69 protein-coding genes and 3 tRNA genes (1 of these 72 only partly in view) are annotated in these 54,249 nt (G+C 46.9%); 49 read left to right on the top strand and 23 right to left on the bottom strand.

All coding sequences use genetic code 11. From position 1 onward, the window contains the following. Positions 1-36: 36 nt before the first annotated feature. Together BP688_RS02655 and BP688_RS02660 are read right to left on the bottom strand one after the other, a co-directional pair. A complete protein-coding gene (locus tag BP688_RS02655) occupies positions 37-1,239 on the bottom strand; it encodes a tyrosine-type recombinase/integrase (RefSeq protein ID WP_290624501.1) in 1,203 nt (400 codons plus the stop codon). Between the two features lie 41 nt (positions 1,240-1,280). After that, positions 1,281-1,353, bottom strand: a tRNA-Gln gene (locus tag BP688_RS02660). 130 nt (positions 1,354-1,483) lie between these two features. On the opposite strand from BP688_RS02660, the gene BP688_RS02665 reads away from it, so the two are divergent. Together BP688_RS02665 and BP688_RS02670 are read left to right on the top strand one after the other, a co-directional pair. Continuing rightward, positions 1,484-2,002, top strand: a complete 519-nt coding sequence (locus tag BP688_RS02665) for a TIGR00288 family NYN domain-containing protein (protein ID WP_290597473.1) — start codon at positions 1,484-1,486, stop codon at positions 2,000-2,002. Next, positions 1,999-2,916 (top strand): ATP-grasp domain-containing protein, encoded by a 918-nt coding sequence (locus BP688_RS02670; protein WP_290597474.1) that lies wholly within the window; start codon positions 1,999-2,001, stop codon positions 2,914-2,916. The genes BP688_RS02665 and BP688_RS02670 overlap by 4 nt, the downstream gene beginning before the upstream one ends. Here BP688_RS02670 and BP688_RS02675 read toward each other — a convergent pair. Then, entirely contained in the window at positions 2,913-4,430 is a 1,518-nt protein-coding gene (locus BP688_RS02675; protein WP_290597475.1) for a helicase HerA domain-containing protein, read from the bottom strand. The genes BP688_RS02670 and BP688_RS02675 overlap by 4 nt on opposite strands. Positions 4,431-4,550: 120 nt before the next feature. Beyond that, positions 4,551-4,632: transfer RNA gene (locus tag BP688_RS02680), tRNA-Ser, on the bottom strand. Between the two features lie 209 nt (positions 4,633-4,841). Here BP688_RS02680 and BP688_RS02685 point away from each other — a divergent pair. Then, complete coding sequence (locus tag BP688_RS02685; RefSeq protein ID WP_290597476.1) at positions 4,842-5,066, top strand: hypothetical protein; 225 nt, start codon at positions 4,842-4,844, stop codon at positions 5,064-5,066. Position 5,067: 1 nt separating this feature from the next. Here the strand turns inward: BP688_RS02685 and BP688_RS02690 are convergent, their stop codons facing one another. The 5 genes from BP688_RS02690 to BP688_RS02710 are packed head-to-tail and all read right to left on the bottom strand — an operon-like array spanning position 5,068 to position 8,137. After that, positions 5,068-6,039: a hypothetical protein gene (locus BP688_RS02690; RefSeq protein WP_290623576.1), complete on the bottom strand. Its 972-nt coding sequence runs from the start codon at positions 6,037-6,039 to the stop codon at positions 5,068-5,070. Then, on the bottom strand, positions 6,032-6,694 hold the full coding sequence (locus BP688_RS02695) for a cysteine peptidase family C39 domain-containing protein (protein ID WP_290597477.1): 663 nt from the start codon (positions 6,692-6,694) through the stop codon (positions 6,032-6,034). The genes BP688_RS02690 and BP688_RS02695 overlap by 8 nt, the downstream gene beginning before the upstream one ends. Before the next feature lie 29 nt (positions 6,695-6,723). After that, complete coding sequence (locus tag BP688_RS02700) at positions 6,724-7,296, bottom strand: PH domain-containing protein (RefSeq protein WP_290597478.1); 573 nt, start codon at positions 7,294-7,296, stop codon at positions 6,724-6,726. A 5-nt stretch (positions 7,297-7,301) separates the two neighbouring features. After that, entirely contained in the window at positions 7,302-7,787 is a 486-nt protein-coding gene (locus BP688_RS02705) for a hypothetical protein (RefSeq protein WP_290597479.1), read from the bottom strand. Beyond that, positions 7,784-8,137: a winged helix-turn-helix domain-containing protein gene (locus BP688_RS02710; protein ID WP_290597480.1), complete on the bottom strand. Its 354-nt coding sequence runs from the start codon at positions 8,135-8,137 to the stop codon at positions 7,784-7,786. The genes BP688_RS02705 and BP688_RS02710 overlap by 4 nt, the downstream gene beginning before the upstream one ends. 147 nt (positions 8,138-8,284) lie before the next feature. Between BP688_RS02710 and BP688_RS02715 the strand changes: the two genes are divergently transcribed. The 11 genes from BP688_RS02715 (at position 8,285) to BP688_RS02765 (ending at position 13,382) form a co-directional block, all read left to right on the top strand. Further along, on the top strand, positions 8,285-8,497 hold the full coding sequence (locus tag BP688_RS02715) for a ribbon-helix-helix domain-containing protein (RefSeq protein ID WP_290597481.1): 213 nt from the start codon (positions 8,285-8,287) through the stop codon (positions 8,495-8,497). Continuing rightward, on the top strand, positions 8,498-8,911 hold the full coding sequence (locus tag BP688_RS02720) for a hypothetical protein (RefSeq protein WP_290597482.1): 414 nt from the start codon (positions 8,498-8,500) through the stop codon (positions 8,909-8,911). Then, positions 8,898-9,101 carry a hypothetical protein gene (locus BP688_RS02725; protein ID WP_290597483.1) on the top strand — a complete coding sequence of 68 codons (204 nt, stop codon included), beginning with the start codon at positions 8,898-8,900 and terminating at the stop codon, positions 9,099-9,101. The genes BP688_RS02720 and BP688_RS02725 overlap by 14 nt, the downstream gene beginning before the upstream one ends. A gap of 10 nt (positions 9,102-9,111) precedes the next feature. After that, positions 9,112-9,306 (top strand): hypothetical protein, encoded by a 195-nt coding sequence (locus tag BP688_RS02730; protein WP_290597484.1) that lies wholly within the window; start codon positions 9,112-9,114, stop codon positions 9,304-9,306. Between the two features lie 127 nt (positions 9,307-9,433). Continuing rightward, complete coding sequence (locus BP688_RS02735) at positions 9,434-9,811, top strand: TFIIB-type zinc ribbon-containing protein (RefSeq protein ID WP_290597492.1); 378 nt, start codon at positions 9,434-9,436, stop codon at positions 9,809-9,811. Further along, positions 9,787-9,951 (top strand): hypothetical protein, encoded by a 165-nt coding sequence (locus BP688_RS02740; RefSeq protein ID WP_290597493.1) that lies wholly within the window; start codon positions 9,787-9,789, stop codon positions 9,949-9,951. Before BP688_RS02735 ends, BP688_RS02740 begins: the two co-directional genes overlap by 25 nt. A gap of 3 nt (positions 9,952-9,954) precedes the next feature. Then, positions 9,955-10,296 (top strand): hypothetical protein, encoded by a 342-nt coding sequence (locus BP688_RS02745; protein WP_290597494.1) that lies wholly within the window; start codon positions 9,955-9,957, stop codon positions 10,294-10,296. Further along, on the top strand, positions 10,289-10,534 hold the full coding sequence (locus tag BP688_RS02750; protein WP_290597495.1) for a hypothetical protein: 246 nt from the start codon (positions 10,289-10,291) through the stop codon (positions 10,532-10,534). The genes BP688_RS02745 and BP688_RS02750 overlap by 8 nt, the downstream gene beginning before the upstream one ends. Positions 10,535-10,540: 6 nt before the next feature. Next, positions 10,541-11,260: a beta clamp domain-containing protein gene (locus tag BP688_RS02755; RefSeq protein WP_290623578.1), complete on the top strand. Its 720-nt coding sequence runs from the start codon at positions 10,541-10,543 to the stop codon at positions 11,258-11,260. 53 nt (positions 11,261-11,313) lie between these two features. After that, positions 11,314-11,550, top strand: a complete 237-nt coding sequence (locus BP688_RS02760) for a hypothetical protein (RefSeq protein WP_290597497.1) — start codon at positions 11,314-11,316, stop codon at positions 11,548-11,550. Beyond that, positions 11,547-13,382, top strand: coding sequence for a helix-turn-helix domain-containing protein (locus tag BP688_RS02765; protein WP_290597498.1), 1,836 nt, complete (start codon positions 11,547-11,549; stop codon positions 13,380-13,382). The genes BP688_RS02760 and BP688_RS02765 overlap by 4 nt, the downstream gene beginning before the upstream one ends. Before the next feature lies 1 nt (position 13,383). Here the strand turns inward: BP688_RS02765 and BP688_RS02770 are convergent, their stop codons facing one another. Next, positions 13,384-13,530 carry an AbrB/MazE/SpoVT family DNA-binding domain-containing protein gene (locus BP688_RS02770; protein ID WP_290597499.1) on the bottom strand — a complete coding sequence of 49 codons (147 nt, stop codon included), beginning with the start codon at positions 13,528-13,530 and terminating at the stop codon, positions 13,384-13,386. 80 nt (positions 13,531-13,610) lie between these two features. Here BP688_RS02770 and BP688_RS02775 point away from each other — a divergent pair, with 80 nt between their 5' ends. The 4 genes from BP688_RS02775 to BP688_RS02790 all read left to right on the top strand — a co-directional run bounded on the left by BP688_RS02775 (position 13,611) and on the right by BP688_RS02790 (position 15,243). Beyond that, a complete protein-coding gene (locus BP688_RS02775; RefSeq protein WP_290597500.1) occupies positions 13,611-13,910 on the top strand; it encodes a hypothetical protein in 300 nt (99 codons plus the stop codon). 18 nt (positions 13,911-13,928) lie between these two features. Then, positions 13,929-14,207 carry a hypothetical protein gene (locus BP688_RS02780; protein ID WP_290597501.1) on the top strand — a complete coding sequence of 93 codons (279 nt, stop codon included), beginning with the start codon at positions 13,929-13,931 and terminating at the stop codon, positions 14,205-14,207. A gap of 46 nt (positions 14,208-14,253) precedes the next feature. Beyond that, a complete protein-coding gene (locus tag BP688_RS02785) occupies positions 14,254-14,625 on the top strand; it encodes a hypothetical protein (RefSeq protein WP_290597502.1) in 372 nt (123 codons plus the stop codon). 117 nt (positions 14,626-14,742) lie between these two features. Continuing rightward, positions 14,743-15,243: a SprT family zinc-dependent metalloprotease gene (locus BP688_RS02790; RefSeq protein ID WP_290597503.1), complete on the top strand. Its 501-nt coding sequence runs from the start codon at positions 14,743-14,745 to the stop codon at positions 15,241-15,243. Here BP688_RS02790 and BP688_RS02795 read toward each other — a convergent pair. Continuing rightward, positions 15,238-15,426 (bottom strand): hypothetical protein, encoded by a 189-nt coding sequence (locus tag BP688_RS02795; RefSeq protein ID WP_290597504.1) that lies wholly within the window; start codon positions 15,424-15,426, stop codon positions 15,238-15,240. The genes BP688_RS02790 and BP688_RS02795 overlap by 6 nt on opposite strands. A 141-nt stretch (positions 15,427-15,567) precedes the next feature. On the opposite strand from BP688_RS02795, the gene BP688_RS02800 reads away from it, so the two are divergent. The 22 genes from BP688_RS02800 (at position 15,568) to BP688_RS02905 (ending at position 31,428) form a co-directional block, all read left to right on the top strand. Continuing rightward, positions 15,568-16,101, top strand: coding sequence for a winged helix-turn-helix domain-containing protein (locus BP688_RS02800; RefSeq protein ID WP_290597662.1), 534 nt, complete (start codon positions 15,568-15,570; stop codon positions 16,099-16,101). Between the two features lie 120 nt (positions 16,102-16,221). After that, complete coding sequence (locus BP688_RS02805) at positions 16,222-16,782, top strand: site-specific integrase (RefSeq protein WP_290597663.1); 561 nt, start codon at positions 16,222-16,224, stop codon at positions 16,780-16,782. A 180-nt stretch (positions 16,783-16,962) separates the two neighbouring features. Further along, positions 16,963-17,124 (top strand): hypothetical protein, encoded by a 162-nt coding sequence (locus BP688_RS02810; protein ID WP_290597664.1) that lies wholly within the window; start codon positions 16,963-16,965, stop codon positions 17,122-17,124. A gap of 15 nt (positions 17,125-17,139) precedes the next feature. Beyond that, the gene (locus BP688_RS02815; RefSeq protein WP_290597665.1) at positions 17,140-17,787 is read left to right on the top strand and encodes a hypothetical protein; all 648 of its coding nucleotides are present in this window, start codon (positions 17,140-17,142) and stop codon (positions 17,785-17,787) included. A 5-nt stretch (positions 17,788-17,792) separates the two neighbouring features. Further along, the gene (locus BP688_RS02820; protein ID WP_290597666.1) at positions 17,793-18,182 is read left to right on the top strand and encodes a carboxypeptidase-like regulatory domain-containing protein; all 390 of its coding nucleotides are present in this window, start codon (positions 17,793-17,795) and stop codon (positions 18,180-18,182) included. A gap of 21 nt (positions 18,183-18,203) precedes the next feature. Beyond that, positions 18,204-21,011 (top strand): hypothetical protein, encoded by a 2,808-nt coding sequence (locus tag BP688_RS02825; protein ID WP_290597667.1) that lies wholly within the window; start codon positions 18,204-18,206, stop codon positions 21,009-21,011. Between the two features lie 3 nt (positions 21,012-21,014). Then, complete coding sequence (locus BP688_RS02830) at positions 21,015-22,874, top strand: hypothetical protein (RefSeq protein ID WP_290597668.1); 1,860 nt, start codon at positions 21,015-21,017, stop codon at positions 22,872-22,874. Between the two features lie 20 nt (positions 22,875-22,894). Then, entirely contained in the window at positions 22,895-23,245 is a 351-nt protein-coding gene (locus BP688_RS02835) for a hypothetical protein (RefSeq protein WP_290597669.1), read from the top strand. Further along, a complete protein-coding gene (locus BP688_RS02840; RefSeq protein ID WP_290597670.1) occupies positions 23,242-23,421 on the top strand; it encodes a hypothetical protein in 180 nt (59 codons plus the stop codon). Before BP688_RS02835 ends, BP688_RS02840 begins: the two co-directional genes overlap by 4 nt. Continuing rightward, positions 23,418-23,666 (top strand): hypothetical protein, encoded by a 249-nt coding sequence (locus BP688_RS02845; RefSeq protein ID WP_290597671.1) that lies wholly within the window; start codon positions 23,418-23,420, stop codon positions 23,664-23,666. The genes BP688_RS02840 and BP688_RS02845 overlap by 4 nt, the downstream gene beginning before the upstream one ends. A gap of 1 nt (position 23,667) precedes the next feature. Then, a complete protein-coding gene (locus BP688_RS02850) occupies positions 23,668-25,062 on the top strand; it encodes a S8 family peptidase (RefSeq protein WP_290623582.1) in 1,395 nt (464 codons plus the stop codon). After that, positions 25,063-25,458 carry a hypothetical protein gene (locus BP688_RS02855; RefSeq protein WP_290597673.1) on the top strand — a complete coding sequence of 132 codons (396 nt, stop codon included), beginning with the start codon at positions 25,063-25,065 and terminating at the stop codon, positions 25,456-25,458. It begins immediately after the preceding gene. After that, positions 25,455-25,718, top strand: a complete 264-nt coding sequence (locus tag BP688_RS02860) for a hypothetical protein (protein WP_290597674.1) — start codon at positions 25,455-25,457, stop codon at positions 25,716-25,718. The genes BP688_RS02855 and BP688_RS02860 overlap by 4 nt, the downstream gene beginning before the upstream one ends. Continuing rightward, a complete protein-coding gene (locus BP688_RS02865) occupies positions 25,666-26,841 on the top strand; it encodes a hypothetical protein (protein ID WP_290623584.1) in 1,176 nt (391 codons plus the stop codon). Before BP688_RS02860 ends, BP688_RS02865 begins: the two co-directional genes overlap by 53 nt. Continuing rightward, entirely contained in the window at positions 26,828-27,199 is a 372-nt protein-coding gene (locus BP688_RS02870; protein ID WP_290597675.1) for a hypothetical protein, read from the top strand. The genes BP688_RS02865 and BP688_RS02870 overlap by 14 nt, the downstream gene beginning before the upstream one ends. Then, a complete protein-coding gene (locus tag BP688_RS02875; RefSeq protein ID WP_290597676.1) occupies positions 27,189-28,085 on the top strand; it encodes a hypothetical protein in 897 nt (298 codons plus the stop codon). Before BP688_RS02870 ends, BP688_RS02875 begins: the two co-directional genes overlap by 11 nt. Further along, on the top strand, positions 28,082-28,609 hold the full coding sequence (locus BP688_RS02880) for a helix-turn-helix domain-containing protein (protein WP_290623586.1): 528 nt from the start codon (positions 28,082-28,084) through the stop codon (positions 28,607-28,609). The genes BP688_RS02875 and BP688_RS02880 overlap by 4 nt, the downstream gene beginning before the upstream one ends. A gap of 30 nt (positions 28,610-28,639) precedes the next feature. Continuing rightward, a complete protein-coding gene (locus BP688_RS02885) occupies positions 28,640-29,863 on the top strand; it encodes a helicase HerA domain-containing protein (protein ID WP_290623588.1) in 1,224 nt (407 codons plus the stop codon). Positions 29,864-29,883: 20 nt separating this feature from the next. After that, positions 29,884-30,174, top strand: a complete 291-nt coding sequence (locus BP688_RS02890) for a hypothetical protein (RefSeq protein WP_290595797.1) — start codon at positions 29,884-29,886, stop codon at positions 30,172-30,174. After that, positions 30,171-30,761 (top strand): hypothetical protein, encoded by a 591-nt coding sequence (locus BP688_RS02895; RefSeq protein ID WP_290595795.1) that lies wholly within the window; start codon positions 30,171-30,173, stop codon positions 30,759-30,761. Before BP688_RS02890 ends, BP688_RS02895 begins: the two co-directional genes overlap by 4 nt. 62 nt (positions 30,762-30,823) lie before the next feature. Further along, complete coding sequence (locus BP688_RS02900) at positions 30,824-31,183, top strand: transposase (RefSeq protein WP_290595793.1); 360 nt, start codon at positions 30,824-30,826, stop codon at positions 31,181-31,183. Positions 31,184-31,236: 53 nt separating this feature from the next. Further along, positions 31,237-31,428 (top strand): hypothetical protein, encoded by a 192-nt coding sequence (locus tag BP688_RS02905; protein ID WP_290595792.1) that lies wholly within the window; start codon positions 31,237-31,239, stop codon positions 31,426-31,428. On the opposite strand, the gene BP688_RS02910 is transcribed toward BP688_RS02905, so the two are convergent. The 4 genes from BP688_RS02910 to BP688_RS02925 all read right to left on the bottom strand — a co-directional run bounded on the left by BP688_RS02910 (position 31,429) and on the right by BP688_RS02925 (position 34,194). Beyond that, positions 31,429-31,707 (bottom strand): type II toxin-antitoxin system RelE family toxin, encoded by a 279-nt coding sequence (locus tag BP688_RS02910; protein WP_290595791.1) that lies wholly within the window; start codon positions 31,705-31,707, stop codon positions 31,429-31,431. A 63-nt stretch (positions 31,708-31,770) separates the two neighbouring features. Then, positions 31,771-32,862, bottom strand: coding sequence for an ORC1-type DNA replication protein (locus BP688_RS02915; protein ID WP_290595790.1), 1,092 nt, complete (start codon positions 32,860-32,862; stop codon positions 31,771-31,773). Beyond that, the gene (locus BP688_RS02920; RefSeq protein WP_290595788.1) at positions 32,843-33,871 is read right to left on the bottom strand and encodes a site-specific integrase; all 1,029 of its coding nucleotides are present in this window, start codon (positions 33,869-33,871) and stop codon (positions 32,843-32,845) included. The genes BP688_RS02915 and BP688_RS02920 overlap by 20 nt, the downstream gene beginning before the upstream one ends. A gap of 249 nt (positions 33,872-34,120) precedes the next feature. After that, a tRNA-Met gene (locus BP688_RS02925) sits at positions 34,121-34,194 on the bottom strand. 73 nt (positions 34,195-34,267) lie between these two features. Between BP688_RS02925 and gyrA the strand changes: the two genes are divergently transcribed. Continuing rightward, positions 34,268-36,613: a DNA gyrase subunit A gene (gene gyrA, locus BP688_RS02930; RefSeq protein ID WP_290595786.1), complete on the top strand. Its 2,346-nt coding sequence runs from the start codon at positions 34,268-34,270 to the stop codon at positions 36,611-36,613. Between the two features lie 12 nt (positions 36,614-36,625). On the opposite strand, the gene BP688_RS02935 is transcribed toward gyrA, so the two are convergent. Genes BP688_RS02935 through BP688_RS02945 form a run of 3 tightly spaced genes read right to left on the bottom strand, consistent with a single transcriptional unit; the run spans position 36,626 to position 39,144 of the window. Then, on the bottom strand, positions 36,626-37,792 hold the full coding sequence (locus tag BP688_RS02935; protein WP_290595784.1) for a digeranylgeranylglycerophospholipid reductase: 1,167 nt from the start codon (positions 37,790-37,792) through the stop codon (positions 36,626-36,628). Next, a complete protein-coding gene (locus BP688_RS02940) occupies positions 37,792-37,980 on the bottom strand; it encodes a 4Fe-4S binding protein (RefSeq protein ID WP_290595782.1) in 189 nt (62 codons plus the stop codon). Before BP688_RS02940 ends, BP688_RS02935 begins: the two co-directional genes overlap by 1 nt. Before the next feature lie 39 nt (positions 37,981-38,019). After that, complete coding sequence (locus BP688_RS02945; RefSeq protein ID WP_290595780.1) at positions 38,020-39,144, bottom strand: 4Fe-4S binding protein; 1,125 nt, start codon at positions 39,142-39,144, stop codon at positions 38,020-38,022. Between the two features lie 136 nt (positions 39,145-39,280). Between BP688_RS02945 and BP688_RS02950 the strand changes: the two genes are divergently transcribed. From BP688_RS02950 to BP688_RS02960, 3 genes are read left to right on the top strand one after another with little or no spacing between them, the layout of a single operon-like run. Then, on the top strand, positions 39,281-40,078 hold the full coding sequence (locus BP688_RS02950; RefSeq protein ID WP_290595778.1) for a DUF63 family protein: 798 nt from the start codon (positions 39,281-39,283) through the stop codon (positions 40,076-40,078). Then, positions 40,075-40,836 carry an SAM hydrolase/SAM-dependent halogenase family protein gene (locus BP688_RS02955; RefSeq protein ID WP_290595776.1) on the top strand — a complete coding sequence of 254 codons (762 nt, stop codon included), beginning with the start codon at positions 40,075-40,077 and terminating at the stop codon, positions 40,834-40,836. Before BP688_RS02950 ends, BP688_RS02955 begins: the two co-directional genes overlap by 4 nt. Next, a complete protein-coding gene (locus BP688_RS02960) occupies positions 40,833-41,237 on the top strand; it encodes a DUF61 family protein (RefSeq protein WP_290595774.1) in 405 nt (134 codons plus the stop codon). The genes BP688_RS02955 and BP688_RS02960 overlap by 4 nt, the downstream gene beginning before the upstream one ends. Here the strand turns inward: BP688_RS02960 and BP688_RS02965 are convergent. Then, complete coding sequence (locus tag BP688_RS02965; protein WP_290623592.1) at positions 41,207-43,396, bottom strand: efflux RND transporter permease subunit; 2,190 nt, start codon at positions 43,394-43,396, stop codon at positions 41,207-41,209. The two genes, BP688_RS02960 and BP688_RS02965, sit on opposite strands and share 31 nt — an antisense overlap. A gap of 60 nt (positions 43,397-43,456) precedes the next feature. On the opposite strand from BP688_RS02965, the gene glmM reads away from it, so the two are divergent. Further along, a complete protein-coding gene (gene glmM / locus BP688_RS02970) occupies positions 43,457-44,794 on the top strand; it encodes a phosphoglucosamine mutase (RefSeq protein WP_290596072.1) in 1,338 nt (445 codons plus the stop codon). Here the strand turns inward: glmM and BP688_RS02975 are convergent. Beyond that, positions 44,789-45,388 (bottom strand): SCP2 sterol-binding domain-containing protein, encoded by a 600-nt coding sequence (locus tag BP688_RS02975; RefSeq protein WP_290596071.1) that lies wholly within the window; start codon positions 45,386-45,388, stop codon positions 44,789-44,791. The two genes, glmM and BP688_RS02975, sit on opposite strands and share 6 nt — an antisense overlap. Positions 45,389-45,723: 335 nt before the next feature. Between BP688_RS02975 and BP688_RS02980 the strand changes: the two genes are divergently transcribed. Further along, entirely contained in the window at positions 45,724-46,377 is a 654-nt protein-coding gene (locus tag BP688_RS02980) for a B3/B4 domain-containing protein (RefSeq protein ID WP_290596070.1), read from the top strand. Positions 46,378-46,462: 85 nt separating this feature from the next. Here the strand turns inward: BP688_RS02980 and BP688_RS02985 are convergent, their stop codons facing one another. Then, positions 46,463-46,912 carry a C-GCAxxG-C-C family protein gene (locus BP688_RS02985; protein ID WP_290596069.1) on the bottom strand — a complete coding sequence of 150 codons (450 nt, stop codon included), beginning with the start codon at positions 46,910-46,912 and terminating at the stop codon, positions 46,463-46,465. 147 nt (positions 46,913-47,059) lie between these two features. On the opposite strand from BP688_RS02985, the gene BP688_RS02990 reads away from it, so the two are divergent. The 3 genes from BP688_RS02990 (at position 47,060) to BP688_RS03000 (ending at position 51,746) form a co-directional block, all read left to right on the top strand. Further along, positions 47,060-48,952 carry an oxidoreductase gene (locus tag BP688_RS02990; protein WP_290623594.1) on the top strand — a complete coding sequence of 631 codons (1,893 nt, stop codon included), beginning with the start codon at positions 47,060-47,062 and terminating at the stop codon, positions 48,950-48,952. Between the two features lie 267 nt (positions 48,953-49,219). Continuing rightward, positions 49,220-50,590 (top strand): OB-fold domain-containing protein, encoded by a 1,371-nt coding sequence (locus tag BP688_RS02995; protein WP_290623596.1) that lies wholly within the window; start codon positions 49,220-49,222, stop codon positions 50,588-50,590. Positions 50,591-50,594: 4 nt separating this feature from the next. Next, positions 50,595-51,746, top strand: coding sequence for an acetyl-CoA acetyltransferase (locus BP688_RS03000; protein ID WP_290596066.1), 1,152 nt, complete (start codon positions 50,595-50,597; stop codon positions 51,744-51,746). A gap of 4 nt (positions 51,747-51,750) precedes the next feature. Here BP688_RS03000 and manA read toward each other — a convergent pair whose 3' ends face one another. Together manA and serA are read right to left on the bottom strand one after the other, a co-directional pair. Further along, positions 51,751-52,653: a mannose-6-phosphate isomerase, class I gene (gene manA, locus BP688_RS03005; protein ID WP_290623598.1), complete on the bottom strand. Its 903-nt coding sequence runs from the start codon at positions 52,651-52,653 to the stop codon at positions 51,751-51,753. Between the two features lie 48 nt (positions 52,654-52,701). Next, positions 52,702-54,249, bottom strand: the 3' portion of a protein-coding gene (serA, locus tag BP688_RS03010) for a phosphoglycerate dehydrogenase (RefSeq protein WP_290596064.1). Its footprint extends 36 nt past the window's final position; 1,548 of the gene's 1,584 nt are visible here — the last part of the coding sequence; the start codon falls outside the window, past its right edge — the gene reads right to left on this strand; the stop codon is at positions 52,702-52,704.

Genomic DNA, 54,249 nt, shown 5'->3' on the forward strand with positions numbered 1-54,249 from the left:
TAATAGGTTGGTGGTATATAAATGGTTAAAGGAAATTCAGATCATCCCCATAAACGCCTCTAACAAATCATGATCTTCCCTCAACTTCTTAGCAAGTTCAAGCATCACCCTTGCTCTATCAAATACTTCAGGATCCTCCTTAAGAAGACTTATCAACTCGTTTATAATTCCAGCCCCCTCTATCTCATATCTAATCCTCTCAGATTCATCCAAAATTAAAGCACACCTGCCACAAAAACGATCTGTAGGAGCATTCAAATAACCACATCTTGGACATTTCCGAGGCTTAGTCACTTCCTCCTCTTCCTCCTCCTTCAACCCATACAACCTATCAATCGCACCGTCAATATCTCTCCCTGAAAGATGAACGTATATCCTTGGCATATCACTTCCCTGAATCCATCCAAAGTATTGACACATCTGAGCCTCCGTTAAGAAATTAGCAAGAACTGACGCCCTCGTATGCCTCAAAGTATGTGTCGAGATCTTTTTCTTAATGCCAGCTCTCTTTGCTATTTCCTTAACTTTCCTCAGTAGAGGTTGATAATCTATCATTCCACCATAATTGCTTTTCGCAAAGCTACAAAACACAACAGCATCAGGATCATCTCTGAAAGGATGATTCTCAAGCCAACGCTTCAGGTATGGCGCAGAAACAACAAGTGGAATGACTCGCTCCCCAGTCTTACCCCTCACTTTAATCTTTGCCTTAACATCTCCTCCATTCTGCCAGACCACATCCTTTATTCTCAACGTTGCCAACTCTGCAACTCTCAATCCTGCCTCATACCAAACCGCAATCATCGCCTTATCTCTCTCATTCGCTGCAGCCTCTATCATCCTAAAAACTTCTTCTTCTGTCAGAACATCTGGAACCCTGTTACTCTCCTTAACTTTCTTCAAAAGTTTCAGACCTTCCCACTCTTCTCCTCTCAACCACTTGAAAAACTTCTTCATCGCCTTCCTGAACTCATTTTTAGTCCCTACTTTGTAGTTGCTTTTCTCCAACTTTACAAGCACAAACAATATCTCCTCTCTATCCCATTCCTGCAACGGCTTATCCAACCACTCCGAAACCATCCGCATGATCTGAACATACCTCAAAATCCGCAACGGACTAATACCCTCAGAAATTAAGTAATCCGCAAACTTCTGGAGCACTGTTTTGTTTTCAACAGGTAGTTTTTCGAGAAGCTGAAGCTGTTTATTTAACCGCTGCCAGCCCTTATGAAAATCCATAAAATCACGTGTAGCCCTTTATATTAAACGTTTATGGAGTATAGCCCCGGCCGGATTCGAACCGGCGTCGCCGGATCCAGAGTCCGGCAGGATTGACCGCTACCCCACGGGGCTTTTGCCAACTCCTTTTGCTAACCTTGTAGCTAAGATTTATCAAAATTTTGGTCTTGTTTCACAATCTTCTCAAAATATGCTCAACTTTAACAAAACCTTTTTAAACTTTAATCAGGAAAATAAAAAGAGCATGTCAACTATATCTCGTATTCAGAGAATTAAAGAGTATCTTTCTAAAAGAAGGTTATCGCAGAGAAAGAAGGTAGGTGTTCTTGTAGATGGTCCTAATATGCTTAGGAAGGAGTTTAACATTAACTTGAAAGAGATTAGAGAGATTTTGACCGAGTATGGAGATATTAAAATAGCCAAGGTCTTTCTGAATCAGTATGCAACCGAAAAACTCGTTGAAGCCATTGAAAATCAAGGATTTGAACCAATAGTAACGTCCGGGGATGTTGACGTTCGATTGGCTGTTGAGGCGATGGAACTCATTTACAACGACTCCATAGATGCCATAGCCATCGTCACGAGGGATGCGGATTTCAAGGCAGTTTTGATGAAAGCAATGGAGATGGGGAAGGAAACTATCATAATTGGTGCAGAACCCGGATTTTCAACTGCACTTAAAAATTCCGCAGACATTGCCATAGTTTTGAATGAAGAGATGATGGAGGAAGAGAGGGAACCTGAGGAAATAATTGAGGTATGAAACTTTTTTTGTTCGAATTTGCTACTTGTGGTGAAAAAATAGAGGATAGTATTGCTGTTGAAGGGCTTGCGATGTTTAAAGCTGCCTACGATGGATTTAAAAAGTACTATGACATTCATGGTTTTGTCAGATCTGAATACTCCTTCCTTTTCGATGTTCCTTCTGGAAATATCACTCTGCTGGAAGATTACCTTTCTGAAAGTGATGCATTTCTAATAGTAGCCCCGGAAGACGAGAACCTGCTACTGGAGTTAACTAAGGTTGGGGAGAGGTATGCCGAAAACCTCGGGTCTTCGAGCAGAGCCATCTCAGTCGTTTCCGATAAGTGGAAATTGTATAAAAAGCTGAAAGGGAGTGTTCAGATTCCTGAAACGTCAAAAAAACCGCTTGATGGCAGATTTATTATTAAACCAAGAATTTCATGTGCTGGAGAAGGGATTTCCTTTGGTTCTGGTAATGTTCCGAGTGGTTACATCGCTCAGGAATACATCGAAGGCAAAAATCTGAGTGTAAGCGTGATTGTTAAGGACGGAGAGTGCAGGACTGTGAGTGTTAATGAACAGCTTCTTGATGGCTTCAAATATGCTGGTGCGATTCTACCAGCGAGGGTTGATGAAAAAATTGCGAAAGATGTAGAAGAGGAGGCGTTGAAGGCTGTAGAATGTATTGAAGGATTAAATGGCTACGTCGGGGTGGATATCGTTTACTCTGATCAGCCATACGTTGTAGAGATAAACGCGAGACTCACAACTCCTGTTTCAGCCTTCGAAAGGGCTTATGGCGTATCACTTGCAGATATGCTAATTGGGAAGTTACCTAAATTTGCGAGAAGGCAAATAATAAGGAAGGGCACTGGATTCGCCAAGTGGTACGTTAAATCAGGAGAGTGGTGTTTGGAAATCTCCGGTCTTTAGCCGAACAGCCTTCTGAGCAATCCTTTTCTCTCTTTTCTCTCTTCTTTCTTCTTTCTTTTCTCCTTCTTCTTCGCTCTTTCTTTAACCCTTGGAGCTGTTACACTCACAGCCTCGCCGTGCCTGCTCTTCCTGCTTCTAACCCTGACGATCACGGGTCTTTCAAGTTCGGGACTTACTATCATGGCGTTTCCGGGTGGTAACCTTTTAATCTCTTCCACCATCTCAGCAGTAATCCCCTCCACTCCACTCCTTATTGCGTTGATGTCGTTGGGGTTGGTTACCCTCAGGATTATCTGGGTGTTGCACTGACTTATCACGTTCTTGTCAACCCTCGCTGGCCTTTGGCTGATCACCATCAATCCAAGACCGAATTTCCTGCCCTCACTGGCTATCGTTCTGAGTATGCCGGTAGACACGGCTCTGTCAAAACCTCTTTCGGGTATGAAGTTGTGAGCCTCCTCAATAACTATCATTCCCGGCTCCACTTCCTCTTTCTTTCTCAGTTCGAAAAGCTTTGTGCAGACTCTTGAAACTATTAAATCCTGATACGCTGGCTCAATACCCCTCAAGTCAATAATCGTAGCTTTCCCCCTCTGAAGGAGCCTTCTTATATCCGTGGGCTTTTCACCAAACAGTCCCGAATCCTCGACCTTCGTAAGGGCGCCGAGCAATGTCCATTTTCCGTTGTGTTTAATCCTCTCGACTTCATCAATGATATCTTGTATCGTGTAGTCCTCATCCTTTAGCTCCTTCAGTGCCTGATACAGCAGAGCCTGAGCCGTTGGGTTCTTTAGGCCAGTAAGCTCAATCAACTCCTCGGCTGTAAGATTAACCCCATCGAGAATTAGAATTTCGTCAGCCTTGTCAGCGAAGGGTGAGATTGGAGGAACTGCGATTCTGATCTGATCTGCATAACTTTTCGGCTTTATGCCAAATTCTCCGTTGACTTTCTCGTTTGGATGCTTCATCGAGTGATACTCTCCATGTGGGTCAATAATGAGGAGAGGAACGCTGTGTTCGAGAAGCTCCTCTATTATCACCCCGGCAGTGTAGCTCTTCCCGCTACCAGTTTTTGCGAGGATACATACATGCTTCTGAACGAGGCTGTTTGGGTCGAGCCTCACCTTAACCCCTGTATCACCGAGAAGGCCGATATAAACCCCCTCGTTGCTCAGTCCAAGCACTTCCGAGATAAGCTTTTCTTCAGCCAAAAATACGCTCTCACCCGGTACAAAAGGACTTCTGGGAACTTTCAATCTTCCGTCTTCCCTTTTTCCGAGGACTACAGCTTTTCCGATAAAAACTTCGCTTGCACCATTAACGATCTCCTTTATCTCTTTATTTCTCACATTGGATTTCGCAATTATATCCTCGACATAAGCAACAACCCATCCATCAACATCATTCCATACCTTTACGTAATCCCCCCTTTTCACCTTCTTTTGGTCAAAAATCACAAAGTTGAATTCGAAGGATGATGCCTCTCCGTAAATCTTTCCCACAGCGCCTTTCATCGCATAAAGTCTTCTACAATTATTTTTATTTTTTCCGCTCTGGCGGGTAATTGTGGTGAGAACACTAAAAAATTTGAAGCGCTCGATTGAGGTAGAACACGAGACCTTTAGACAGATACACGCCGGGGGTGGGACTTGAACCCACGAGCCCTTACGGGCACCAGCTCTCAAGGCTGGCGCAGTGCCTCTCTGCAACCCCGGCTTGTCTGTAAAGCCTATAAAGATGTTTATGAAATTTGTGCTTATATTTATTGTTTAATTCCCACACAATTCCTAAGTAAAAACATTTGGTCTATATTCCTCCACTTTGCCATATGCCGAGGGGGGGATATCCTACTTCTGGTGCAAACCCCTACCATGACTATCGGACTACTCTCTCCCTTTTTATGTTTACCGAACTTAAGCTTATGCATGAAGGAGTACATAGTCGTTCGACTCGTAGCCAGCAGCAGAAAGCAGGTGATCCGCTTTATCTCTGCAAAGACGATAGAAGAAGAGGAGGAAATTGTAATCAGCCGGTATAAGAGGTATTACTTCATTATCCTGCCAGGCGTCGAGATCGGTATGCCAGCTCAAACGCTTAAGAAGCTGATATCGCTGGCTCAGCATGCGATGGAGCAGGAGAGGTGGGTTTAGTCTACAGTAACTCACGTATCGGTTCTAGAATTTCATCCTCCTTTAGTATATCGTTGTAAACTTCTTCAAGACCTATCCAATAATTATTGCCATTAAATCCAGCGTATTTGAGTAATCCAACTGTTTCGAGTTGTATTAAGTATCGATCGAGTTTGAACAGTTTTTCATTTCTATCTGTAGAGGTATAGAAATAATTTATTTTTTTAACGAAGAACTTTTGACTTACTCGTGGTAGTTGACCAATTTGCAAAGCCATTGAGTAATAACTACCAGTCAACTTGAGGTGGGGGCCAAGAATTTCACTTATTTTATCCAATTTATCATATCCAAGTTTGAAAAATAATTCCATGGCATCGGCTAATTTTTCTGAAAGGGGTTTATTGTTGGCCTCTATTTCAATGAGCAGATCTCCAGAAACGTATTTATCGCCTTCAAATACCACCAGGTCAAGTTCTTCCAAAGTTTGTAAATAGTCAAGATATTTCTGTTTAGTATCGCTACTTAGTTTATCTAATTCGCTCAAATTAATGTTCTCTGACAATAATAATTTTGAAAAGATATCTAAAATAGGTGTCCATCTATGTTCAGAAAATGGGATGCGAGAAAATTTCTTAGATTCTGCTTTAACTAAAGCCTTCTCGACAGTATTCTGGACTTCTATAAGTCTACTTTTAATTTTATTTATAACAACACTCCTCTGTGGGTATTTTGGCTCGCCACTCATTCCGTCAACTTCAATCCATCCAAGTTCTATGGGCCTCATCAGTTTTATTCTAGCTGGGCGCGGAGGAGAGCGAGTGAAATCAAAAAGCACCCTTGGGTAAACTGATATAAGCTTGAATTTCCACACGGTCCCCTCTCTTCTCACACTTTCAATTCCCACCATGTTTCCGAATTTTTCACGAAGCACTTTTCTTGCTATTTCCAGAGCTTCATCTTCTGAAATAGGTAGTTCTGAAAAACCCTCAATCATGATTTTCACCCATCCCTAATTCTTTTTCTTTTCTGGATTTATAAGTTTCCTTCAACGATTCGTCTAAAGTGAGTTGGACAGCTCTTATATTTACCTTAACTTCGACTACAGCTCGACAGGCTCTATCCCATGCGTCATAGAAATTTGCTATGTCGATTCTTTCATAACCTTGCCCCCAAGGATCGTTGAGGACTATCCACTGTTCATCTTCCAGACCAACAACAACTGCTGAATGCAACATGGGTTCAAGTAATAAGTAATTTGAGTCTATTAAATACAATTTATCGAATATTATTATTTTGGGTATGTGGGCTGACAAATTAGCCTCCAAAATAGACATGTCAACCATTTCAGAGTATACAAATTCAAGTGATGCTGTGGCTTCGCTGAGCTGTTGTAGTCTTTTTTCACTCATAACCCAACCATCTTCTTTTATATCAAGAATCTTTGCAATTTCATCGATATCTAAGCTATTCACAGTGCGTCTAACTTTTTCGTCTGGATATATATTTTTGAAATAATCAAGAATCATTTTCACACAATAAGCGAAACACAAAGGTTCATCATCTGGTTGTGTATACAAAGGCACCCTAAGGCAATCTATCTGAACACCATCACTCCATGTTCTTGTTGTATATGGTCTGGATGCGCCCATTTAAGCTAACCTCTCAACTATATTCATTTTCAAATTTGATCTAACAGCTTCCTTTTCTTCTCCTCAAACTCTTCTTTGGAGATAACTCCAGCCTCATAGAGCTCCTTTAACTTCTTCAGTTTCTCTATGGGATCTTCCTTCTGTAGCGGCGCCCTCTCTACGACCTGTGTCATCGGAAGACCCCTCGTTACGACCTCCTTCGGCTTGGATAGAGTTAGTTCAACGCCAAGTAGTCCTTTCTTCTTTTGAATTGACACAGGCTCAACAGCGATGGCGTTGAGAGCGTCCCTTATAGTCTCCATGGCCTCTTCTGCCTCTTCCCTCTCCATCCACGTTAAGGTTATTTCTTTCCCTTCTTCACTTCTGATCGTGAATTTGGCTCCGATTTTCCCCTTCTTGAAGTGAACGAATTCGAGCTTCTCATATGGTACATCCACGAGGTCGTATCTCCCCAGAATTTTCTGATCGAGGTAAATCACCCTCCTGTCAGTCACGACCAGGAATTTCGGCTTCATTTCGGTGTAGAGCTTTTTCTTCACACTGTACAGAACTTTCTCACCAGGATAAAGGTTCTCGGTTATCTCTTTCGGGACTTCCGCCATGCCCTTCACCTCTTTAGAACCCATGCAGCGATTAAGAGTACTCCAGCAAGTATCATGAAGACTACAGCAGTGCCCATGTTAATATTCACGATCGTTGAGGTCACAGCTCTCATAATTAAGCTTGCACTAATCACCCTTTCTGTTCCAATATATGCTGTAACAACAGTTATCCATGCAAAAGCGGCTGCTACACTCATCCCTTTTTTAGATACTGCGGAGATTACCGACAAAATCAAAGTCAGCAGAGCACAGAAAGCTGAAATGATGATCAACATGATGCCCATTGCGGCCTGACTGTCCGCCACACTGTTATGACCGCCGCTAAACGGGGAGGAGAAATGGCCAATATTAGTCAAAATGTCTATATAGGAAAGTCTTATCTCACTACTGTATCCAAATGGCCCGCTAATATTCCACAACGGTGTGAACAAGGCAATTAATACAAAAACAGAAGCAATAGCAGATAGGGCTTGAACAGCCTTTTCCCTCATTCCTCATCCCCCTCCATCTGCTTTTCAACCCATCTCATCTCCTTCTCCTCCAAACTGACACCTTCCTTGTAAACCCTCTCGATCTCCTCCAAAAGTTCGAGAATGCGCTTTCCTGTAGGAGTTAAAACGTAAACTTTCTTACTGCGACCTTTTCTAACCTCTACTAAAGTTTCTTTGACTAGTCCATTACTAATCAACCACTCAAGCCGATCGTTAAAATTTGATTTTGAAAGCGAGCAAGCAGAAGCTAATTCTGTGAAAGTTTTAGCTCCTGACCGTAGAGTAGACAAAATTTGGTATGATGGCAGGTCAAGATAGTCAAAGAGGTGCTGTTTTACTCTGGCTGGCATCGCACGAAATTCTTTCTGGAAAATATATAGTATCTACCGTAATCAGAAGAACTAAGTTCTATTGATACTTTAAAGTTCTATTAAAGAAACCTTTAAGTAACATAAGTTCTATTGTTAGAACATAGTTCGATAGGAGGGATGTGAAATATGGGTGTGGTAAAAGTTGTTGTACCTGACGAAATGCACGAAGAAGTCAGAGAACTGGTTAAAAGACGCAAGTACCGTAGCGTCGCCGACTTCTTCTACATTGCAGCCCGTAAGGAGCTTGATAGAATAAAAGCGGAGAAGAGACTCCAGCGCTGGGAGAAGATGCAGCAGGAGGGCGACTGCGAGATCATCAGCGATGCGGAGGTGGTTTGAGTGTCTTTTGTTGAGATTTTAATCGATGCTGGAGCATTGTCAGAAAAAGCGAGGGAAAAGTACATCAAATGGCAGGAAGAATGGGAGGGAACCTGCAAAGACGGATATCGTTTCACGGAATTCAAGATTGAAGAGCTGAGCATAGATTACGATGGTAGTCTGAATCTAACACTAATATCTGGAGAGAACTGCGAGCAAGTATTTGTTTCTATCAGCATACCTTTCGTGACTTGGTTCATGGAAATGGCGAGACGAGACGACTTTAACACAATAATCAAGTTGCTCGAAAAGAAGCAGAAGGAAATCAGCAAAGCTCTCGGGGCGCTGAAAGGTGTAAAGGCTGTTCTGAGGAAAATAAAGTCTGAGCAGAAAGTGAATGATGCCGAGATGGGGAATAAAGATGCCAGTCCTTGAAGTCGAACCACTTACCGAAGACATCGAGCCGCAGCACAAGATCTGTCCCCTGAGGGCCATAGCCTACACCATAGCTGGCGTTCCAAATAAGGTGCAGGAACCGCTCTGCATAGGCCAGAGATGTGCCTGGTTCATCCCCGAAGACGAGGGCTTGGGCGTTTGTGTGCTCAAGAGGCTTGCCTGGCCGTGAGGTGAGAGTGATGGGAGTCTGCAACAATCCGAGAAGCTATTATTTCGACACACAAGTTGATGATGACTTCCAGCCAGAAGAATGTGGATTCAGAACCTGCAAGTACTGTCCTCATTTCATCAGAGCAAGCGAACTTGACGATATGGCATACTATGAGCTGGAGAGAGAAAGAGAGAGGCTGACAAGGCTTTTTGGAGTGCTATAGGGTGAGGCCTGATGAAGTTGGTCATGCGGATCTACTGCACAAAGCCCGACTGTGATCGCAGCGTCAACAGCTGCATCTGGGGTGGCTGTGCCTGTGAGCATGCGAGGTTCGAGGAGGTAGATGCCGAATGATCCGCTGTCCTCGCTGCAACTCTTCCTGCTTCGAACCCCTTGATGACGGTACTCTCATCTGCTGCCAGTGCGGCTCAGTAATCGAACCCGATCCCGAGCTGACAATCCCGCTCGGCGAGACTTGGAGCGGCTTCGAGTTCATCAAGATCCGCCGCTACAAACGCAAACAGGGCTACAAAATCACTTTCATCCGCCGCTACTGGAGCGGCAAGTACCGCACGCTCGCAACCGATCAGGCCCAGACGGCTGACGAGATCATCCAGAAGATCAACGAATCTCTGCTTCCTATTTTCAAGCTGCCGAGAGATGTTGAGGATAAGATCAGACAGTTCTGCGGTGAGGTGATAACGTGCAAGTCCTACAGCTCCCCCTGAAGAAGCTCAAAATAGATGGCGAGGAGTTCCTCGAATGGCTCGACAAAATCCCAGAACCCGAACGAAAAAAGTACAGCCCAGAGTTCTTCGCCACCCTCTTCGTCGTCGAGAATGTCCTCGAAGCCTACTACGGGGGGTAAGCGATGAGGAGGCAGCTTTCCCTCTCCCACTTCTCCGGTCCCGACGGTTTCGAGCGCTACATCGAGATGGTCGAGGATGGCAAGGAGGGCGAACTCCTCGCCGAGCTTGCTGTGGAAATCGCAAGAGAGCAGGGCTACGTGACGGCCGACGACCTCCGCCACGCGGTCGAAGCCCTCGGTATCAGACTGAGGAAGAGCTACAACATCTTCGGAGCCGTGCTGGCGTCGCTGAAGCGAAAGGGTGTTCTGCGCGTAGCCGGCTACAGACCTTCAGAGGTGCCGACATCGCACGCCCGTCCAATTGCCATCTTCGTTCTCAACGAGGAGGGCGATCCCAATGCTTGAAGCCCAGTTCCACAGCATTCTTTCCTGGTTCAGGACGCTGCAGCCGGTGGAGAAGAAGCTCGTCATCGACATCCTCACCAACGAGCTCGGCAGCGAAGCTATCGAGTGCACCTACTGCGGCCGCCGGGTCAGAAACCCAGTCTGGCTATCCAATCTCCCTCTCTGCCACCGCTGCCACTCGTGGCTGTTCAGCCCCGTCACCAAGCTCAGGCTCGCCTACGGCAGGATCAAGAGGTGATGAACCTTGTCTGAGTTTTCCCTTGCTATTAAGGCTGAAATATTAAAGAGGATCGTCACGGCCGTCACCAGCGTCGTCGAGGAAGCAAGGCTCTCACTCTCGCCAGAAGGACTGCAGATAACGGCGGTAGATCCAGGAAATGTCATGCTCGTTCACATCGACATGCGAAATTCAGATTTCTACAAGTTTAAGGTTGAGGACACCTTCGAGGTTGGCTTGGACTTCTCAAGGCTTGCGGACTTCCTCAAAGCCCTGAACAAGGACGAGCGGGTGAGCGTCGAAAGACACAACTCCAAAATAAGGTTCGCCGGCGACGTCATGCGGTACTCGCTCAGCGCAATCGACCCCTCAACCCTCAGAAAGCAACCAAAGCTACCAGATCTGCAGTTCTCGGCGAGGGTCGAGATCGACCCAGCGGACTTCGCCAAGGCGATAGCCATCTGCGGAAAGTACTCCGACCGGGTGGGGCTTAGCGTCGAGGACGAAACATTCCTGATCCACGCAGCCGGCGACATCGACGATCTCAGCTTTGAGTTCACCGAAATACGCGCGGTGGTGGAGGGCGAGGGCGAGAGTCTGTTCTCTCTCGAATACCTCGGACCGATCGCCAAAGCCGTGTCGAAATTCGAGCGGCTAGAGATTCACCTCGGCACCAATATCCCAGTAGCCCTGAAGGCAGCGGAGCCCAGTGCGACGTTCTACGTTGCCCCGAGGGTGGATTGGTGAATTCAGGAGCTCCTAGAACCATGACCCGCTATTGTGAGGTCTGCGGGGCTGAGTTGAAACCGAACCAAGAAAAATACTGCAGCCCACAGTGCAAGGCGATAGCCCAGACCAAAGAGTGGCAACTCATCCAGGAACTCCGTAAAAGCGGCAGGGTCACCTTGGTTCAGCTCAGGATAATCGTAAGCCAGCGCTATGGTGTCAAAAGCGATGCTCACATCGAAGAGAGAATCTCAAGAATAATGGGGCTCCTCAGGGAACTCAGCAAGATCGACATAATCATCCGGGCATGAGTTCCGACCTCTTCTCCTTCAAACCAGCCTCGGAAGTTAAAAAGACGATTTTTGACACGAACCGTGAGATAGCCGAGATAGAGGACCTACTCGAAATCTGTCGCATCTGCGATAAGGACAAGAGGGGGTGCCGATCATGCTTCATCTGGCAGGAGCTTCATAACAAAAATTGTGTAATGGGATCAGCAAATGAGCAAGTACTTACCGTTTCTCGGCAATCTGAGGTATCTCAAAAATTTTTTGACAACATTGTCAAAAAGCCCCTCGGAAGATTGTCAAAATCCTCGGCCGTTGACATCTCATATATAAATATTTCGCCCGAAATTGTCAAAAAAGATGATTGGAGAAATGCCTTAAATCCTGATTTTGACGGTCATAAGAAAATATCAAAAAGGAAAATAAAAACCTCCGAGAGATCGTCAAAAGGGATTTTGACAATCGGTAAGGTTCCGAGGGGTAGTACTGTTCAGCGGAAGGTCACCTCTTATACCGACCTTGAAAAACTCGATGAGTTCGATTGCAAAATAATAACTTTGATGAATGAAGACCACCATCAAGCTGAGATCGCAAGGATTCTCGGAAAATCCAGGCAGGTAATATCCTACAGAGTGAAGAAAATACTGAAAACGGGCCTGGTTAAGGTGCTCAGGTTTGGCAAATTCATATATTATAAGCCCTCCTCCGACTTGCTGAATCTCGCTTATTCCAAATTAAATGAAATAGAAAAAGAAAATAAAAACACCAAAAACAAAGCCCTCGGAAGGGCCGAGGGGGCCGAGCCAAACCGCCCCAATCAACCAAAGCAGCCCGCTAAGTTCCTCTCCGATGTCCATCACATCACGGCAACTGTCAAAGTCAACGTGAGTAATGCCAAAGCCCTTCGACTCAAATGTCAAAACTGCCCCAAGTTCCGAGAGGGCCATAACTGCAAGTGCAAGGGTGCCCGCTATGTCAGAATGAATAACTGGGATTTCCACGCCGTGAATTTCAACGGCTATGAGATCTCGGTCAACAACGGAAGGGAGATAACGGTAACTGTGAGGGGTGTTAAGGTCCTCGTTGACTTCCGCAACACTTCCGTACCACCATCCGACCAGATAAAGCTTAAAGTGAAGGACACAGTCAGATCCCTTCTTGAGAAGTACTTTGACAGGTTCTGGAAAAATACGGGTATTGAAGTTATGATTGACTGGGATGACCCCTCAACACTGAGGATCAAAGGTGTCCACCTCGTCCTCGAAGAAAATGAGAAGAGAGTTCACAACATCCAAAAGACCCTCGACACGCAAACTGCCAAAGTTACAGGGGACATAGCTGATGTAGTGGTAGATGAATCTCCAGACGACGATGGAAGCCCTCAACCACACATCGAAGCCCACGTAAAAGACCTGCAGGCACTCGACTACTACCACGACCTCCTCAACGGCAAAATCCACGAAAAGCTTTCACAGCTCGAAGCAGCCCTCGCACCTGCGCAGAAGGCGGCATCCATCTACGGAGGAACTCCAGTATCCACCGAAGTAGCCGACCTGATTCGCAGGCTCGATGAAGAGTTTAGGGACCTACTCAAAAAGCAGGATCAGTACACTAAGCAATCCAGCTTGCTAAAGAGGGAAATTTCAGAGATTAAAGCCCTTATGCTGGATGTCAAAAAGGTTCTCGAAGCCCTCTGCAAGGCCGTCAAGGATATCTTTTTCGAAACTTTCGTCCAGCTGAACAACAAGCACGTCGGCGAGCTGAACAGGACACTCTCCTTGGTGGCCCACCTCCTTGACAAAATTGTAACCCTTGAGAAAAGATTGGATAAGTTGTATAACCCAGAATCTAGATAGACTACGCTTTCCGTATAACTATATCTCCATTCTCGTTCTCGTAATAGGCGATTAAGTCTCCTTCTTCGAGCTTTAGCTTCTCAACAACTCTTCTGATTATCGTCGTCTTGAATCCCTTGCTCACAGTCGATGTCCCCAAGAGTTTCATATGTTACGATCGTACGAAAAGTATTTATAGTTATTCGTTCTATTGGTAACTAAAGTAACCAAAGTTACGAGGTGGTAGAGATGGATGTGGTCTTCGTCAGAATCCAGAACAAATGTCAGAAGCCAACCAGTGCAACACGAATAATCTTCGCAGAGACTACAGACGCTCGTAACATAAGCGTATCGAGAACAAGAGACAAATACATTATTGAAATGGGATCGGTAGAAGTTGCGACTTCCTTAAACACTTTCACCAAGATTCTAATGCTAGGACTTGCAGCAATTCCAGATGAGTTCGTTGAAAATATATTCAAGGAAGTTAAAGAATTTAGGAACAGCATGGATTTTACGCCCCCCACTAATTCGAAGTTTATATTGTGATTTACCTTCTAATGATTGGTGAGCGATATGTGTAACCCAGAAACTCTAAATCAAATTTTGGAGAGTATTGCTGAATTTAAAGATGAAATAAAAGCGCTGAGGGTAGAGTTTCAGCGAGTACATGAAGAATTTGAGCAACTCAAGCAGCTGATAATCGAGGGCAACGGCAAGCACATCCGTGAGATAAACACCGCCCTGCAGACCATGGCCGCCCTCTGGCTCCGCATGGACCGCCTTGAATCAAAGCTTCAGGAATTCAGGTCCTCTTTTAGTGCTCTAGAAAATGATGCTCCTTGATATAGATCGTCAGCTAAAGCTCACCGCTTTTACGGAGGTTTAACCCATGGTCATGTACTTCAAAAATGAAACGGTCCTCAGCTTTCTCCTCGAAAACGGCTTAGTTTACACGCTCAGGAAGCATCTGAGAGAAAAGAACAAGGACGGAAGAACGGTCATCGACTGGATGACTCCCTACAAAGGATGCAAGAAGGTGGCCACGGCTCTCGTCACGTGGATCGGTCTCGTGGACCTAGAATCTCGAAAGGTCTTCACCCTCAACGATTCGAAACCCAAACCCCTCGAAGACTTCGTAAAGTTCAGCGGCTTTGGCTGCGTCGAGGACTGGATCAACGCCTACAGAGCCTTCGCAGGCAAGAAAACCAAAACCGCCCACCTTTATAAAGTCGTGCTCATGAAGATCCACGGCCTAAGGTGAGAATGTGCCGCAGTTAACCCTCCTCGGCCAGGTCGCAACCAAACCTGTTGACGAGGAACCTCAGTGGGTAATCGTAAGATCCAAAAGAATCCCCAGACAGCTTGCAGAAGAGACCCGATGCGTCCTCAGACGCTACTTCCCAGAGCTCCGTGGGTCCTGCTCTACTATACCAACTCTGCCAAGGGGGAGTACTTACTCGACTGGAAGATTGCCCTGGACCCCGATTTACTCAACGAGCCAAAGCGGGAGCTCCACCACACGATAGCCCACGAGCTGACTCACCTTATCCAGTGGCAGCAGAACCGCATCAGGCACCGAGCACTGCAAACAAAGTACGCCTACCTCTACGCCCAGAAGATCCCCAAGGGCGAGGAGGCCTGCGACATCTGGACCTACGCAAGACATCCTGACCTTGTCGCTCCGTCTGGCTACCTTCACACTCCTTTCGAGATGCGGAAGGGTGAAACCTCATGCGAGTTCTGGAACAGAAAATTCAGGTTCTACGAAAAGCACTGCAACGAGATCCACGAGCTGGCCAAGAAGGCGATAGAGCTTCGGGCGCGGGGCTGCAGGAGATACATCAAGTGGTTTCTGGACGAGCTAAGGTTGATCTTATAGTGGATACTTCCTGTGTTTGTGAACGAACTTTCCCTCATTCGACAAAATCAGGTGCCAGACCTCTATTATTTTCCCGTCCAGCTGCCTCTTCTCATAGATCATGCTTATCCCATCTTCCATGAAGTTATATGTGGCAATTCTTATTCTGTGGAGATACCTGTCATCTCTGAACTCAAACCTCACGATATCCAATATTAGACTTCGATATTTAAGCTTTTCTCAACAATAACATTTAAATACAATACCCAATATAGGTTAACGAAAGAATAAGGCTAATAGCCAGAAAGAATATGAGAACCATATTAGCCTTGCGAGGTGTACATCATGGGAGATGTGACTCAGGCAGTAAAAAAGAGGCTCAGCATCGGGATACTTAGGCGAAACGAGATAATCAGGCTTATCGAGAGGGGCATAAACACGGCCTACTCCATAGCCAAGGCCATGGACCTGGATCCGGGCACAGTTAAGCACCACCTGGACTGGCTTGAGGAAAAGGGGCTTGTCAAATCGGAAATAGTTGTGGAAAAGGGAAGGGCAAAAAGAATTTTCAGGCTGACATTCCCAGCCAGAATCCTGGAGAGGGTGATGGAGATCCTCGATCTGGTAGATGTCGATATCAGAGGGGCAGAGAAGGAAATAGCGAGGCTCGTGCTGGAAGTTGTCGAGGGTTTGGAGGAGGATGAGATTAGCTTCGATGAGGCCGATAGGATCTTTACAGCCCTGCTTGCTCTCAAAACTGTTGAGCTTAGCGAGGAAATTGAGGAGATGCTAACTCTTGCGAACGAGCTGCACGACGGGAATTGGGAAACAGTAGCGATGCTGAAGAACCTCGCAAGAGAGGTAGTTACCAACGTTTAACTTTTACTCCAAAATTGAAACTTTTTCCATCACAACGTGCACCGAAAAACTCTCCGGCATCATGAATTCACGCCCCCTCCTAATTCAAGGTTTAAGTTTTTTGATAGAGTTAAACATATTATGATCCTGAAAAGCGGTGTGAGGATCCTCACCCCTATGGAGTACGACGCTATCCGGGATGCGGCCAATAAGCACTACCACCAGATAATGCTCGATGCTGCCCTCTACACCGGAATGAGGTACGTAGAGCTGCGAAGATTACAGGAACATCCGGAGTGGTTCCAGAAAGAGAGGCGGGCAATCTACCTCCCACCGGAAGCACAGCTAAAGAAAGAGCGGAGGTTCAAAGACCGCTACGTCTACCTCTCTAATATCGGAATGTATGCGATCCAGTACTTTTTAACCTTGAAAGAGAGGTTGCCAAGTATCCAGGCATGGAACAGGAACCTCAAGCGCTGGGCTGAGAAAGTGGGTTTGGACCCTACGGGAATCTCGGCGAAAACTACCCGAAAGACGTGGGAGAGCTGGCTCGTCGTCTCGTTCCCAGACAAGGTTCCGCTGATCTGCATGAACCAAGGGCACACCGAGATAACCTCGATGAACCATTACATGCAGCTCCCATTCTCAAAAACAGAAAGAGAGGAGATCAAGGAGAGAACTGCAGGGTGGATGGGTCTCTGAATTACACCCCTCTCTAATTCAACATTTATATACCTCTTTCATCACACATTAACTGAAACGGGTCGGGGATAGCATGCGAGACTGGTTGCCTTGTGAAGACGGGTTGAACTTTTTTGTTTTTTTGTTAGCTATCCCCGCCGCCACATCCTCGGCCCGGAAAAGTTGCGGAGGTGAGACTGGTTGGGGAAGGTAGTTACCCAGTTTAAGAAGACGAAGGGAATGGGCTACCACTTCAAGAAGGGGCCAGGAGGCACCATGCAGGTAGTGGAGGTGCCGATGAGCGAGCTTCGCAGGAAGCGGAAGAAGGGGGAGAGCGGAGGTGGAAGGAAGAAGAAAAGTTAGGCGAGGTGATGTTGCTTGGTGAAGACTGGTTGGATTGTAGGAGTTTTGTTTGTGCTGGCGATATTGGTTGTGCCAGCCGCAGCCGGAGTGACTACGCAGTCAAACAGTGCCCTTTCAGTGTCAGTAACGCAGAGCGACCCCATCAAAACAAATGACTTCAACTACGTAACAATAAAGCTCGATCCCAAGACGAGCTACCCCATCTCCGCCCGTATAGTCATTAAGCCATCGTACTTTGCCATAAAGCCTGAGTGGGTCAAGGGATGCGATGCGATGAAGACTGGCAGCGGCGTTACATGCACCATCTGGAACTTCCAGGACGAGAAGACGATCAAAGTTGTCATCCCAGGTGCCGTACTGGAAGGTCTTAGCTTCAAGGATGGAAAAGCCAGGCTGATCGGCGGCGTCGAGGTGTATCCGTTCACCAGCTCGGCTGCCGCAGTGTATGGCGTGGAGGCTAAAAATCTGCAAACTTTGAGCGTAGAGCCGCCTTTTAGTCAAGCGATAGATACGAATATAAACGTATTCATGGCAATGGTTCTGATAGCTTTCGGAGCTGGCTTAATACTGTTTGGCACTAAGAACAATATAGAGCTCGGATCGACGCTGATTCTCTTCGCACTGGCTACGGTAGTTATATTGAACATGTTTAACCTGGGGTGATGGAATTGGAGAGTAAAATGGCACTTGCCGCAGTTGCAATAGGCTTTCTAACTTTTGTAGTAGGATTTGGCTACTACTTTGGATGGTGGGATCAACTATACGATTATATCCCGTGGTTCGCCGACAAAGGCGACCTCAAGGTCACAGTTTACGATGCAAAACAAACCGCTGACACTTCTGACGACGTCCCGCTCGCCAACGTAACCGTCAGCATATTAAGCACTGAGCTGGTGAAGAAAACCGACGAAAACGGCACCGCCTACTTCAGCGACGTTGATGTCGGCGATTATCAAGTACAGGCGGAGTGGGGATCTAACGTCCTCGCCAAGAACGTGACCATCACAAAAGACGCGATTGCAACCCTCACCTTCCTGTTCAACGAATCAGCCAGCTAACCTCGAAGGAGGCGAGGAGCCGTGAAGCGTTTTCTACTTTTTTTAGTGTTACTTTTTATTTGTTCAAATGCGGTAGCGTACACACCAATAAAAGGAGAGGTATTCCCAGAGCTTGTCACGGTTCATGGGGATTGGGAATGGGCAGGAAGTGGTAGCAGTCCTGGAAATGCAAGAGGCATACCTGATGGAAAGATCGTCAGACTGTTAGGGAACGAAATAGACCCTGAGACTGGTGCATATTTGATATATAGGTCAGATGTGCCATTTAATGTAGTTATTCCATACACGGCAGACATACACCTCTCTACTGGAGCGTGGGGGACAGGGGATGAAGGGGTATGGGTAAGCAAAGATGGGCGTAACTGGGTTGAAGTACCATACCCTGGCACAAGTGAACTTGTCTACGACGAAATAAACGCCGGAGATATAACCAACGACACGATTCCAGACACAATAGACGTTTACCGCAGTGTAGCAAAACTATCAGATAGCTATACATATGTTAAAATTGGAAAACCAGCAGGAGCATCAGATCCAAGCATAGAAGTAGATACAGTGAGCGTTATACCGGTTAGTCTCGGAGATGAAAACTCGGAGTACATTCTGGAAGTAAATGGAATAGCGTGTGAGGGGATGTACACGGACATATATGTAAAACCAGGGGATACGATAACTGTAAAGGTATTCAAGAGGGGAAGTTTTATCTTTAAAGACTATGTCGGAAATGCAGACATTTATGTTAACGGAGAATTGTACGGGAGGATACCTCCCGAGTGGACGTTCTGGGTGATAGATAATCCATTTGACAGTCCTCAGTTTACATTTACACTTACGGAAGAAGGAGATTATGCGATTTACGGAGTGGTTGACGGTGTAAACACAACTTCTGCAATAATACATGTTGGTCAGAGTGTTTCTAAGAACATAATGATAGACATCGCAGAGATAAAGGGGGAAGCGAGAGAAAGGGTGGATGGTTATGAGATACTTTTCGGAACGGAAGTTGAATTCATAGTATACAACTACGACGATTCGATATGGAACAAGATACCTATCTACGGATGGTGGTTTGTGGAAGACTGGATACCTGCATCGGGTGCAAAAATACTCATTGATGGAGTAGAAGTTGGGACAACAGACAGCAATGGGCGTTTTGAGTACACTTTCACGAAGCCGCAAGGTGAGCTGTACCATGCGTGGATCGTTCAGGCTGAAAAGGACGGAGCTATATCAAACCCACTCAGAATCTACGGATATGAATCGTTTGAGGAGTATAATGAGTGGAACGAAACAGGGGCTTATCTAAAAGTTTTCGTAGGAACTCAGCCAGAATACGGGTCACTGTACATGCCTCTGACAGACGCACAGGTTCAGGTTTACAAGTGGGATTCTAAAGCAGAGACATGGGTGACGCCGGCAATTTACAGAACCTCATCTAACGGAACAGTTACGATACCAGTACCAGCCAATACGCAGTTGAAGGTTATTGCGGACGCTTGGGGATATGTACCTTCTGAAGCAGTGTATGTGACATTACTTGAGGGCGAAAAGAAGAGTGTAAGTATCATTCTCAAGCCAATAGGTGATAGTACACCTTACGATGAGTTCTACCTAAACGCAAAACCAGTGGGTGGAGGAATAGACTACACAGTACCAGTTGGTGGGGAGGTAGAGTTCTGGATAAGCAAGAACAGAAACTCGTGGTCGCCAGAGGTTGGGGGAACATTGCACGTACTCCTGAATGGCACAGAGGTGATAACTAAAGAGATACCAGCACCAAATGTGCTTGGATTCGGTGGAAAGGCGGTTGTGGCATTCGAAAATCCTGGAGAATACGTTGCGTATGCGGATGTTGATGGTGTCAGGACTAAGAATCAGATACTCATCAATGTGTTGACCCAATCAGATTATGACCAGTACACCGACACATACTACATAGTTGCTGACAAGAATTACGCCAATGTGGGGGAGGAGATAGAGGCGTGGATAACAAGAGGGCAGCCAACACTCGATAAGTCGGCATCTGTCAGTGGGAAAATTTACATCTATAGGGTTGAAAACAATCAAACCGTAAAATGGAAGGAACTCGAAACGACAACAAATGGATTCTTTATCTGGAGTCATCAATCGGTAAAATTCACAGCAGTAGAACCTGGAATGTATCTCCTCGAAGGAGAGGTTGGAGGAGTAAAGACAAAGAACAATTGGAAAATAGAGGTTGGAGAGGGGACGGCAACAGACCCCAATGCAATAAGAATCGGATGGAAGTTAACCAAGATTCCCGATGATGGGAGAAGCACCGCATCAGTAGGATTAGGAGCTGGAGCTGGTGCAATAATCGGGGCCATTCTCGGTGGGGGGATAGGTGCAATTCCAGGAGCCATCGTCGGAGGTTACTTTGGCAATGGAATCGGCTGGATAGCAGACCAGATTGATGACTGGTTCAAAGAGTGGCAGTACGGAGATTCGGTTCTGCAAGCTGGAACCGAAGTGGAATTTGCAATAATTCAGGGAGGAGAGCTGAAGACTGGGGAGATTTACATAAACGGTGAGAAAATAGCGGTACTGAACAACAACAGCGTAAGGTGGAATTTTGCATCTCCAGGTGAATACGAAATAAGGGCGTATTGTGTTGTTGGCTCAGAAAAAAGTGAAGCAGTTAATAGTCCTGTGCACTTCACGGTAGCAGCATCTGGGGCACAGCTCTTCACGAAAATATACAACTACCTCCCTGCGATTACTGGAATACCTCTTGTGGACATAATAATCTGTGTAGGAATGCTGCTGGTAGTAATTGCGATAATAAGGGCTGTTCTCGGAGGTGATTGAAAAATGAGGTGGATACTGCTACTCGTGTTTGTAATGCTAATAGGAGTTGCGTCGGGAGCGACTATATGCAGCGACTACATACAGTTTAACCTCGATGCACCCGCTTCAGCGGATTCGGTTTATAAAATCGTAGTGGACAACACCAGCATAAGCGTTTACAATGCCCTCAACGAACTTGAGATTTCGGGGACGAGTGAATACTTCTGGAGCTACACGACGACAGAAATTGCGATTTTGAGTGATAAAGGGGAAGTACCATTCTATATTGAGGAGTGGAACGGCACAACCAAGAAAGCGGTTCTAAGATTCAAGCTTGTGGAGGGCAGCAGTTATGTGATAGTATGTTTTGGAAGCCAAGGGCAAAAGAGCACGTCAGTTTACAGTTTCTACGATGACTTCAACGACCTCGATAACTTTAATGTGTACACGAGTTTAGGCAGTGTAACGGTTGAGAACTCTCTGCTGAAGATTAGTGGTGGGGGAACATCAACGAGTTCGGGTTGTAATGCTGTTGAAAGCAAGCAGAAATTTTCACCACCGCTAACGATGGTAATAAAAGTGAAGAGAAGTACACCAGTATGTATAAACGCTCATCAGGCTTTCGGTTTTTCAGATTCGGATTTGTCTTCAGCACCATACAGCTTTGATTGGGCAAATGTGGTGGTTCACAACCAGGAGTGTTATCCAGATTACACATTTTTCATAACGAGAGCCAATGGCAGCCCGGGAGTGAACGAGCAGGTGGTGCTTACACCAAACTGGACTGAATGGAGAACATTCGAAATAGTCTGGAAGGTTGGAGAGGCAGAGCTGTATGTGGACGGGCAGTTTGTAACTGAAACTACACAGTATATTCCAACAACACAGCTTCCGCTCGTAATTAGTGCTGGGAACAACTACGGACAGGATACAGTCGTGGTGGATTGGGTGGGAATACTCCCAACAACGGATGCAGCAAATTTTGTCTCTATGGAGAATGTGCACTCGAAAACGGTTATAGCACCTGGAGGCTTTGTAGAAAAGAGGGCACCATTCCTTATGCTGTTCGACATTCCATTCGTCCCACAGGACAGAAAGATTCTTGCTCTGCCAACAGTTACAAACTCCGAAAACAGCTACACATTTTACCTGCAAAACGAGGTGGTGGTTGACGAGGATACATACGGCATTCTCTACGAACTAGATATATCTGGAACAAAGCCTCATCTGCTTAATTACAACGAGATGACAAAATACGGACGATTTTATGTGGATGGGCAGAATTTGGTGTTTGAAGCAGGTGACGCTATAACATCTCAAAACTACAAGCTTGTGGTTATACAGCATCCTATATGGTGGGAGAAGATAGCATGGAGCTTCGGATGGCTGCCAAAACTTGAAGATGTGAGTGTAGCGAGCACAAAGAATGTTGCTACGAGTTCTGTATCGTCTGAAGCAACAACCCTCGAAGTGTGCAACGGAGGACTTTTCGGCATCGAAGGGAGCTACACGACAAACGTTTCAGACATCGAAGTCCACTATGGCGATACGATCTTCGTGAGGGTTGCGGACGGCTCAGGTTACTCCATACTTGTTGACGGAGTCAACAAGGGCGAAGATAACGCATTCTTCCATGTGGACAAATCATCGGGCACCATCACAATAGAAACTTCCCCTGCAACGCAGACTGTAACCCTCAATGTCACGGGCTACAACGGATACATGGATTATCTGGCGGGCTACTTCCTCTTCGTCAAATCCAACTGTCCAGCACTGCTCAACAACCTGCTCTTTGATACACTGCTTTGGGCTCTGCTAATAATCCCAGTTGGGATTGCAATCGGGCTTAAGCTCGGAATAGTTGTTCTCAGGGCTATCCTCTAATTTTTCACGAGGTGAGGTCTTTGAAGCGCTGGGTCGGTTTCAGCATGCTGCTCGCATGCGTAATGCTCCTCGCTGTGGCTGACACGGCTCTCACTTTGTACTCTCTAAATACTGTCATCAACGTTTACGGGCAGAGCTTAGCTCTGGACTTCGAACTCAACCCTCTATATAGGCTCTCTCCGGAGGCTTTTTTCTTCGCCAAGGGGATGAGCACCGGTATAATAGCGATTATAGCCTACGAGCTGAGGAGCAGGAACCCAGTCCTGGCGGAGAAAGGTCTGCTGCTCTGCACGGCACTTCTGGCAGCAATCGTCGTCTGGAACCTCACAAACATCCTGATCAGCCTTAAAGCTATGGAGGTGATGCGGTGAAGCCTTATTTCACCTTTCTTGGTTTGAGTCTTTTCTTATTCCTCTGCATTGTCTACATCAAAACTTTCGGCTATGAAGAGTTCACGAAGTGGTTCATGACCCAAGCAATGAACTATGCCGGGCTTCTGGCTGCGGGTGGGATTATAGCCGACGTAGTCAGGGAGGCGAGATCGTGAGCCTTTCGGATTTCTTCAGTAGTGCAGCCAGTCTCTTCACGCAGCTGCAGATAATCACGGGTCTTAGCCCTCTCTCCGTGATATTCTTCCTGCTTGCCATGTGGAAATCCGCAAAGTCCGCATGGAGCGACAACGACACCATAATCGGTGTAATCGCTCAGCTGGCCTTCTTCATGCTCATCTGGTGGCTCACGGGCTACTTGCTGTTCAATCCGATCTGGAATCTAATTCTGGGGAGGTTGTGAGATGGGTGATGAGCTAAAGTTAGTCGGAATCGCCATCGCAGCTCTCGGACTTGCGGCATTTGTTTACGCAGCCTACATCGCCCACCCACCCCTCATCCAGGTCCCAGACTTTGGGAAGTGGCTTGAGGAGAAGGTTGAACAGGAACAGGCGAAAAACCAGAAGCTCGACCCCGTTCTGCAGCAGCAGTTAGCAGTGAACCCGAAGAAGCCTGTTAGAATGTTCGTGAGTGGCGTTAATGCGACGGAGCTGGAAAGGCAGGGCTTCAGGGTCGTAAAGGCTGGAAAGTACGCCAGCTGGGCAGTAGTTGAGGGAGACTACGAAGAGTTGCAGAAACTCCTCAAAAATCCGAAGGTGCAGAAGGTCCTATACGACCAAAGGGTTAGGGCGATAGGCTTCGCTGATACCCTCTCTCAGATTCCGATTAAGCCTGTTGTGCAGGACCTGGGCTGGAATCTCGAAGCTATAAAGGCCGACATCGCCCACAGATCGAACTTCACGGGGAAGGGTGCTGTTGTAACAATTCTGGATACAGGAGTTAACCACAACCTGCCAGACCTCCACGACGGCTACCTCGACGGATACGACTTCGCCTACGGCGATCCCGAGCCGGACGATGTTTACGGCCACGGCACCGAGTGCGCCTCGATAATCCTGGCGGAGGGAGAGGACAGGTACACGGGCGTGGCCCCTCAGGCTAAGTACTACGCCCTCAAGGTTCTGAACGATAACGGCGAGGGGAACTGGAGCGATGTAATAGCTGGCTTGGAGTGGGTTCTGGACAAGGTGAACGCCGGCGAGAAGATAGATGTCGTGTCAATGAGCTTGGGTGCCGATCTCGCTCCGCCTGAGCTCGAAACTCTCTGCGATTTACTCTACAGCAAGGGTGTCATCCTCGTTGCGGCATCTGGAAACTCGGGAGGAGCAACATCTCTTTATCCCGCAGCCTACGACACCGTCATCTCTGTCGCGGCGACGGACATATACGGAACGGTAGCGACTTTCAGCAACGGTGGAGCTTTGGTAGCCGCTCCGGGCGTGCAGGTTCCAGTTTTGAGCAGCGACGGCAACATCTACTACGGAGATGGTACGAGCTACGCCGCACCTCACGTCGCCGGAGTTCTACTTTTAGTCGAGGCGGAGAAGGACATCACGCCCGGGCAAGCGGAGACGCTGATTAAGCTCAGCACCGATGAGATCAGTGATCCCAATAGCAAGGTCGAGTACGGGCAGATTAACGCCGTCAAGGCAATCAACAACGCCCTCAACCTGAACCTGTCGGAGGAAAGAAGCTGGTACGAGTATCTGAACGAGCCTTGGGCTCAGATTTTGGTGGGTTTGGCTGTTCTGACTGGAGCTTTGAAGTTTGTTGTCTGGAGACAGGAGGGAGGTGAGTAGTTGAACCAACATCTTAAAACTGGGATTTTGGGCATGTTTGGATACTGGATTACCCTGTTCTTCATGGAGTGGATTGTTTTCAGGGGATTTGGATTGCCTGACCAGTACGTTCTAAGGATTTGGGCTTTCGCAGACTTATTCGGAGATGGGACATGGAGAAGCTTGGAGTGGCTTGCAGACCACGAATGGATCGCGATGGTTATTGACTATGTCTTTGAAGGCCTGATAGCATTTACAGCAATCGTTGCACTGTCTATCTTGGTTTCGAGAGGCATTCTGAAGTACTTCGCCGGAATTGTGGTGATCTGCATTTTCTTGGTCATCTGGATGCTCGTAGTGATTGCTGAAGGGGTTGTAAGTGGTGTGAGGGCAATTAAGGAGGTCGTGAGAGGATGATTAACATCAGATTCAAGAATGGAGGAGCGAAGAAGCTTAACATAATCAAAGTCCCCTACACCGAGCAGGAACGAAAGGAGATAGAGAGGCAGAAAGGGATTCTGGAGTTCGACATCAAACGTCTGGAAATTGATCTACAGCACATAAACGACCCAGAAACTCGCAAGTTTGCTGAAAAGCGTTTGGAAGAACTCAGAAGCGAACTGAATGCTCTTGATACTGTTCTCAGGCTCGCAGGAGGTGGAGGAGGTGGACGTTAGGAGAGCTATTGCCATAATCCTACTTACTTTCGTGACCCTGCTACTCTACGGTGTGGTAGCCATTGCTATGGTTCAAGCATCTGAGGTAAACGCATTCCTGATCTGCAATGAAGCTGGCGGTGAGATAATCAGAACAGACAAAATCCCAAATGCAACAGTTTATCTCTACATTCAGGCTAAAAACACAACGATTGCAGAAATGCAGCTATCTATCAAGTATTTCAGTCAGTCAATGAACCTGACGAACATCTCAGCTCTCGAAGGAAACTGGAGCTTCGGATATGCAATCGCAAAAGGAGACTCAGGATATTCTTACATCAAGATTGACGCAGTAGGAAAACCAACATCCAGATTGGTTTTCGCATTTAGGTTCAGCTTCAAAGAGGAAAGAACAGGACTGTTCGACATCGAAATAGACCTGAATCACTCCTACATTTACGACAAAAATCACACGAGGTTAAATGTAACGTCAACACAGCAGTCCATTACGGCTTTCCTCATGAATCCTACAGTTACCACTCTAACACCAACTCCAACCCCTACACCAACACCTAAACCGACCCCGACACCCACACCAACACCCACGCCAACTCCGTCGTACTGCAATGGCACGGACTGTGCTTGTCTTAAACCCTCTATCTACTTCACGTACAATAACAGCACGACTTCAGAGCTGTACATCGGTGGATACATCCACTTTCCAAAAACAATAGCGGACAGAATCAAAGTTACAGGCGGGGTTATCGAGAGGGAGGATCAGACCGGATGGAGGATAAGGGTTACGCAGAGCGTTGTTAACGTCCAGTACATCAAGCTCTCCAGCGAAGACTTCAGCTACACAACTAAAACATTCAAGGCCAAAGAATATCCAGCCGAGCTCTACAGGCCAGTAAGCCCAGATGAGATGAGGCTTAAGCTCATCGAGCTGAACAGCAAACTCGCTGAGTTCGAGAAATATCTGAAGTCCATAAAATCTGAGGTAAAGGCTGCGGCTGAGAAGCCCACCGCTGGGGAGCAGCTGATGGGCTTCCTGCTCTATTTTCCACCGATGTGGGTGGTTTACGCAGTGCTGGGAGTTACGGGATTTTTGGCAATCGTAGGGTGGTGGTATGAGAGGAATTAAGTTGTTCAGGCGAAGACGGGTTGAGGAGGGTGAGGCCAGAAGCGAGAGGAGAGGCGTTTCACCAGAGATTCTGGAGGGCTTGGTGTTCTTCCTGAACTCCGTGGTTTTTCTGGGTTTGGGTACAACCATCCTGAGGCTTAGCGATGTTGCCAATGTCCACCTCTGGAGGATCCAGGTTGTAACTCCTGACTATGTCCAGTACGTGGGCTACGGGTACATTGTGGGCTACACACTTGTGGCATACTCGGTTATGCAAATGTTCCTCTCAGCTCTGAAGCTGTACGCTGCAAAGGAGAGAAGGAGAGTTGAGGTCTTGGTTAGGTCAGTGCAGCGAGAGGTGGTGGAGGATGCTTCCTGACCCGATGGTGCTTATCTTCACACTGTCGATAGCACTGGCATCATCAATAATCATCTATCTGATTGCAAAGGCAGGAAGGAAAAGGAGGAAGATAGAAGAGGCCGAGAGCACACTTGAGCAGGTAGGCATCACGATCCCACGGGAGGAGATAAAGAAGATCATTGAGGAGGAGTCAAAAAGAGAACTGGAGCAGCAGATCAGAGAGGAGGCTGAGAAAGAGGCGGAGAAGAGGTTGAAGAAGGCCACCAGAGGGCTGCACAAGGCGAGAGGACAGAAGATCACAATCTGGTACGACGAGCAGACGGCTTTTGGGGAGGGGAACATTGTGCTCGGAAAGCTCCACAGCTACGACAGGCTCAGCCTCGACGGCCTCCACGGTTACTACGTCTTCTACTACTTTCCCGTTCACAACAGCATATTCCTCAACGGCATTCAGGCTATAGTCAAACTGTTCGGTAGGGGGAAGAAGAGGCTTGAGGTTCCAGAGGAGCTGATCCTCAGTATCAGTCCAAAGGAGATAATCATCCACGCCAAAACTCTCCAAACGATTGATGGCAACACATTTAGAGTAGTACCACCGGAGCGTATAGAGCCAGTTGTAGAGGAGAATCGTTTCCTCAGAAAGGCCTACAAACGCCTTACGGAGCTGAACACCGAGCTGCTGAAGGACATGAGCAGGGCCGTGAAGCTGTCCGTCTTCACCAATCCGTTCTTCAGGCAGTACTACTATCAGCAGAGGCTCCTGCAGGGAATTCTTAGCGATGAGGAGATAGATGAGTTTTACGCCCTTGAGGGCAAGAAACTACGGGAGGAAAGGATTAAGAGAGCAACAGAGAAGTTGAAGAACCTAAATGCGAGGATCGAGGGAGGGGAAAGGTACGTATGAGCGAGCTTGAGAGGATCGGCAGACTGATGCTCTACAGGAACAGGATCTTGGAGAAGCTGCTGAGAGAGATTAGCAAGGACTTTCCCAACATGGAGATCGTGCTGGAGGAGTTCGAGAGGCTGCTTGAGGCCATAGACGACCTGGACAACGAGACTATCCACACAATTGCGAAGCTGAAGGAGAAGAACTCTCCGGTCATTGAAGATGAGTCAGAGGCAAAAGAGACTGACCAAGCTGAGGATTTCGAGGACTGGCTGGCAAGCGCCCTAAACTCGCTCAACGGCAGCGACAACCTGAAGAATTACCTTTTGACGTTAAAGGAGCTTGGAGGTGTTGCCCCAACCACAAAAATAAGTAGGATGCTAGGGCTGAAGAAGCAGACAATCTCAGACATAGAAAAAGAGCTCGAATCAAAGGGTCTGATCGGGTCCATTTTCATAGCAGACAGGAAGGTCGTCTATTTCAATCATTCCAAGTATAATGGAATGACTATGAGCGAACTCGGACAGGTGCTCAGAAAATGATGGACGAGTCCGGTGGGAGGTCCGACGGACATGCTACTAAAATATAATACTGCAAGGCTCCAGCTGCCAAAGAGGAAGGACGACGGGTACATTCCGCTTAGACTTGTCTATCGGGGCTGCGAGAATGCGGTGAAGATAGGTTACAGAATAGGCCACCGCACGCCCTGGATGCAGCCCCACTACTTCAACCCCTCCGCCTACTCCGTCGAGAAGGGCAAGGTGATCCTAGTCGTGGCGAGTAAGGGAATAGGAAAAACGAACCTCATGCGAAACGTCATTCAGGCCTACTATCGCACAACCAGGAACCCCATCATAGCTTTCCAGGAGAAGAAGGATGACCTGAACTTCAACCGCACACCCTCGCTCAGGCAGATAAGTGAGGCTGGGATCGAGAGGATAAGGCTTGCTCCGCCGGAGGGCTGCAGTTCACCTCAGCGGAGGCTGATTCCGCTGGGAGAGGTGAAGGATCGGGACGAGGTTAGGCTGAAGATACCGCTTGCCGAGTTGGATTTCTCTACCATCAGCGAGTACTTCGGCAAGCGGATGTCTTCTACTGTTGCAGGACTCGTGCTGGAGAGGGTCTGGCAGAGCAGGGAGAACCACCTCACCATCGACGACCTCATCGATGCGGTGGAGAACGAGCTTTGGAGGTTTCAGGAGGATCCCTACTTCAACACCATGGTGCTGCACGTCCGCCGCTTCATCGAGCTGCTCAGGATGGACCAGCTGCTTGAGGTGAACAGAGCCAGGAGCGTTCACAGCTACATCCACCCAGAGCAAATCAACATCGTGGACCTCTCGGATCTGGGAGACATAGATGTGAAGAGGTTCGTTGTGGCCCAGATGCTCAAGATGATCGAGAGGGCTTACAAGAGGCAGGAGTGCTTTATCGGAATAACAGAGAGCCACATCTACGCACCTGAAACGGGCGATTTTGAGGCGAAGAGGGAGATAATAAGGTTGGTTACCGTGCTGGCGAGATCCTACGGCTGGACAGTGTTTCTGGAAACTCAGTCACCGGATGCCCTTGAGAGGGTCGTGCTTGAGAACGCCGACGAGATATACATTCTGGGGTACGTACAGCGAAGCAAGCTCACCAAGCTGATAAGGACCGCAAGCGTCAACTTCGAGGGTTTTCTGGATATTTTTTATAAGGTTGTGGATAACATTCCTAAGGGGATGGGTGTTTACGGCTCGGCTGCGGATCCCACCAACCCTTACGTAGTGAGGATCCAGCTGAGCCCCGTGGGATAAGTTGAAGGAGGTGAGACGGGTTGCCGAAGCGGAGACGTGTTGCAACTCGCCCTCAGCGGGAGAAGACGACGATAAGGTTTAAACAGCAAGCCCGCTTTGAGGGCGAGGACTACGTTGTGTACGGTAGGAAGGGTACTGGGATAAGGACGATTTTTCCAAAGCCACAGAGACACCCGAAATTTGCCACCGCCAAGTTCGGCGAGGAGTTTCCAGTCTGGTGGAAGGGACGCTGGTATGTAGCTGTGAAGTCAGCGAGGAAACAGGAGAACCGCGCCGCAGTCCCCTGCTTAGTGTGGGAGGTAGAGTCATGAAGCCCGCTGCACTGCTGATGCTCTCCCTGATGATTGCAGCCCCACTCGGACTGGCTCTGGAGGACGTAGCAGACCAGCTTTACCTGCACATCATGGACCTCGGCAGGATGCTCCGTATAGTCAGCGACGATGCCTACGACAACGCCGTCAAGGCCATCATGGAGAAGTACGAGCACAGGTTGAGGGAGCTTGAGCAGAAGGGCAGGGCTGATACGGCAGAGTACATGGAGATCCAAAAGCGGTACGAGAGATTCGCAGAAATGTACACTGAGGAGACGGACAACGACTTGGAGATCGTGGAATACTCCGTTGACTTGGATGTGGGAACGGCATCTGTGACTCTGAAAAACATAGATAGCAAACCGATCGACTACATAACGGGCTTCGTGAAGGTCGTAGGACCTGACGGTAAGGTCAGCGAGTTCAGTGCCCCATTCCCTGTGCCGCTGAACCTGAAGCCGAACGAGACGAAGACCTACACCGTCGAGATCTGGGGATGGAGTCATGGCATGTACACCATACACAGCGAGGTCTGGAGGTGGAACGGAGACAAGATTCTGGAGGCCACCATAACACTCGATGTCTGACCCATGATTCATCGAACTTCAATTTTTTACACACGGAAAGTTTAGGCGAGAGGGAAAGCCTGATGGAGTCTGAGACCCTTCGTGAGCTGAGGCTGATCTACGAGGCCTGCTTTCACTGCGGCCTGCCGAAGTCAATTCAGAAGCCCGTAAACAAAAGAGGACGTCCGTGCTGGAACCGCTTCGTTCTGCTCACCGTGCTCATCTACGGGCTGATCAACGGCCTCAGCTACCGCAAGATGGAGGAATTCTGCCGAGAGAATAGAGATCTGTTGCAACAGCTTGATCCAGCCTGGAACCCCAAGCGCCCGCCGGACCACAAGAACTTCCACCTACTGGCCAAAAAACTAACAGTAGCAGACATAATGCGTATAATGGCGAAGGTAAGGGAGCTGAAGGGAGAGGTTCCAGTTCTGTGGTACTGAATAATTCAGCAACGCAGCTTATTTATACGACTTAGTCCACAATTACTTAGCTTATGAAAGAACTTGAAATGGAAAAAGTGCGTGAAGCAATTTCGAAGATGTCGGTTGAGTTGCAGCGACTTGAGGCTATGCTCATGCCTGAGGAAGAGGAGCTCAGCGATGAGGAACTTGAAGAGATACTCAGAGAAGCCACGGATCCCAAGATTAAATGGATCAAGGCAGACGAAATTTTGAAAAAACTGTAACTACTTGTAGGATTTGCCTCTTCTTTCAAGTCTGAGAACCTTGATTTCTCTTCTGTCCCAATCTACAACATAAATAACTCGGTAATCTCCAAATCTGACGCGAAAAGCGTCTAAGGATCCTGTACCTTTCAATTTTACAATGTCAAAGAACTTGGGCACGGCCCAAAACTTTAGAGCTTCGATCAGCCCCCTAAATTTGTTTCGTACGTGATCGGGTATTTTGTCCAGATCTTTTTCTATTCTTGGATGAATGTAGACTGTGAATTTTTCTTCGTCCACGAAAATATTTTGTTCGTGATGAAATAAACTTTGTGGCTATTCTACCTCTGGATTCACTGAAATTTACCCGTAGTTCCTGATAGCTTCGAGTATAATTTTTGGCTCGTACCGCCTCACGACGTACCTCGTCTTGCCCCTACCCTTTCTTCCGAAAACCAGATCGATGAACCTCAGCCTCTCCAGCTTGCCGATTATCTCGTAGAATCTCTCGTAGTACAGCCCAACCTCAGCCCTCATTATCGCGTAGACGTCGCCGGTCGTTATGTTCTCCTCGTCGAGCGAGTAAATTATCTTCAGCGCCTCCCTTTCGTCGCTGTTGAGTGCTGAGAGGTTCTTTGTCAGTAATGTCGCCTCCTCTCCCTCTCTGGCTGCGATCACATCTTCCACATCTATCTTCCTGCTTGCTCTCCTCTCTGCTATAATTCCAGCCCTCCTTAGCAAGTAGAGTCCATAGCGAATATCTCCATTCCTTGCAACCAGATCTACAACCATCTCGAAAGCATCATCGGTCATCACGCCTAGATAGAAGCCGTATTCCACGCGCCAGCGCAGTATCTCTTCCACCTCTCTCCTCGTGTACAGTGGGAAGGGGATCTCGTGGAAGTGGAAGATCGAGCCCAAATAAGGATCCAAGCGGGCGACGAACCCCTTGCTCGTAGCTACCGCCACAACTCCAACCTTGAACTCTGCACTCTTCACTAATGCCATTAGGATCTCGTTCAGCACATTATTCGGCAAAAAGTTCACATCATCGAGAGCGACGACGAGAACCTGTTGCTCAAGAAACTCGGCTATCTCATCAAGGAGCTTGAACAATGGCACCCCCTTCTGGGGCGGCACCTTCCCGCTCACTTCCTCAAAGATCTTGGCGAAGACATTGTACGTCGTTCGCAGCACGGGGCAGCGGAGATAAGCAACAGTGACTCCATACTCTTCAAGCTTCTCAAGCACATGGCGAACTACTGTGGTTTTGCCGGTCGACGGCGGACCGACGCACAGTACGTGCCCAGGAGCGACACCCTTCAGCGCCGGCCTCAGGCAGGCAGCTAAATCAGCAATCTGCACATCCCTGTGCAGGATATCAGGTGGCAGAAAGTCAGGATCGAAGACTTCCTCATTCCTGAAGAGTGTTTCGTCACCCCATAGGATCTCCATCACTTTCCCTCTCATCAACAAGCTTCTTAAGTCTCTCTATTTCCTCTCGCAAACTCATTATGAGGCCCAGTATTTCAGGCTTGGTCATGGTCTCCAGCAGTTTTGCTTTCTTCTCCTCCCACTCCTCAATCTCTTTAACTGCTTCCTCTGTTAGCGGCAGGCCGCAGCGGGAGCAAAACTTCGAACCGCCGGGATTTACAAAGCTGCACCGGGGGCATTGTATCACTTTTATGTCTTTGTCCTCGGCTGGCTTTATCCCGTGCATCTCCAGGATGGCCCTTTCGACGTCCTGATCGGCGAGATGGATGTAAACCTTGACCATTTTCGTCCCAGGAACCCATCCCATGTACTTGGCTCCTACGGCCTCCGAAACTTGCTGCAGCAGCCTCGTCGCCCTCGTGTGTCTGAACAAATGGGAATAAATTCTCTTCTTTATTCCAGCTCTCTTGGTTATCTTCTTCAGCTGCCACTGTATGTCCTTGTACTCCATCGGCTGCATGTACTTCTTCCCGCTCAGCTTGATCCACAGAGGGGCTTCTGGATCGTCCTTCAGCGGATGGTCTGACAGCCACTCTGCGAGATATCTGCTGGAGTAAACGACCCTCAGCTTCCTCCTCTGCGTTTTGGACCTCGGCAGCCAGATCACAGCCCCATATTCGTCGAACATCACATCCTTAACCCTCATCGCACCGATCTCGCCTATTCTGGCTCCCGTCTCATAGAGGAGGGACAAGAGGGCTCTGTCGCGTGAATTGAAACAGGCTCTCATCATGGCTTCGAACTCCTCCTGAGTTATGAGGTCGGATGGAGATATGTTAGACTCGACATTACCGACACTGAACCAGTTTACAAGCTCTCCCCTCCCCAACCATTTGAAGAACTTTTTAAGCGTTTTCTTAGCCTCGAAAACCGAGCTCTTACTCCGCTCACCTCTGTTTACTAGCGTCTGGTAGTGTGCCAGCACCTTCCTGACATCGTCTTTGGTAAACTCCTCGAACCTCTTCTCCACCAAGCTGAGGATTTTCGAGAGGTATATCACGTAGCTCCGGACTCTGTACTCGGATATCCCCTGAGCCAGCAGATCCATTGCGAAGGCCTCGATTGTGTCGTACTCCTCTGGGTACTCAGCCTTGAACCTTTCGAGGGCCCTTGATAGTCTCTGATGCGAGTGGAAGTCTACCATGAAAATCGACCCCCATAACAGAATAAAGCTACAGACGCTAATCCGATAGTCGAGGAACTGAACCAGAAGAAAGGATGCCGAGGGGGGGATTCGAACCCCCGACCTCCTGATTATGAGTCAGGCGCCCCAACCAGCTAGGCTACCTCGGCTTATTCACACTTCAATACTTTGAATTAAAACTCTTTCGCTAAACGTTTTTAAGCTCAGGATTGACAGAGACCAATGGAGCTTCTCAGAGACATCAGCGAAGAGTTGAAGAGTTCTTATATTGACTACGCAATGAGTGTAATTGTTGGTAGAGCCCTCCCTGATGTCAGAGATGGTTTAAAGCCGGTTCAGCGACGAATCCTCTACGCCATGTTCGAGATGGGTTTACTCAGCAACCGACCATACCGTAAGTCGGCGAGAATAGTCGGAGAGGTTCTGGGTAAATACCATCCCCACGGCGATGCTGCCGTCTATGATGCCCTTGTGAGGCTTGCTCAGGACTTCTCAATGCGCTATCCGCTGGTTGATGGTCAGGGGAATTTCGGAAGCATTGATGGAGACTCTCCTGCCGCAATGAGATATACTGAAGCGAGGCTTGCCAAGATTGCCGAAGAGATGCTTGTGGATATTGAGAAGAATACTGTGGATTTCATGCCAAACTTCGATGCAACTTTACAGGAACCGGTAGTGCTGCCAGCAAAAATACCAAATTTGCTGATAAACGGTTCAAGCGGTATCGCCGTTGGAATGGCCACCAACATTCCACCCCATAACCTATCGGAGGTCTGTGATGCCATCATTGCCTACATTCGGAACCCGGAGATTTCTGTTGAAGAGCTGATGAAATACATCAAGGGTCCGGATTTTCCAACTGGAGGTATTATCGTCGGAAGAGAAGGTATTATTGAGGCATACAGGACTGGTAGGGGAAAAGTAGTTGTGAGGGGGAAGGTCGAGGTTGAAGGCGATGCCCTTATCATAAAAGAAGTTCCCTACATGGTTAACAAGGCAAAGCTCGTTGAAAGTATTGCCGAACTTGCAAAGGAGAAGATTGACGAAATAAGGGCGATAAGAGATGAGTCGGACAGAGAAGGAATCAGAGTAGTCATTGAGCTTAAAAGCGGTTCCAATCCAGACCTCGTCTTGAAGAAGCTTTATGCCTACTCCAATTTACAAACGACATTTGGCATCATATCCTTAGCTCTTGTTGATAAGGAGCCGAAGATTCTGAATTTGAAGGAAATTGTGGAACACTATGTCAGTCACAGAAGAGAGGTTATTAGGAGGAGAATAACCTTCGAACTTGAGAAGGCGAAGGACAGGCTCCACATCGTTGAGGGGTTGAAGGTTGTTGTAGAAGATATAGATAATGCCGTGAACCTCATCAGGTCTTCTGCCTCTCCATCGGAGGCGAAAGACAGATTGATGGACAAATACTCACTCTCACCCAAACAGGCTGATGCTGTGCTGCAGATGAGGCTTCAGAAGCTCACAGCCATTGAAATTGACTCTCTTCTGGCTGAGTACGAAGAGCTGAAGGCAAAAATTGCCGAATACGAGTCCATTCTTGCCGATCCGAAAAGAATTGACGACATCATCGTGCGTGAGATAGAGGAAATTAAAGAAAAGTATGGTGACGAAAGGAGGACTGAAATTGTAGTGCATCCAGACGAAATCGCTGCCGAAGACCTGATCGAGGAGGAGGAAAACGTCATCGTCATAACTTCTGAGGGATTTGCAAAAAGGATGTCGCTCGAGGAGTTCAGATTACAGGCAAGGGGTGGGGTTGGTGTCATAGGTCTTACACTGTCCAAGGATGATGAGATTTCAGTTTTCAGGATATGCAAATCAACCGATCGCCTGCTTTTGTTCACGAACTCTGGGAGAGTTTTCTGGGTCTATACTCATGAAATACCTAAGCTGGACAGAACAGCGAGGGGAACGACGATCAAAAAGTTCGTAAGGCTTGAGAATGGAGAAAAGATAGTTTCTGCAATTGGAGTTGACAAATTTGACGACAGGCAGGTGGCAATTCTTTCCCCAGATGGATATATAAAGAAAGTCTCCCTTGAAGAGTTTGAAAATGCAAAGAGAGCTGGCATAAGGGCTTCTGGAGGAGAAATTGCCTTTGTGGAGATGATTGAGGGGGAGAGTGTGGTGATAACGACTCGTGAAGGGTATGCAGTTAGGCTCAAGTCTTCCAGCATACCTGAATACGGTAGAAATGCAAAGGGTGTGATAGCTCTGAAATTGCGTGAGGGAGACAGCATATCATCGCTCGTAGCTTCAGAGGGCGAATACATCCTGATGCTCACAGAGAGAGGATACGGGAAAAGGTGTCACATCGAGGAGTTCAGGTTCACGGGCAGAGGTGCTATGGGTATGATAGCCTACAGACTAAATGAAAAGACGGGCAAACTCGTGTTTGCAGACATGTGTAACGGAGGAGATGTTTTCATTATAAGCAAGGATGGCTACTGTATCAGGGTTGATTCATCAACTATTCCAATTCAGGGAAGATACTCGTCGGGCGTTATGGTTGCGAGAAGAGGTATAAAAAATGCGGCTGTGAGAAAATAGAAACATGAAGAGTTACATAAAGAGGTCTTTTAAGTCCAAGAGAAGTTTCGGGTGAGCCTTCAGAAGTTCTGCAACGATTGCCCGAACACTCATTTCCTTTAGATTTTTACCCGATATGCTTGCTGCAAGTTTGTTAATTGTCTCGTCACTCATTTCGAGGAATTTCTCCTGCAACTTCTTGTTTCTACGTAGCTTCTTGCCAAAATCGTTCTTCCAGAGATTGTCATACCTTCTCAAGAATTCTGCCGAGAAATTGTTCTTCTCAACAGCCTCAGCAGCAACCTTGCCAGCGTAGTAACCAGCCGAAAGTGCGTTTGCTATTCCACCACCCGTGATAGGATCGGCATGATAGGCTGCGTCTCCAGCAAGCATTATGTTATCAGCAACAGCGGTCTCTATTTCACCATAGACCGGCACGGCTCCTGCAACAAATTCCACAATCTTCCCCTCAATCCTCTCACGCTCTATGAATGCGTCAAGATATTCCTTCGCCGGTTTTTTTGCCATCTTAGGCAGAACACCTATACCAACATTCGCAGAACCATTCCCCTTAGGGAATATCCACGCATAGCCACCCGGAGCAACCTCTCTGCCAAGGTAGAAGTAGGTGTAACGCTCATCAATGTCCAAGCCAGTCATCAAATACTGCGCACAACTCTCAACCTCATTCATCCTTAGCGTCTTTATTATCCCTGCCCTTCTTCCAACCTTGCTCTCAACACCATCAGCACCGATCAGGATTTTTGCCTCAACCTCCCAATCCTCCCCAAGCCTTCTGAGCCTAACCTTAACCTTCCCGTCTTTTCTCTCGAAATCAACGGCAGTGGTTTTGACATAAACCTCCGCTCCAGCCTTTGCAGCAAGCCTTGCAATGTGTCTGTCAAATATTTTTCTCTCAAGAACGTATCCAACCTCATTTCCAGCCATCTCTTCAGACATTACAACCTCCGTTTTGTCAGGAGCGTAGATTTTCGCCCCCGTAACCTCTGCAGCAATCCATTTCTTATCAATTTCGAAGAAGCGCTCAATGTTCTCCTTGCTTATCCCCTCAGCACACCTAACTGGCGTGCCTATCTCCTGCCTCTTTTCAACGAGCAGAACGTTAAGACCGAGTTCTGCTGCCGTCTTCGCAGCCATACTACCTGCAGGCCCAGCGCCGATAACAACGACATCGTACATCATTCCACCTCCACCATCGCCAGTGCGCCCATTGGACACGTCTTTGCGCAGAGTCCACAACCATTACACTTATCCTCGTAAATTTCGAGATATGTTTCAACAAGCTCATTAGCATCGACAGGACAAACAGCAATGCATGCACCGCAGTAAGCGCATTTTCTTCTGTCAACAACCGCTTTTCTGGGCATGAAAAAACTGGAAGAAATAAAATATAAGTGCTTTTCTGTTCAGACTTCTTCTCTAAATTCTCTGACCGCAATAACACCTACAGGACAGTTGACCACGCAAAGTCCACAAGCAGTGCAGTACTCACTTACTTTCCCCTCCGCTCGACCACCAACGATCTCTATCGTCTTTCCGTCTTTGCTTACTGGGCATATACTCTCACAGATTCCGCAACCGATACACCCGTCTGCAACTCTTATTTCTCGCCTCCTCTCTTCTTTCACTTTTCGGAACTCGACTTCAATTTCCTCTTTCAGCCTTCTATCAATCTCAATTGCACCTCCGGGACAGTATCTCTCACAGGTTCCACAGTAATTGCATCTGTCACTGAAGATCACAGTCTTTTCAGGCTCGTAACTGTAAGATATAGCCTCATTTGGGCAGATATCCCTGCAAACTGTGCAGTCTTCAAAACATCTTTCTTTGCTCCATCTCTGCTCCCCTTCAAATATTCTGTTGATCTCAATTGCACCGGTAGGACAGTTTTCCCTGCAAATGCCACAAGTTGAACAGGTATGCTCGTCCACAATCACGGTTCCACTAACGGCATCCTTCCTTTGCTCGAAGATTCTGCATGAGTCGCATCGGACCGAAATAACATCCATTGGACAGACCTTGGAGCATATTTCACAGTAGATGCACTTACTTTCGTCAATAACGGGCTTCCCATGGTAAATTTTTACTGCCTTTGTTGGGCAGTTCTCAACACACAGCCTACACTCTATACAGCCATCACCGATGCTTATCTCCCCTTTTCTCAGCTTCTTCAGGTCTACCCTTCTAACAACCTTAATAGCATCTCGTGGACAGTTTTTCATACAAAGTGAGCATAAAATACAACTATCCAAATCTACCTCAATTTTCTTAAATCCCATCTCCTCTTTCAAAATTTCGGAATATATTCCACCTTCTTTGCCATTTCTGTAGAAGCTCAGTGCACCAAACTGGCAGAAGTCGCTGCAAGTTCCGCAGACAGCACAGCTCTTTCCAATTTCGACCTCAAATCCACTGCCGTTTCTGTATACAGCTATTGCCATCTTTGGGCAGACTGATTCGCACATACCACATCCAACACACTTATCGGGGACAAAGTAGAGATAGTTCCCCCTCTCTTCGTCTCTCGCCACCTCTATGATGTTATCACCTCCTCTTCTCTCTCCGCATTAGGTTGTTTTATAAGCATTTTGGTTAACTTTGTCTTGGACGTATGCGTTTGTATGGACATATATGGAAGGTTATTTAAACTGTAAAAATACTGAGGGCATGGATATCTTCTGGAATTTCATCAAGGAGTATTACATAGACTCCATAGTATACAAAGAGGGCTACAATCCGGTAAACACCCTGACATGGGCTTTAATTCTGATTCTGGCAGTCGTGTTGATATATAGATATCTGGAGAAAAGAATCAAAATTGATAGAAAGTTTGTTTATGCCAACATTCCTTATATTCTCCTTGGATCTTCCGTTCGAGTTGTGGAGGACGCGGGTTTTTTGACTCCTCCTCTCTCATACATTTTCATGTCACCCTTTATTTACATGCTCGTTTTCACCATAGCTTTTCCCACCTTGATAGTTTCTATCAGAAAGTTTGGTGATGGATACTACAGGCCGTATTCGGCTGTTGGGTTGGCTTTGAGCTTAGGTATACTGATACTGCTTTTTGCCAATCTTAAGACAGTCTACTGGTGGGTTATTCCAGCTGGTCTTGCACTTTCAGCAGCCGTTTCCTCTATATTTTTCTTGGTCTCTCCGAAAGCGATGAAAAATGATCTGAGTGTATTGGTAATGTTCTCACATATGCTCGACGGATTTGAAACGTATTTCGGCATAACGTATCTCGGGTATTGGGAGTTGCATGTCCTTCCAAGATTTCTGATAGAGAAGTTTGGCGCCATTTCTCTCCCAACTGTGAAGTTTTTTGTCTTTTTTGCTATTCTGTATCTGCTTGACACTTCGGAGGAGGAAGAGAAGCTGAAAAATTATATTAAGTTCGTGCTTATTGTTCTTGGGCTGGCACCGGGGCTGAGAGATGGTATAAGGATGATGTTTGCAACATGAAGGTTGTAACGTTGCTCACTGACTTTGGAGAATACTATCCGGGCGTCATGAAGGGAGTAATCCTGAGAATTTCACCGGATGTCAGGATAGTGGACATAACCCATGAAGTCGAGCCCCAGAATGTCTTTCAGGGGGCTTTTCTGCTTTACCATGCATACAGGTATTTTGAAAATGCTGTTCATGTTGCTGTTGTAGACCCGGGAGTGGGCGGGGATAGAAGGGCTATTGCGGTCATAACAGAGAACCAATGCTTTGTCGGTCCTGATAACGGCATTCTTTACCCCTCTGCTTCGGAAGATGGAATTAAAAAGGTTTACAGAATACGAGAGGATATTTCTGAGCTTGTCGGAGAACTTTCGACGACATTTCACGGTAGAGATGTTTTTGCACCAGCGGCAGCTTTGGTTTCGTATGGCAGGCTCGAGAAGTATTTTGAGGAGATAGACGGTATTGTAAAGCTTGATCTGTTCGACTATTCGATAGAGGAAGAAAGAGTTAGGTGCAGGGTGGCTTATGTGGATAGATTTGGCAACATAGTGACCAATCTCAGAGGAGAGGAGGTGAGGGCGAAAGCCTTTTACCTCAGTGGAATAGAATTTCCACTTGTGAGGACTTACTCGGATGTTGATATTGGAGAACCACTCGCACTTATAGGAAGCTTTGGAACCGTTGAACTCAGCGTGAGGGAGGGTAATGCAGCAGAACTCACCGGAATAAGGAAAGGAGGAGTTAAAATTCAGCTGGAGGTAGTAAAATGAACGAAAAGATGCTTGCTAAAATGATTGAGGCTGTAAACAAGCACATGCCTGCAAAGACGAGAAACCTTGCTGAGATGCTGAAGGAGAAAGACCCCATGATCAGGGCAAAGGATGGTAACGAGTATTATGTAGAAAAGAAGGAACTTGAGTTCATAGCAAAGCACGTTGATGAACTTGACTGGGCAAAGTTCAGGATTCCGATTATTCTCGAAATGAACGATATTGGAGGAGAGAGGGTTATCTATGTCAGAGACAAGCTGCATGCTGAGTTCATAAAGAAGGCATTCGGATACGATAGAATTCTAAATGGTGTTTTCACGCTTTACATGTATGAACTCCCCGAAATCAGGAGAAAACTAAGGACTGCGAGTCAAATAATATTTCGGATTTCGCTGAAGTAAGACTTCCTCGATTCGTAGAGAATCAGGAAAGCTGGGACTATCGAGACCGCAGATACAAGGCTGAAGATTACCGCGATGAATGCAAGAACTCCGAAGTTGCTTAAAACTGGGAATGACGAGAAGTATAGTGCCCCAAACCCACCCGCCGTTGTAAGTGCTGAGGTTAGGACTGCTTTTCCCGTCCTCTCGATAGTCCTCTTTACCGATTCCTCCACACCAAGCTTTCCTCTCTCCTCGAAGTACCTCTCGGTGATGTGGATAGAATAATCAATGCCCATACCCAGAACTATTGAGTTGAGGGCTATGGAGATCGTCGTCTGCTTTATACCCATAACCACCATGCACAGGTTCATCGCAGCAACAGCCACTGAGATACTGATTAGGGGTATTACCGCTCTTAGGATGGAGCGGTAGGAGAGAAGAAGAAATACAACGATGAGTAAATAAGCAACTGCAGTCATCAGGTTTAGGCTGCTGAACAGAACCTCGCTGAGGTGTGCTAGGATGACAGGGAATCCCGTTATGTAGTAATCTCCGTCCCACCCAAAAAACCGAATATCCTCTTCAAAGTTTCTCATTGCGTGGTTTACCTCTTCTTCTGTTTGTGTATTGGTGTAAAGGAGAATTACCATGTGGTTTCCAGAAACAAATCTATTATACAGACTTTCGGGTATGTTTGAGAGGGCTACTGTAAATTCTCTTTCGGCTGATGGGATAGTGCCAAAAAAGTCCTTAAGAGTTTTTCCAATAGTTTCATAGCTGTAAACTTCTTTCTCTCTATTGGAAATATATTTTGCAAGCTCCTCAGCTTTAGCAACATTGTTTGCGTCAATTCTGTCAACGGAGAGGACGATGGCATAAACGTATTGTGGAGAGACTGATCTTTCCAGTTCTTCAAATTTAACGAGTGCGGGCAAATCTTGTGGGGCGTACTTCCTTCTGTTGGTTTCAAGCTGGACTTGTGTGGTCGCATACGCGCCAAGAATGATTAAAACTGCTGTAAGTGCCAGAATTTTCTTTGAATTCGTAATTGTTAGCTTTGCAATTGATGTCAGAACTTTTTCGAGAATTCCGGGAGCGTAGGATGCTCTTCCTGCATCTTTATCAGCTATCCTCAGCACTGCAGGCAGGAACACGAGGGAGAGGAAGAAGGCAGATAGAAGTCCAAGCGACATAAGAGTTCCAAACCAAACCAGTGATGGGATTCCGGGGGCACCCATTGATGTAAAGCCTATAACCGTTGTCGCCATTGCCATGAAGAGTGGAAATCTGGTCGTTCTAATTGCCCGCACTACAGCATTTTCCACATCTCTGCCTTCGTTTCTTTCCTCTTCAAATCTGTTTTGAAGCTGGGCTGCGTAGTCAATAGCAAGACCTACGAGAATTGGGACGGTTGCAGAAACGTATTCGGTCATTTTAAGTCTGAAGAGTGGCATTGATCCGACCATAATCGAAACGGAAAGCAACGATATTAGCAGTGGGAACAGCACAGTCACTTTTCGTCTGACCACACCGCTGAATACCACAGCAAGGACAAGAACCATTATGACGGAAGCTACAAAGAAAGTTCTGTAAACATCCTCCTGAACGGCCTTCGTGATCTGATACATCAGCACGGCTCCACCCGTAACATCTACAGAAACACCCGAAGGCTGGGGTAGGAATGATATTACCTTTTCAATCTCCTTGGCGACCGCCATCAGTTTGTCACTTTCCATTCTCTCTATCTGGACTGAAATCAAAGCGAAGTTTTGATCAGGAAGCAAATCGCGGGCGTAGCTTTCAGCAATGGTTTCCAGCAGAACTTCATCATCCGGTATGGAGCCAAACATTTCATTGACTACTGAAGCGGGGGATGTGGTGGAGATAACACCCTCTATGTGCACAAGGGCGTTTTGGAGAGAAAGCATATATTTAAAAACGTCTGCCGTTAAAACGTCATCGGATTTAATAAAAATGTAAACGTTCTCTGGGGCAAGGCCAAAGTCCTTGTAATACAACTCATATCTCAGATAAATTTTGTCCCATGGGGGAAAGCTATCCGAGTAATCTGCTGATCCAAACTTGAGGTTTGATGCAGAAATCATGAATAGCGAGATGATGAAGGAGATGAGAAGGACTGTAGAGAGAGGTCGTTTAACAACCAGTCTTTCAAACATCAACAGTGCCTAAATCACCTGAGTAAAAAACTTTTTGAACATTCATCCTGAATAATCAGCATGAGAGCAGGAGGAGCAGGAGAACTTTTTGGAACCAACGGTGTCAGGGGGATAGCGAATTCAGAATTAACGGCCGAAATTGCTCTTAATCTGGGGAGAACTATAGGAAGTTTGAGGCCGGGAAAAATTGCCATTGCATGTGATACGAGAATTTCAAGCTCAATGCTCAAATCCGCTGTTTCAGCGGGTATTATGTCAACGGGAAGTGACGTGGTTGATTTGGGCATTGCTCCCACTCCAGCACTTCAGTATTACGTTAAAGAGACTGACTGTTCAGCGGGAGTTATAGTAACGGCAAGCCACAATCCGCGAGAGTATAACGGGATAAAATTCGTTCAGGATAACGGGGTGGAGTTCTACAGGGAAATGGATGAAGAGAGTGAGAGAGTTTACATGAGCAAGAAATTCAGAATCGCCAACTGGGACGAGGTCGGGCAGCTTTACATGGATTGTTACGGTCTGAGGAGATACATTGATGCCATTGTCGAGAGCGTTGAACTCGACAAAAAGTATAGGGTTGCGGTTGACTGTGGAAACGGGGCTGGGAGCCTCTCAACTCCTGAGATACTGAAATCGCTTGGCTGCGATGTTTACGGAATAAACTGCAACCCTGATGGACGGTTTCCTGCAAGAAATCCTGAGCCCGTTGAAGAGTCCCTTGATCTACTGAAAAAAGCGGTTGTGGATTTCAATGCGGATATTGGCGTTGCCCATGATGGGGATGCGGATAGGGCAGTCTTTGTTGATGAAAAAGGAAGATTTGTGAGTGAGGATGTTATGCTGGCTGTTATGGCAAAACACTATGTTGAAGAAAACGGAGGAGGGGTGGTTGTCACACCCGTGTCATCATCAAAGTGTGTGGAGGATGCTGTGAAGGCTGCAGGAGGTGAGATTCTCTATACTCCGGTTGGCTCTCCGGTTGTTGCGAAGGTGATGATAGAAAAAAACGCCATTTTTGGCGGTGAGGGAAATGGAGGTCTGATTTTTCCGGAGCATCTGGTGGCGAGAGACGGGGGGATGAGCGTTGCAAAGGTTCTTGAGCTGATGGATGCTACTGGCAAGAAGCTGAGCGAGCTGGCTGCTGAAATTCCGAGATACTGCATAGTGAAGGGGAAGGTGGGGTGCAGGGACAAAAAGAAGTTGCTTGAAGGACTCAGGAGGGAGTTTCCAGATGCGAACCACATTGATGGGGCGAGGATTGACTTCAGTGACGGCTGGGTGTTGATCAGACCATCAGGGACTGAACCAATCGCAAGAATTTATGCTGAGGGCAGGACAGAGAGCAGGGCAAAAGAGCTTTACGAGTTTGGTGAAAAAGCCATAAAAAAGATTTTATGAGAAAATTTTCTGAAACTTCCTCGCCATCCTTATACCCTTTATTCTCAGCCTTCTTGTGAGCACCCATAACATCGTCTTAAGCGTACCAGCTCTTCCAGTGGCTAAATCGTTTATGACGTCAAAATCAGCTGAGATAACAGAAAATTTTCCTTTTACGGGCTGTCCGTTGTAAACAGTAATTCTTCCTTGATTGAACTCGACAGTTGCAGTAGCATCCATATCTCTTACCTTCACAACCACAGAACCCTTCATATCTCTTGCTATGTTAGCCCTTGCTGGTTTCTCTGAGAGTATCTGCTCAATAAGCTGTCCGAGAATTGATGCCAGCCCTTCTCTTTCATACGTAACCTCTACTGGTCTAATAGAAATCTCGTCTTTTCCAAGGAAAACACCACTACTGACCTTGAACATCGCGGCAAAGAAACCAAAGAACATCAGGAACAAGCCTGCAAAACCAGCAAAGAATGCGAGAATTCTGATCCCGGATATGAAGAGGAATATTGCACCCACCACAAGCAGAAAGCCTACGATGAACCATAGAAGACCGAAAAGAAATGATTTTAAAGCGAGTCTGAACGCAGTCCCCCACTTCATGTATCAATTGATGATGATGATTTTTTAAAGTTTTCCATGTTAACATCAACCACTGCCTAAAATTACATCAGAAATTGCAGAGTTTTTTAGAACCTCAAGGCTTGGTGGTATGCAGCAAAATCGAGGAGAGGCAACCACATTATCCTTCATACCCAAATTTGTAGATAATATAATTCGCCAAAGAGGTGGAGGGGGTCACGACGATTATCTTGTCTGAGTTGTCTCTGAACGTCTTCGGAAAGAGAGTAGGATACTCAAAACGAAGACCTCGGCGTAGGGAGGGATGTTTTGATACAGTGCGAAAGCTTGAAAAAGTAATTTTCCATCTTGAGACTATGATAACAATCCAGATACCTATCAAAGTCGTTCTCGGTGTTAATGTGGTCAGAGAGGTTGAGGTTATCGAAAATTCAGGGAAGGCAGCGGAGCTTATCAATGAGGTTTCAGAAAAGCTGAAGAGAGAGGTGGAGGTTGACAATCTCAGGGAACATCCTGTTGTCAGAGCCTATAGGGATTTTTACTGGCGAATAGGGATAGACCCTACAAAGCAGAGGCCGAGTGGAGAGGCACTGGTTAGGAGAGCGTTAAGGGGAAGCATTCCGAGAATAAACAATGTGGTTGATGCTGGTAACATTGCGAGCATGGAGACCTTTGTCCCTATCGGCCTTTACGATCTCGACAGAGTGAGCGGAGAGTTAAAGTTAAGATTTGCCGCTGAAGGGGAGATATTCAGACCGATTGGCGGAAAAGATGACAGACTGGAAAAGAACCAGATTGTTCTTGCAGATGAGGAGAAAGTTCTCCACGTTTTCCCTTACCGGGACTCGCGGGAGACGATGATAAGGAAGGAAACCAGAAATGTGCTGGTTGTTGCATGCGGCGTTCCGGGAGTTGAGAAAGCAATTGTGGAAACAGCCTGCAAAAAAGCCTCACAGTATATCGTGATGCTCGCAGGAGGAATTGCTGATGAGTGCAAAATCATCTACTGATTGTAGCTCCGCCAACCGACCCGGGATCATGCTTTTCACCCGGGCGTGAGGGGCGGAGCCTAAGAATTACTTGGAATAAATTGTATTAAATTTTGCGGTCTTCAAGGGAAAATAGGGTGATTTCAACCGCATTTCTGACAATTTCCCTGCATTTTCTCCTCTGCTCTTCAGATGTGAGATCGAGGTTGGGGTTCAGATCGCCGCAGTTCGGGCTTCCATTTACCTCAACAAACTTTCTGAATATCTCAGCACATTTCATGTAAACTGGCATGTATCTTTTCAGAGGGTCCTTGATGTTATCTCGGTTTCCGAGCTTTTTCATGGTGTAAAGACTTGTTATAGCAACAGAACCCCATAACGCCCCGCAAATATGTCCTGACCCGGAAATGCCACCAGCGAAGCCGATTGACATGCTCCTCATCCCATCATTCAAATCTACACCAAGAGCTTCTGCAAGAGCGACGAAGGATGAGAAAGCGCAGTTTCTGCTCTCATCAAGCAGTTCGACCGCTCTTTTCCCTACACTTTTTACCATACAGGTTTTCTGTCAACCTGATTATAAGTTTTTCAGGGATGTCTGGTTTACCTAAATCTTTCCTTTGGTCAATTTTGGGGAAAATTTGTGGTGCTATTTTACACTAATTCCAAAAAATTTATAGTTTATCATCGCTTTACTGCAGTTATGAAACTCTTTGAACCAATTGAATTCGGCGGGATGAGGGTCAAAAACCGAATCGTGTTGCCAGCTGCGGAACTCAACTACCACACTCCCGATGGTGGTGTCACAGAGCAACTCTTGACCTTCTACAGGAAAAGGGCTGAGGGTGGCATAGGTTTTGCAGTTGTTGGGGTTGCAAAAATTGAGCCCCACTTCTTTGGTGGTATCGCTGCCCACGACGACAAATACATTCCCGATCTGAAGAAGATAGCTGACGTATTTCATGAATATGATGTGAAATGCGCCTTGCAGCTATGGCATCCCGGCAGATATGAGATTTCCTTTGACCCAAGTAGAACTCCTGTAGCACCCTCACCCATTCCCCCACCAATCTTCTCCAAAAAAACCCCCAAGGAGTTAACAAAGGAAGAGATACTACAAATCGAAGAAGAATTTGCTGATGCTGCTTTAAGAGCCAAGAAAGCTGGCTTCGATGCAGTCGAGCTTATAGGCTCTGCAGGCTACCTCATATCGCAATTCTTCAGCCCGGCAACAAACAAGAGGACTGACGAGTATGGAGGTAGCATGGAAAACAGAACAAGATTCGCAGTAGAGATAATTGAGATGATCAAAGAAAGATGCGGTAACTATCCAGTCATGATACGAATTCCCGGAGATGAATTCATCGAGGGAGGGAACACCGTAAGGGAAATGAAGCAGATAGCCAAAATTTTAGAAGATGCTGGAGTTGTTGCAATAAACGTCATGGCAGGATGGCATGAGTCGAGAAAGCCATTAACAACAATGCTTGTTCCAAGAGGCGGCTATGCTTATCTTGCAGCGGAGATAAAGAGTGCAGTCAGCATTCCAATCATAGCTTCGCACCGCATAAATGACCCACTTGTTGCAGAGAAAATCCTGCAGGAAGGTAAAGCTGACATGGTGGCGATGCTGAGAGCTTTGATTGCTGATCCTGAACTTCCAAACAAAGCCAAAGAAGGCAGATTTGATGAGATAAAATACTGCGTTGCCTGCAATCAGGGATGTATGGACATGGTGATGCAGGCTCAGCCTGTAACATGCCTTGTCAACCCAATGGTTGGGAGAGAGGCTGAGTTTGAGAATTTGAAAACAGAAACTCCAAAGAAGGTTGTAATAGTAGGTGGAGGTCCCGGAGGTTGCATGGCTGCCGAGCTTTTGGCGAGAAAGGGTCACAAAGTTGTTCTGTTCGAGAAAACTGACAAGCTTGGAGGGCAGCTCAACTTGGCAGCAAACTCGCCCCTCGCCTATGAATTTGCTGAAGTGGGCAAGTACTTCACCAACGTTCTGCCAAAGCTCGGTGTTAGAGTCAGATACAACACAAAAGCAGACGCCAAAACGGTGCTTGGTGAAAATCCAGATGTCGCGATAATTGCGGTTGGAGCCTCTCCTTTAATTCCAAACATTCCGGGAGTGGAACATGCTGTTACTGCTTTCGATGTTCTGGCAGGAAGAGAGGTTGGAGAGAAGGTTGTTGTTATCGGTGGGGGAGGGGTTGGATGTGATGTTGCTGCAGAACTTGCCAGTGAAGGCAAAAGAGTTACGATTGTCGAAATGCTCCCCAAGATCGGGGCTGATATAGGCATTTCTACAAGGTGGACTGTCCTGCTTTACTTGAGGGAGAAGGGGGTGGAGATGCTCACCAACACAAAGGCTGTGGAAATAAAGCCAAATGCTGTTGTTGTTGAGCAGAATGGTGAAAAGAGGGAATTGCAGTGTGATACAGCAATACTGGCAGTGGGAACGAAGCCAAACAACAGCCTGTATGACGAGCTGAACGGTAAGATTGCAGAACTCTACAAGATTGGCGACTGTGTGAAGCCGAGAAAAGCTCTTGACGCTACGAGAGAGGCTGCCGAGCTGGCTTTGAGGATTTGATGAAACCCACTTATTTTTTATTTCATTTAGTTATTGGTTCGGATTTGGGTGCCACCTTAAGTAAAGCAACCTAAGAACTTTTGGCACCCGTATCTCCACTCCTTCTGGATTAACCAGCCATCACATTAATCCCTTTAATTACAACTTTATTGTAAACTTAGCTATCTAAAGGTCTAAAAATAACCAACTCAAACATAATTTTCGAGACAGAAAGGCAAATCTTAAATAAAATCATGGTGAAATTGTTAAAATGTCGGAGGTGGTTATTTGGCTTCGATAGGTAGTTGCAGCGTTTATCTGCCAGTATGGAAGCTCAGCAGGGATGAAATTTCCAAAGAGACAGGAATGCCATCTCTTGGTGGAGAGAAAGCTGTAGCGCACTGGGATGAGGACAGCGTAACAATGGCAGTAGAAGCAGCAAGGAATCTTGAAGGGAAGTTTGATGCGGTAATCTTTGCCTCAACCTCCCCTCCATTCAGAATCAAGCAGTGTGCGAGTTTCATAGCCTCTGCCCTCGATTTGCCCGAAAACATCTTTACGATGGACATCACGGACAGTATGAGGGCAGCAACTGATGCGCTAATCACTGCCAATGAATTCGTGGATTCTGGAAGGTTCAGCAGAGTTCTGGTAGTTGCTGCTGATAGAATTCCAACAAAGCCCGGCACTTTATACGAGCAGCTTTATGGTGATGCTGCCGCTGCAATTGTGGTTGAAAAGGAGGGAGGAGCCAAGATTTTAGGATATAGCACATCAACAAAGCCATTGCCAGGTTCATGGATGCTGGCTGGTGATGATACTGTAAGAGATTACGACATGAGGGTTGACGCGAGGTATGGTTATGCTTCAAGCGTTCAGCAGGCTGCAATGCCACTATTTGCCAAACTCGGCTTAAGTCCTGCGGATATTGACAGAATTGTTGCCTCTGCTCCCGATCCGAGAAGCTATGAGGGGCTACTTAAGGCTGTTGGAGCAAGACCTGAAGAGTTCTACTTCAGCAGTGTAGGTATTGCTGGTTCTGCCCACCCTCTCCTTCTGCTTGCCACTCAGCTTGAAAAAACAGGTAGAATTCTCCTCGGAGGCTATGGTGAAGGAGCAGACGTTCTGGCAATAGAAATAGACGAGGCGATGGAAAGCAACATTGGGAGGATGCTGGAAAGTAGGAAGGAGATTAGTTACGGGGACTATCTCTACAACAGAGGGTTTGTTGGCATCAGAGATGCACCTGATCGTCCCTCCTTAACCAAGTTCTGGAGAGATGAGAAGTCCATTATTCGCTTCTACGGTATGAGGTGCCAGAACTGCGGAACTGTGAGTTATCCAATCAGCCGTTGTTGTATCGAGTGTGGGGCGAAGGATAATTACGAAGAGGTTAGGCTGGGCGAGAGGGGGAAGATATACACCTTCACCGTAGACTATCTCGTCATGCCCGGAAACTACACTGGAGATGGTGTGCATCCACACTGCGTTGCTGTAGTTGACTTGGATGGTGGGGGTAGGGTTATGTTTGAGGTGACCGACACTCTCAGGGAGTTCAACGGGATAGAATGCGATGCTGAGGTTGAGAGAACCTTTAGACTGCTATTTGAGAAGAACAACTTCAGATATTACGGCTGGAAAGCCCGTTTGCCGAGGTGATTTTATGCGGGAAGTTGCAGTTATAGGTTGTGGTGTTACCAAATTCGGACACCACTGGGAGAAAGACCATGAGGATTTGCTTGTTGAGGCTACCTATGAAGCCATATCAGATGCCAACATTGAGTTGAAGGATGTTGAGGCTGTATGGTGCGGAACCTTTTATCCTTCAACGGGAATCAGTGGCAACGTCTTCAGTGATACTGTGAAGTTTTTCGGGAAGCCAATAAGCAGAGTGGAGAACTACTGTGCAACGGGAATGGACAATATCAGAAACGCTGCTTTTGCCGTTGCGAGTGGTGCTTACGATATCGTCATTGCTGCCGGGGTTGAGAAACTTATGGATGCCGGCAGCAGGGGTTTGCCGCCAATCGAAGGCATATTCAGTGTTGGGATGCCAGTAGTAAGCGCTCCAGCAATGTTTGCTATGGCTGCAAACAGGGCTTTCAAGGAGTGGGGATGGACGAGAGAGGACCTGGCATTGGTTGCCGTCAAAAACCACTACAACGGAGCGAGACATCCAAAAGCCCACTTCAGGAAAGAAGTTACGGTAGAAAGGGTCTTAAAGGCTCCTATGGTTGCCTATCCCCTTGGAGTTTTCGATTGCAGTGCTGTGAGTGATGGTGCTGCAGCTGTTGTTCTCACCCGCCCTGAAATAGCCAAGCAGATGGTTGGCGATGATTATGCAGTGATAAAGGCGATAGGAATGGCAGTTGAGACCATGCACCCGTGGCATCGCCCATCTGAAAGCTTTCTCAGTTTTCCAGCAACCGTAAAGGCAGCGAAAATGGCGTATAAGATGGCCGGAATAGAAAATCCAAGGAAAGAGCTTGACTTTGGCATTGTTCATGACTGCTTCACAGTGACAGAACTAATCAACTATCAGGACATGCAACTATGCAAGCCCGGAGAGGGGGCGGAGCTGATAAGGAATGGTGTGACCGCCATTGATGGTGATTTTCCGATAAACCCTGACGGAGGATTGAAATCCTTTGGTCATCCAATTGCTGCAAGCGGTGTGAGAATGGTTGCAGAGCTAACAAAGCAGGTTCTCGGCAAGGCAGAGGGTTTGCAAGTTAAGGATGCCGAAGCAGGCTTCGCCCACAATCTTGGAGGACCGTATTCAGTTGCGACGGTTGCGATAGTTTCAAGGTCTTAAAGCGTTAAACCTTTAGATATATCCTTACTATTTTTCCCCTCTCGCTCTCAACACTGAAGGATTCTGTTGAGGCTGGAACCAAGCAAGAATAACCGCGGTGCAGATCAACACTCTCTTTACCCTTCAGTAGGAAGTAACCCTCAGCAGCGTAGATGATATTCATAACTCCATCAGTTCTGATCTCTGCCGTTCCTGTAACATCAATAACCTCAACGCCAAAGTTTTCGGTCTCAGCCTTCCCCTTCTGCCCTTTTACTTCATAATCCTCTACTTTATTCGTCTTCAGCACTTTTTTAACCTTCTCAAAATCTTCCTTCTTGAATAAATACGTGAGCGTCGAGTTTGAGGACGTCTCAAGTAGCCTCAAATTCTCGGCTGCATGGGGAATGCCGGGGTTTATTACAAAGGTGTCATAGGGTGTGGTTTCAAACTTGTTCAGCAATTCTCTGAAATCGAATTCTTCTTCACCTTCAAATTTCTCCTCCAACTCCTCCAGCTTTACATCATCTTTAAATCCAATGTAAGCATTGCCCTTGTTGAACACCATCCAGATTGCCTCAACACCTCCCTCTGCCTCACCAAGTGATTCTGCAGTCTTATCGGACGGGTGAACATGGACGGGGGATGAACCGGCTACATCGGCAATCCTGACGAGTAATGGAAATGTGCTGTATTTCTCGGCAGCCTTTCCAAGCAATTCATCCTTGAATTTCGCAAAAAATTCAGGCATACTCATCTGCTGACCGTTAACCAGAACGAAAGAAGGGTTTGAGGGATGAGCGGAAAACTCCCATGACTCACCGATACCGCTCTGTCTGAACCCCTTAAGCATCGCAATCCACTCGCCCCCCCATGGTCTCTCTACCAAATTTTCCTGAGCCTGAAAGACAAAACTCGGAAGTTCCATGCATTCAGTTGGGAGAGGAATATATAAAACTTTGGGATAAATTAAAATTCAAAGTTCAACATAGGTGGCATCAATTATTCCATCGAGCTTGACCATTTCACTGAGAACTTCTTCAGTCGGTGGATCGTCAACGAGAAGGAGCATCAGCTGTATCCCTCCAGGTTCGTCTCCACTCCTGCCGACTATCATTCCTGCGATGTTGATGTTGTTCTTGCCAAAGAGCGTTCCAACTCTCCCAATAACCCCCGGCTTATCTTCGTGCAGCGATATCACGTAATGACCCTTCGGAACGAAGTTGACGTTGTAAACGTCAATTTTCAGGATTCTGAACTCACTGCCGAAGCATGTCCCAGCGAGATACATTTCTTTACCATTGCTCTCAACGACAACCTCAAGCAGACTCTCATAATGCTCCGCACTCTCGACTCTGCTCTCCTCAACAGTTATACCCCTCTCAGCCGCAACCGGCTTTGCGGAGACGAGGTTAATCTCACTGCCGAGTATCGGCTCAAAGAGGCCTTTAAGTAGCGCTCTTGTTACGAATTCTGTGTTCTTGCTGGCGAGCTTTCCGCTACACGTTACCTTCACCTTCTTTATTGCACCGCCAAGGCGTGTGCTTGCTATCTTGCCCATTTTCTCCGCCAGCGTCAGGAAGGGCATCATGTACTCGAATTCAGCAGGTTCTATTGATGGCAGATTGACTGCGTTTCTCACTGGCAACCCCTTTGAGAGGTTAACAACGTCCTCTGCGATGATCATTCCGACATTGAGCTGGGCTTCTCTTGTTGACGCAGCTATGTGGGGAGTGGTAACAACGTTCTCAAGCTTCAAAAGAGGGTTGTTGGAATCCGGTGGTTCCCTTTCATAAACATCAATACCTGCAGCAAAAACCTTACCATTGGTTATTGCTTCATATAAAGCATTTTCATCAACAATTCCTCCTCTTGCGGCGTTTATGACAATAACTCCATCTTTCATCTTCTTGAACTGCTCCTTTCCGATCAGACCAATGGTCTCCTTCGTCCGAGGCACGTGGATGGTAATAACATCGGAGATCGAGAGAAGTGTGTCAAGATCGGTCAGTTTAACACCGATTTGCTCTGCCCTCTCCTTCGGCACGTAGGGGTCAAAGGCAACAACATTCATCTCAAGAGCCTTGCAGCGCTTCGCAACTTCGAACCCCACTCTACCAAGCCCAATAACTCCGGCAGTCTTTCCTCTAAGCTCTATGCCCATAAACTTCTTTCTCTCCCACTTTCCCTCTTTAACACTCCTGTCAGCCTGTGGAATTTTTCTTGCTGCGGCAAGCATGAGGGCTATTGCATGTTCAGCAGTGGAGATTGTGTTCCCGCCCGGAGCATTGACGACAACAATTCCGTGCTGCGTTGCCGTTGCGATGTCAATGTTGTCTACTCCAACCCCCGCTCTTCCTATGATTTTCAGATTTTTTGCTGCATCAAGAATCTCTGAGTCGACTTTTGTTTGACTCCTCACGATGATGGCATCGTATTCTGGGATCGTCTGTATCAACTCCTCTCTGCTCATGCCCACCTTGATATCAACCTCAAGCCCGTTTCTTCTCATGTACTCTACCGC

The sequence above is a fragment of the Archaeoglobus sp. UBA230 genome (assembly GCA_002507545.1).
Taxonomy (GTDB): domain Archaea; phylum Halobacteriota; class Archaeoglobi; order Archaeoglobales; family Archaeoglobaceae; genus Archaeoglobus.

Excerpts from the sequence above, each read along its gene's own strand:
- BP688_RS02655 (WP_290624501.1), bottom strand. The coding sequence starts at position 1,239 with ATGGATTTTCATAAGGGCTGGCAGCGGTTAAATAAACAGCTTCAGCTT.
- BP688_RS02665 (WP_290597473.1), top strand. The coding sequence starts at position 1,484 with ATGTCAACTATATCTCGTATTCAGAGAATTAAAGAGTATCTTTCTAAA.
- BP688_RS02670 (WP_290597474.1), top strand. The coding sequence starts at position 1,999 with ATGAAACTTTTTTTGTTCGAATTTGCTACTTGTGGTGAAAAAATAGAG.
- BP688_RS02675 (WP_290597475.1), bottom strand. The coding sequence starts at position 4,430 with ATGAAAGGCGCTGTGGGAAAGATTTACGGAGAGGCATCATCCTTCGAA.
- BP688_RS02685 (WP_290597476.1), top strand. The coding sequence starts at position 4,842 with ATGAAGGAGTACATAGTCGTTCGACTCGTAGCCAGCAGCAGAAAGCAG.
- BP688_RS02690 (WP_290623576.1), bottom strand. The coding sequence starts at position 6,039 with ATGATTGAGGGTTTTTCAGAACTACCTATTTCAGAAGATGAAGCTCTG.
- BP688_RS02695 (WP_290597477.1), bottom strand. The coding sequence starts at position 6,694 with ATGGGCGCATCCAGACCATATACAACAAGAACATGGAGTGATGGTGTT.
- BP688_RS02700 (WP_290597478.1), bottom strand. The coding sequence starts at position 7,296 with ATGGCGGAAGTCCCGAAAGAGATAACCGAGAACCTTTATCCTGGTGAG.
- BP688_RS02705 (WP_290597479.1), bottom strand. The coding sequence starts at position 7,787 with ATGAGGGAAAAGGCTGTTCAAGCCCTATCTGCTATTGCTTCTGTTTTT.
- BP688_RS02710 (WP_290597480.1), bottom strand. The coding sequence starts at position 8,137 with ATGCCAGCCAGAGTAAAACAGCACCTCTTTGACTATCTTGACCTGCCA.
- BP688_RS02715 (WP_290597481.1), top strand. The coding sequence starts at position 8,285 with ATGGGTGTGGTAAAAGTTGTTGTACCTGACGAAATGCACGAAGAAGTC.
- BP688_RS02725 (WP_290597483.1), top strand. The coding sequence starts at position 8,898 with ATGCCAGTCCTTGAAGTCGAACCACTTACCGAAGACATCGAGCCGCAG.
- BP688_RS02730 (WP_290597484.1), top strand. The coding sequence starts at position 9,112 with ATGGGAGTCTGCAACAATCCGAGAAGCTATTATTTCGACACACAAGTT.
- BP688_RS02735 (WP_290597492.1), top strand. The coding sequence starts at position 9,434 with ATGATCCGCTGTCCTCGCTGCAACTCTTCCTGCTTCGAACCCCTTGAT.
- BP688_RS02745 (WP_290597494.1), top strand. The coding sequence starts at position 9,955 with ATGAGGAGGCAGCTTTCCCTCTCCCACTTCTCCGGTCCCGACGGTTTC.
- BP688_RS02750 (WP_290597495.1), top strand. The coding sequence starts at position 10,289 with ATGCTTGAAGCCCAGTTCCACAGCATTCTTTCCTGGTTCAGGACGCTG.
- BP688_RS02765 (WP_290597498.1), top strand. The coding sequence starts at position 11,547 with ATGAGTTCCGACCTCTTCTCCTTCAAACCAGCCTCGGAAGTTAAAAAG.
- BP688_RS02770 (WP_290597499.1), bottom strand. The coding sequence starts at position 13,530 with ATGAAACTCTTGGGGACATCGACTGTGAGCAAGGGATTCAAGACGACG.
- BP688_RS02775 (WP_290597500.1), top strand. The coding sequence starts at position 13,611 with ATGGATGTGGTCTTCGTCAGAATCCAGAACAAATGTCAGAAGCCAACC.
- BP688_RS02785 (WP_290597502.1), top strand. The coding sequence starts at position 14,254 with ATGGTCATGTACTTCAAAAATGAAACGGTCCTCAGCTTTCTCCTCGAA.
- BP688_RS02790 (WP_290597503.1), top strand. The coding sequence starts at position 14,743 with ATGCGTCCTCAGACGCTACTTCCCAGAGCTCCGTGGGTCCTGCTCTAC.
- BP688_RS02800 (WP_290597662.1), top strand. The coding sequence starts at position 15,568 with ATGGGAGATGTGACTCAGGCAGTAAAAAAGAGGCTCAGCATCGGGATA.
- BP688_RS02805 (WP_290597663.1), top strand. The coding sequence starts at position 16,222 with ATGATCCTGAAAAGCGGTGTGAGGATCCTCACCCCTATGGAGTACGAC.
- BP688_RS02830 (WP_290597668.1), top strand. The coding sequence starts at position 21,015 with ATGAGGTGGATACTGCTACTCGTGTTTGTAATGCTAATAGGAGTTGCG.
- BP688_RS02850 (WP_290623582.1), top strand. The coding sequence starts at position 23,668 with ATGGGTGATGAGCTAAAGTTAGTCGGAATCGCCATCGCAGCTCTCGGA.
- BP688_RS02860 (WP_290597674.1), top strand. The coding sequence starts at position 25,455 with ATGATTAACATCAGATTCAAGAATGGAGGAGCGAAGAAGCTTAACATA.
- BP688_RS02865 (WP_290623584.1), top strand. The coding sequence starts at position 25,666 with ATGCTCTTGATACTGTTCTCAGGCTCGCAGGAGGTGGAGGAGGTGGAC.
- BP688_RS02870 (WP_290597675.1), top strand. The coding sequence starts at position 26,828 with ATGAGAGGAATTAAGTTGTTCAGGCGAAGACGGGTTGAGGAGGGTGAG.
- BP688_RS02875 (WP_290597676.1), top strand. The coding sequence starts at position 27,189 with ATGCTTCCTGACCCGATGGTGCTTATCTTCACACTGTCGATAGCACTG.
- BP688_RS02880 (WP_290623586.1), top strand. The coding sequence starts at position 28,082 with ATGAGCGAGCTTGAGAGGATCGGCAGACTGATGCTCTACAGGAACAGG.
- BP688_RS02885 (WP_290623588.1), top strand. The coding sequence starts at position 28,640 with ATGCTACTAAAATATAATACTGCAAGGCTCCAGCTGCCAAAGAGGAAG.
- BP688_RS02895 (WP_290595795.1), top strand. The coding sequence starts at position 30,171 with ATGAAGCCCGCTGCACTGCTGATGCTCTCCCTGATGATTGCAGCCCCA.
- BP688_RS02900 (WP_290595793.1), top strand. The coding sequence starts at position 30,824 with ATGGAGTCTGAGACCCTTCGTGAGCTGAGGCTGATCTACGAGGCCTGC.
- BP688_RS02905 (WP_290595792.1), top strand. The coding sequence starts at position 31,237 with ATGAAAGAACTTGAAATGGAAAAAGTGCGTGAAGCAATTTCGAAGATG.
- BP688_RS02915 (WP_290595790.1), bottom strand. The coding sequence starts at position 32,862 with ATGGAGATCCTATGGGGTGACGAAACACTCTTCAGGAATGAGGAAGTC.
- gyrA (WP_290595786.1), top strand. The coding sequence starts at position 34,268 with ATGGAGCTTCTCAGAGACATCAGCGAAGAGTTGAAGAGTTCTTATATT.
- BP688_RS02935 (WP_290595784.1), bottom strand. The coding sequence starts at position 37,792 with ATGTACGATGTCGTTGTTATCGGCGCTGGGCCTGCAGGTAGTATGGCT.
- BP688_RS02940 (WP_290595782.1), bottom strand. The coding sequence starts at position 37,980 with ATGCCCAGAAAAGCGGTTGTTGACAGAAGAAAATGCGCTTACTGCGGT.
- BP688_RS02950 (WP_290595778.1), top strand. The coding sequence starts at position 39,281 with ATGGATATCTTCTGGAATTTCATCAAGGAGTATTACATAGACTCCATA.
- BP688_RS02955 (WP_290595776.1), top strand. The coding sequence starts at position 40,075 with ATGAAGGTTGTAACGTTGCTCACTGACTTTGGAGAATACTATCCGGGC.
- BP688_RS02960 (WP_290595774.1), top strand. The coding sequence starts at position 40,833 with ATGAACGAAAAGATGCTTGCTAAAATGATTGAGGCTGTAAACAAGCAC.
- BP688_RS02965 (WP_290623592.1), bottom strand. The coding sequence starts at position 43,396 with ATGTTTGAAAGACTGGTTGTTAAACGACCTCTCTCTACAGTCCTTCTC.
- glmM (WP_290596072.1), top strand. The coding sequence starts at position 43,457 with ATGAGAGCAGGAGGAGCAGGAGAACTTTTTGGAACCAACGGTGTCAGG.
- BP688_RS02975 (WP_290596071.1), bottom strand. The coding sequence starts at position 45,388 with ATGAAGTGGGGGACTGCGTTCAGACTCGCTTTAAAATCATTTCTTTTC.
- BP688_RS02980 (WP_290596070.1), top strand. The coding sequence starts at position 45,724 with ATGATAACAATCCAGATACCTATCAAAGTCGTTCTCGGTGTTAATGTG.
- BP688_RS02985 (WP_290596069.1), bottom strand. The coding sequence starts at position 46,912 with ATGGTAAAAAGTGTAGGGAAAAGAGCGGTCGAACTGCTTGATGAGAGC.
- BP688_RS02990 (WP_290623594.1), top strand. The coding sequence starts at position 47,060 with ATGAAACTCTTTGAACCAATTGAATTCGGCGGGATGAGGGTCAAAAAC.
- BP688_RS03000 (WP_290596066.1), top strand. The coding sequence starts at position 50,595 with ATGCGGGAAGTTGCAGTTATAGGTTGTGGTGTTACCAAATTCGGACAC.
- manA (WP_290623598.1), bottom strand. The coding sequence starts at position 52,653 with ATGGAACTTCCGAGTTTTGTCTTTCAGGCTCAGGAAAATTTGGTAGAG.